This is a genomic window from Spirosoma oryzicola (genome assembly GCF_021233055.1).
GTDB classification, from domain to species: Bacteria; Bacteroidota; Bacteroidia; order Cytophagales; family Spirosomataceae; genus Spirosoma; species Spirosoma oryzicola.
In genome coordinates this window covers 115,343-173,013 of the sequence record NZ_CP089539.1, presented here as the reverse complement: position 1 = coordinate 173,013, position 57,671 = coordinate 115,343, and the positions used below count along the sequence as shown (strand labels likewise).

The 57,671-nt window shown below is 48.3% G+C and carries 53 protein-coding genes and 2 pseudogenes (2 of these 55 running past the window's edge); 32 read left to right on the top strand and 23 right to left on the bottom strand.

Annotated features, from left to right (window positions below):
* The 4 genes from LQ777_RS24820 to LQ777_RS24805 form a co-directional block, all read left to right on the top strand.
* Positions 1 to 124, top strand: the 3' portion of a protein-coding gene (locus tag LQ777_RS24820) for a sensor histidine kinase (protein ID WP_232562916.1). Its footprint begins 179 nt before the window's first position; the window shows 124 of its 303 coding nt (coding positions 180–303); its start codon lies off the left edge, out of view; its stop codon occupies positions 122 to 124.
* A 12-nt stretch (positions 125 to 136) separates the two neighbouring features.
* Positions 137 to 850: a helix-turn-helix domain-containing protein gene (locus LQ777_RS24815; RefSeq protein WP_232562915.1), complete on the top strand. Its 714-nt coding sequence runs from the start codon at positions 137 to 139 to the stop codon at positions 848 to 850.
* Positions 851 to 1,369: 519 nt separating this feature from the next.
* Positions 1,370 to 3,022, top strand: a complete 1,653-nt coding sequence (locus LQ777_RS24810; protein ID WP_232562914.1) for a right-handed parallel beta-helix repeat-containing protein — start codon at positions 1,370 to 1,372, stop codon at positions 3,020 to 3,022.
* Positions 3,019 to 3,777 carry a cellulose binding domain-containing protein gene (locus LQ777_RS24805; RefSeq protein ID WP_232562913.1) on the top strand — a complete coding sequence of 253 codons (759 nt, stop codon included), beginning with the start codon at positions 3,019 to 3,021 and terminating at the stop codon, positions 3,775 to 3,777. Before LQ777_RS24810 ends, LQ777_RS24805 begins: the two co-directional genes overlap by 4 nt.
* Positions 3,778 to 3,969: 192 nt before the next feature.
* On the opposite strand, the gene LQ777_RS24800 is transcribed toward LQ777_RS24805, so the two are convergent.
* The 3 genes from LQ777_RS24800 to LQ777_RS24790 all read right to left on the bottom strand — a co-directional run bounded on the left by LQ777_RS24800 (position 3,970) and on the right by LQ777_RS24790 (position 5,014).
* Complete coding sequence (locus LQ777_RS24800; protein ID WP_232562912.1) at positions 3,970 to 4,380, bottom strand: DUF2147 domain-containing protein; 411 nt, start codon at positions 4,378 to 4,380, stop codon at positions 3,970 to 3,972.
* Between the two features lie 124 nt (positions 4,381 to 4,504).
* Complete coding sequence (locus LQ777_RS24795) at positions 4,505 to 4,798, bottom strand: hypothetical protein (RefSeq protein ID WP_232562911.1); 294 nt, start codon at positions 4,796 to 4,798, stop codon at positions 4,505 to 4,507.
* Positions 4,799 to 4,804: 6 nt separating this feature from the next.
* Positions 4,805 to 5,014, bottom strand: coding sequence for a hypothetical protein (locus tag LQ777_RS24790; RefSeq protein WP_232562910.1), 210 nt, complete (start codon positions 5,012 to 5,014; stop codon positions 4,805 to 4,807).
* A gap of 211 nt (positions 5,015 to 5,225) precedes the next feature.
* Here LQ777_RS24790 and LQ777_RS24785 point away from each other — a divergent pair.
* Together LQ777_RS24785 and LQ777_RS24780 are read left to right on the top strand one after the other, a co-directional pair.
* Positions 5,226 to 5,330 (top strand): annotated as a pseudogene (locus LQ777_RS24785) (DUF2805 domain-containing protein); the annotation flags it as partial.
* An 828-nt stretch (positions 5,331 to 6,158) separates the two neighbouring features.
* Positions 6,159 to 6,587 carry a hypothetical protein gene (locus LQ777_RS24780; protein ID WP_232562909.1) on the top strand — a complete coding sequence of 143 codons (429 nt, stop codon included), beginning with the start codon at positions 6,159 to 6,161 and terminating at the stop codon, positions 6,585 to 6,587.
* A 308-nt stretch (positions 6,588 to 6,895) separates the two neighbouring features.
* On the opposite strand, the gene LQ777_RS24775 is transcribed toward LQ777_RS24780, so the two are convergent.
* The gene (locus LQ777_RS24775) at positions 6,896 to 8,248 is read right to left on the bottom strand and encodes a hypothetical protein (protein ID WP_232562908.1); all 1,353 of its coding nucleotides are present in this window, start codon (positions 8,246 to 8,248) and stop codon (positions 6,896 to 6,898) included.
* A gap of 172 nt (positions 8,249 to 8,420) precedes the next feature.
* Between LQ777_RS24775 and LQ777_RS24770 the strand changes: the two genes are divergently transcribed.
* Genes LQ777_RS24770 through LQ777_RS24760 form a run of 3 tightly spaced genes read left to right on the top strand, consistent with a single transcriptional unit; the run spans position 8,421 to position 15,678 of the window.
* Positions 8,421 to 11,612, top strand: a complete 3,192-nt coding sequence (locus tag LQ777_RS24770; protein WP_232563151.1) for a SusC/RagA family TonB-linked outer membrane protein — start codon at positions 8,421 to 8,423, stop codon at positions 11,610 to 11,612.
* Positions 11,613 to 11,668: 56 nt separating this feature from the next.
* Positions 11,669 to 13,153, top strand: a complete 1,485-nt coding sequence (locus LQ777_RS24765) for a RagB/SusD family nutrient uptake outer membrane protein (RefSeq protein WP_232563150.1) — start codon at positions 11,669 to 11,671, stop codon at positions 13,151 to 13,153.
* 44 nt (positions 13,154 to 13,197) lie between these two features.
* A complete protein-coding gene (locus LQ777_RS24760) occupies positions 13,198 to 15,678 on the top strand; it encodes a hypothetical protein (RefSeq protein ID WP_232563149.1) in 2,481 nt (826 codons plus the stop codon).
* Positions 15,679 to 15,758: 80 nt separating this feature from the next.
* On the opposite strand, the gene LQ777_RS24755 is transcribed toward LQ777_RS24760, so the two are convergent.
* Entirely contained in the window at positions 15,759 to 16,082 is a 324-nt protein-coding gene (locus LQ777_RS24755) for a nuclear transport factor 2 family protein (protein WP_232563148.1), read from the bottom strand.
* A 61-nt stretch (positions 16,083 to 16,143) separates the two neighbouring features.
* Positions 16,144 to 16,924, bottom strand: a pseudogene (locus LQ777_RS24750) (SDR family oxidoreductase).
* A 128-nt stretch (positions 16,925 to 17,052) separates the two neighbouring features.
* On the opposite strand from LQ777_RS24750, the gene LQ777_RS24745 reads away from it, so the two are divergent.
* The 3 genes from LQ777_RS24745 to LQ777_RS24735 all read left to right on the top strand — a co-directional run bounded on the left by LQ777_RS24745 (position 17,053) and on the right by LQ777_RS24735 (position 20,917).
* On the top strand, positions 17,053 to 17,412 hold the full coding sequence (locus tag LQ777_RS24745; RefSeq protein WP_232563147.1) for a winged helix-turn-helix transcriptional regulator: 360 nt from the start codon (positions 17,053 to 17,055) through the stop codon (positions 17,410 to 17,412).
* Between the two features lie 1,029 nt (positions 17,413 to 18,441).
* Positions 18,442 to 18,606 (top strand): hypothetical protein, encoded by a 165-nt coding sequence (locus LQ777_RS24740; RefSeq protein WP_232563146.1) that lies wholly within the window; start codon positions 18,442 to 18,444, stop codon positions 18,604 to 18,606.
* 1,894 nt (positions 18,607 to 20,500) lie between these two features.
* Complete coding sequence (locus tag LQ777_RS24735) at positions 20,501 to 20,917, top strand: peroxiredoxin family protein (RefSeq protein ID WP_232563145.1); 417 nt, start codon at positions 20,501 to 20,503, stop codon at positions 20,915 to 20,917.
* Between the two features lie 210 nt (positions 20,918 to 21,127).
* On the opposite strand, the gene LQ777_RS24730 is transcribed toward LQ777_RS24735, so the two are convergent.
* The 3 genes from LQ777_RS24730 to LQ777_RS24720 all read right to left on the bottom strand — a co-directional run bounded on the left by LQ777_RS24730 (position 21,128) and on the right by LQ777_RS24720 (position 23,339).
* Positions 21,128 to 21,610: an SRPBCC family protein gene (locus LQ777_RS24730; RefSeq protein WP_232563144.1), complete on the bottom strand. Its 483-nt coding sequence runs from the start codon at positions 21,608 to 21,610 to the stop codon at positions 21,128 to 21,130.
* On the bottom strand, positions 21,607 to 21,927 hold the full coding sequence (locus LQ777_RS24725) for an ArsR/SmtB family transcription factor (protein ID WP_232563156.1): 321 nt from the start codon (positions 21,925 to 21,927) through the stop codon (positions 21,607 to 21,609). Before LQ777_RS24725 ends, LQ777_RS24730 begins: the two co-directional genes overlap by 4 nt.
* A gap of 281 nt (positions 21,928 to 22,208) precedes the next feature.
* Complete coding sequence (locus tag LQ777_RS24720) at positions 22,209 to 23,339, bottom strand: glycoside hydrolase family 130 protein (protein ID WP_232563143.1); 1,131 nt, start codon at positions 23,337 to 23,339, stop codon at positions 22,209 to 22,211.
* 708 nt (positions 23,340 to 24,047) lie between these two features.
* On the opposite strand from LQ777_RS24720, the gene LQ777_RS24715 reads away from it, so the two are divergent.
* Complete coding sequence (locus LQ777_RS24715) at positions 24,048 to 24,587, top strand: DUF998 domain-containing protein (protein WP_232563142.1); 540 nt, start codon at positions 24,048 to 24,050, stop codon at positions 24,585 to 24,587.
* Positions 24,588 to 25,065: 478 nt separating this feature from the next.
* Complete coding sequence (locus tag LQ777_RS24710) at positions 25,066 to 25,428, top strand: DUF1304 domain-containing protein (RefSeq protein WP_232563141.1); 363 nt, start codon at positions 25,066 to 25,068, stop codon at positions 25,426 to 25,428.
* 923 nt (positions 25,429 to 26,351) lie between these two features.
* Here the strand turns inward: LQ777_RS24710 and LQ777_RS24705 are convergent.
* Entirely contained in the window at positions 26,352 to 26,678 is a 327-nt protein-coding gene (locus tag LQ777_RS24705) for a gamma carbonic anhydrase family protein (protein ID WP_232563140.1), read from the bottom strand.
* Positions 26,679 to 26,737: 59 nt separating this feature from the next.
* On the opposite strand from LQ777_RS24705, the gene LQ777_RS24700 reads away from it, so the two are divergent.
* Complete coding sequence (locus LQ777_RS24700) at positions 26,738 to 26,998, top strand: hypothetical protein (RefSeq protein ID WP_232563139.1); 261 nt, start codon at positions 26,738 to 26,740, stop codon at positions 26,996 to 26,998.
* A gap of 70 nt (positions 26,999 to 27,068) precedes the next feature.
* A complete protein-coding gene (locus LQ777_RS24695; RefSeq protein WP_232563138.1) occupies positions 27,069 to 27,218 on the top strand; it encodes an IS110 family transposase in 150 nt (49 codons plus the stop codon).
* Positions 27,219 to 27,411: 193 nt separating this feature from the next.
* Here the strand turns inward: LQ777_RS24695 and LQ777_RS24690 are convergent, their stop codons facing one another.
* A complete protein-coding gene (locus tag LQ777_RS24690) occupies positions 27,412 to 28,263 on the bottom strand; it encodes a helix-turn-helix domain-containing protein (protein WP_232563137.1) in 852 nt (283 codons plus the stop codon).
* Positions 28,264 to 28,350: 87 nt separating this feature from the next.
* Between LQ777_RS24690 and LQ777_RS24685 the strand changes: the two genes are divergently transcribed.
* Both LQ777_RS24685 and LQ777_RS24680 read left to right on the top strand, forming a co-directional pair.
* Complete coding sequence (locus tag LQ777_RS24685) at positions 28,351 to 29,295, top strand: NADP-dependent oxidoreductase (RefSeq protein ID WP_232563136.1); 945 nt, start codon at positions 28,351 to 28,353, stop codon at positions 29,293 to 29,295.
* A gap of 58 nt (positions 29,296 to 29,353) precedes the next feature.
* Complete coding sequence (locus tag LQ777_RS24680) at positions 29,354 to 30,349, top strand: YhdH/YhfP family quinone oxidoreductase (protein ID WP_232563135.1); 996 nt, start codon at positions 29,354 to 29,356, stop codon at positions 30,347 to 30,349.
* 83 nt (positions 30,350 to 30,432) lie between these two features.
* On the opposite strand, the gene LQ777_RS24675 is transcribed toward LQ777_RS24680, so the two are convergent.
* The 6 genes from LQ777_RS24675 to LQ777_RS24650 form a co-directional block, all read right to left on the bottom strand.
* Positions 30,433 to 31,254 (bottom strand): FRG domain-containing protein, encoded by an 822-nt coding sequence (locus tag LQ777_RS24675; RefSeq protein ID WP_232563134.1) that lies wholly within the window; start codon positions 31,252 to 31,254, stop codon positions 30,433 to 30,435.
* A gap of 58 nt (positions 31,255 to 31,312) precedes the next feature.
* Entirely contained in the window at positions 31,313 to 32,281 is a 969-nt protein-coding gene (locus LQ777_RS24670) for a TIGR03885 family FMN-dependent LLM class oxidoreductase (protein WP_232563133.1), read from the bottom strand.
* Positions 32,282 to 32,319: 38 nt separating this feature from the next.
* Positions 32,320 to 36,582 (bottom strand): malto-oligosyltrehalose synthase, encoded by a 4,263-nt coding sequence (treY, locus tag LQ777_RS24665; protein ID WP_232563132.1) that lies wholly within the window; start codon positions 36,580 to 36,582, stop codon positions 32,320 to 32,322.
* Between the two features lie 258 nt (positions 36,583 to 36,840).
* Complete coding sequence (locus tag LQ777_RS24660; protein WP_232563131.1) at positions 36,841 to 37,704, bottom strand: manganese catalase family protein; 864 nt, start codon at positions 37,702 to 37,704, stop codon at positions 36,841 to 36,843.
* Positions 37,705 to 38,195: 491 nt separating this feature from the next.
* Positions 38,196 to 38,477, bottom strand: coding sequence for a hypothetical protein (locus tag LQ777_RS24655; protein ID WP_232563130.1), 282 nt, complete (start codon positions 38,475 to 38,477; stop codon positions 38,196 to 38,198).
* Positions 38,478 to 38,701: 224 nt separating this feature from the next.
* Complete coding sequence (locus LQ777_RS24650) at positions 38,702 to 38,902, bottom strand: hypothetical protein (protein WP_232563129.1); 201 nt, start codon at positions 38,900 to 38,902, stop codon at positions 38,702 to 38,704.
* A 309-nt stretch (positions 38,903 to 39,211) separates the two neighbouring features.
* Between LQ777_RS24650 and LQ777_RS24645 the strand changes: the two genes are divergently transcribed.
* The gene (locus LQ777_RS24645) at positions 39,212 to 39,793 is read left to right on the top strand and encodes an outer membrane beta-barrel protein (RefSeq protein ID WP_232563128.1); all 582 of its coding nucleotides are present in this window, start codon (positions 39,212 to 39,214) and stop codon (positions 39,791 to 39,793) included.
* 213 nt (positions 39,794 to 40,006) lie between these two features.
* Here the strand turns inward: LQ777_RS24645 and LQ777_RS24640 are convergent, their stop codons facing one another.
* The gene (locus tag LQ777_RS24640; protein WP_232563127.1) at positions 40,007 to 40,747 is read right to left on the bottom strand and encodes a succinate dehydrogenase/fumarate reductase iron-sulfur subunit; all 741 of its coding nucleotides are present in this window, start codon (positions 40,745 to 40,747) and stop codon (positions 40,007 to 40,009) included.
* Positions 40,748 to 41,093: 346 nt separating this feature from the next.
* Between LQ777_RS24640 and LQ777_RS24635 the strand changes: the two genes are divergently transcribed.
* From LQ777_RS24635 to LQ777_RS24625, 3 genes are all read left to right on the top strand, one after another.
* The gene (locus tag LQ777_RS24635) at positions 41,094 to 41,519 is read left to right on the top strand and encodes a response regulator (protein ID WP_232563126.1); all 426 of its coding nucleotides are present in this window, start codon (positions 41,094 to 41,096) and stop codon (positions 41,517 to 41,519) included.
* 4 nt (positions 41,520 to 41,523) lie between these two features.
* Entirely contained in the window at positions 41,524 to 41,874 is a 351-nt protein-coding gene (locus LQ777_RS24630) for a DUF1493 family protein (protein ID WP_232563125.1), read from the top strand.
* A gap of 96 nt (positions 41,875 to 41,970) precedes the next feature.
* A complete protein-coding gene (locus LQ777_RS24625; protein WP_232563124.1) occupies positions 41,971 to 42,822 on the top strand; it encodes an SGNH/GDSL hydrolase family protein in 852 nt (283 codons plus the stop codon).
* A gap of 118 nt (positions 42,823 to 42,940) precedes the next feature.
* Here LQ777_RS24625 and LQ777_RS24620 read toward each other — a convergent pair whose 3' ends face one another.
* Positions 42,941 to 43,186: a hypothetical protein gene (locus LQ777_RS24620; protein ID WP_232563123.1), complete on the bottom strand. Its 246-nt coding sequence runs from the start codon at positions 43,184 to 43,186 to the stop codon at positions 42,941 to 42,943.
* A gap of 431 nt (positions 43,187 to 43,617) precedes the next feature.
* On the opposite strand from LQ777_RS24620, the gene LQ777_RS24615 reads away from it, so the two are divergent.
* The 10 genes from LQ777_RS24615 to aac(6') all read left to right on the top strand — a co-directional run bounded on the left by LQ777_RS24615 (position 43,618) and on the right by aac(6') (position 54,396).
* Positions 43,618 to 44,769, top strand: coding sequence for a zinc-dependent alcohol dehydrogenase (locus tag LQ777_RS24615; RefSeq protein WP_232563122.1), 1,152 nt, complete (start codon positions 43,618 to 43,620; stop codon positions 44,767 to 44,769).
* A 13-nt stretch (positions 44,770 to 44,782) separates the two neighbouring features.
* Positions 44,783 to 45,274, top strand: a complete 492-nt coding sequence (locus tag LQ777_RS24610) for a hypothetical protein (protein WP_232563121.1) — start codon at positions 44,783 to 44,785, stop codon at positions 45,272 to 45,274.
* A 268-nt stretch (positions 45,275 to 45,542) separates the two neighbouring features.
* Positions 45,543 to 47,393, top strand: a complete 1,851-nt coding sequence (locus LQ777_RS24605; RefSeq protein WP_232563120.1) for a glycoside hydrolase family 2 protein — start codon at positions 45,543 to 45,545, stop codon at positions 47,391 to 47,393.
* A 30-nt stretch (positions 47,394 to 47,423) separates the two neighbouring features.
* On the top strand, positions 47,424 to 47,834 hold the full coding sequence (locus LQ777_RS24600) for a hypothetical protein (protein WP_232563119.1): 411 nt from the start codon (positions 47,424 to 47,426) through the stop codon (positions 47,832 to 47,834).
* Between the two features lie 400 nt (positions 47,835 to 48,234).
* Positions 48,235 to 49,059, top strand: a complete 825-nt coding sequence (locus LQ777_RS24595; RefSeq protein WP_232563118.1) for a class I SAM-dependent methyltransferase — start codon at positions 48,235 to 48,237, stop codon at positions 49,057 to 49,059.
* Positions 49,060 to 49,396: 337 nt separating this feature from the next.
* Entirely contained in the window at positions 49,397 to 51,316 is a 1,920-nt protein-coding gene (locus LQ777_RS24590) for a tetratricopeptide repeat-containing sensor histidine kinase (RefSeq protein ID WP_232563117.1), read from the top strand.
* A 76-nt stretch (positions 51,317 to 51,392) separates the two neighbouring features.
* Positions 51,393 to 52,037 (top strand): response regulator transcription factor, encoded by a 645-nt coding sequence (locus LQ777_RS24585; protein ID WP_232563116.1) that lies wholly within the window; start codon positions 51,393 to 51,395, stop codon positions 52,035 to 52,037.
* A 40-nt stretch (positions 52,038 to 52,077) separates the two neighbouring features.
* The gene (locus tag LQ777_RS24580) at positions 52,078 to 52,812 is read left to right on the top strand and encodes a hypothetical protein (RefSeq protein ID WP_232563115.1); all 735 of its coding nucleotides are present in this window, start codon (positions 52,078 to 52,080) and stop codon (positions 52,810 to 52,812) included.
* Positions 52,813 to 52,858: 46 nt separating this feature from the next.
* Positions 52,859 to 53,899: a DUF3592 domain-containing protein gene (locus LQ777_RS24575; RefSeq protein WP_232563114.1), complete on the top strand. Its 1,041-nt coding sequence runs from the start codon at positions 52,859 to 52,861 to the stop codon at positions 53,897 to 53,899.
* Between the two features lie 53 nt (positions 53,900 to 53,952).
* Positions 53,953 to 54,396 (top strand): aminoglycoside 6'-N-acetyltransferase, encoded by a 444-nt coding sequence (aac(6'), locus tag LQ777_RS24570; RefSeq protein WP_232563113.1) that lies wholly within the window; start codon positions 53,953 to 53,955, stop codon positions 54,394 to 54,396.
* A gap of 22 nt (positions 54,397 to 54,418) precedes the next feature.
* Here aac(6') and LQ777_RS24565 read toward each other — a convergent pair whose 3' ends face one another.
* The 4 genes from LQ777_RS24565 to LQ777_RS24550 form a co-directional block, all read right to left on the bottom strand.
* Positions 54,419 to 55,207, bottom strand: a complete 789-nt coding sequence (locus LQ777_RS24565; protein WP_232563112.1) for a hypothetical protein — start codon at positions 55,205 to 55,207, stop codon at positions 54,419 to 54,421.
* Positions 55,208 to 55,344: 137 nt separating this feature from the next.
* Complete coding sequence (locus LQ777_RS24560) at positions 55,345 to 56,067, bottom strand: DUF3784 domain-containing protein (protein ID WP_232563111.1); 723 nt, start codon at positions 56,065 to 56,067, stop codon at positions 55,345 to 55,347.
* Between the two features lie 97 nt (positions 56,068 to 56,164).
* Positions 56,165 to 57,229: an AI-2E family transporter gene (locus LQ777_RS24555; protein ID WP_232563110.1), complete on the bottom strand. Its 1,065-nt coding sequence runs from the start codon at positions 57,227 to 57,229 to the stop codon at positions 56,165 to 56,167.
* A 67-nt stretch (positions 57,230 to 57,296) separates the two neighbouring features.
* Positions 57,297 to 57,671: the final stretch of a baeRF7 domain-containing protein gene (locus tag LQ777_RS24550; protein WP_232563109.1), read on the bottom strand. The gene runs 825 nt beyond the window's last position; 375 of the gene's 1,200 nt are visible here — the last part of the coding sequence; its start codon lies beyond the right edge, outside the window; it ends in the stop codon at positions 57,297 to 57,299.

Genomic DNA, 57,671 nt, shown 5'->3' with positions numbered 1-57,671 from the left:
GTCCGTCGACGCTGCTGAGATTGGGAAAACCCTTGAAAATAGCCTGGCGGCTGAGCCGCCGACATGCGATCCGGGAGCAAGCAAACCCGCTTCTCAAGTGCTGATTGTGGAAGACCATGCCTAGCTGGCCCAGTTCATGGCCCAGTGTTTACCGGCCCACTACCATATCCGCCGGGCGGCCAACGGGCAGGAGGGATTGCGCTTGGTCGAAGAGCAGTTACCGGACCTGGTGATCACCGACGTGATGATGCCGGTGCTGGATGGCCTAAGTATGTGCGAGCAACTAAAAGCAAACGTTGCTACCAGTCACATTCCCGTCCTGGTAATGACGGCCAAAGCAGGTCAGGACCACCAACTGGCTGGCCTGGAACGGGGGGGCGACGACTACCTGATCAAACCCTTTCACCCGCAAGAGTTGCGCCTGCGCGTGGGTAATTTACTACTTCATCAGCAACGGCTGCGTCAGTGGCTCTACCAGCACTTCACTCAGGCAACTCCTCCCACAGAATCCATACCCGCCCCGATTGATCCTTTTCTGGCCCAGCTGGAGCAGGTGCTGGCGGGCATTCTTGTACAGCCTGATTACAGCGTCGAGCAACTGGCCCAGGCTATGGGCGTCAGCTACCATACGCTGCACCGCAAACTGACGGCTTTGACGGGGCTGACGGCGGGTGAGCTAATGCGGGCCTACCGGCTAAAAAAAGCCGTCGAGTGGTTGAGCCAGGGCCAGCCAGTAGGAGAGGTGGCCACCCGGGTAGGCTTCGAGACGCTGTCCTATTTTGCCAAGTGCTTCAAGGAACAGTTTGGCCAGTCGCCCTCGGCCTTTGGCGCCCAAAGAACATCCGCTTAGCAAGTAGGTAGAGACTGAGCCAGAAAAAATCGGGCTTTACCACTACTTTTTTGTGTTTTGGACGGCCTTGGCAGATTTGTGGTACAGAATGGCAGATTTGTGGTAGCACCCTACTCGCTCCAAGCCCGATTTTTGTCTGTCTGATCGGTTACCCCAGCCGATTGAGTCAGCCGATTGGCTTTAGGTTTGGCAAGGCTTTACGAATCACGTTTGGTATTGACAGCGGTAGTGTATGGACCTGAGGAGTCAATTTTACGTTCTTCCCAACGGGCTAGCGGCATGGGTCACTGGGTACTGCTGGTGCTGGTATGGCTCACCCTGAGTCTGAGCACTCAGGCGCAGAGCCGTCGTTATGTTAAGCCCACGGCCAGTGGCGACGGTAGTGGACGGTAGTGGGGTCAGTTAAGCCGATGCCAGTGGCGACTTGCAGGCCATGATCAATGCGCCAGGCGTCGAGCAGGTCTGGGTGGCAGCTGGTAGCTATACGCGCACCGGTGGCGGCTCCTTTTTCATGAAAAAGTGGGTATCTACGGAGGCTTTGCGGGCAGCGAGACCAGCCTGGCCAGTTGCCCCCCGGTCAACCCCGTGGCGGGACAGATCTCCTCGACCACCCTCACCGTCAGCGGTTCTGGCCGTGTTATCGACAACCCGTCAGGGCTAACGAATACGTCCGTCCTGGATGGGGTGATCGTTGCTGGCGGCAACGCTACAAATGGCGGAGGTATGTACAATTTTAGTAGCAGTCCCAGTCTGGTTAACTGTAGTTTCCAGGACAACTCCGCGCAATATGGCGGAGGCATGTACAATCTTAGCGGCCTTCCTAATCTGATCAACTGTAGCTTCCAATCCAATACCGCAGGCGATGGCGGGGGTATGTACAATCTTAGCAGTAATGCCAGTCTGATTAACTGTAGCTTTCAGGACAAATCCGCTTCTACGAGGGGTGGAGGAATGGTCGTTAATGGCTATAATCCCAGTCTGACTAACTGTAGCTTTCAGGGCAACACCGCGGACTCAGGCGGGGCGATCTATAACATTAGCGATAATCCTCTTTTAACGGACTGTGTGTTGTTCAACAACGGCGGAGCTAATACGCTGGTAAATATTAGTGGGGGTAGTGTGCAGGCCAGTTACAGTCTGTTCGATGACACGGTGACGGGTTTCACCGACGGGGGTAAAAACCTGCGCACTCGTGTTTCGCCCTTCCAGAACGCCACCGGTCCTCAACTGTCCATCTGCGCTCCCACCATCGACGCGGGTGACAATGCCGCTAACACCACCACCACCGATGTACTGGGCAACGCCCGCAAAGTCCGCACCATCGACATCGGAGCGGCTGAGTTCCAGGGAGCCGCCTATGTGGCCCCCGCCCTAAGTACTATTTCTCAATCGGCTACCGCTGTATGTGCCGGAACCTTTGTCTCTTTTACCCTCTATGCCGCTGGTGGCTCGCAGGGCATCAAGGCGGGCTCGTTGTACCGAGGCAACACCAACTTGGGCGATGCGGATGTGTCGGTGGCACCTGGTTCGGCGTTTGGGTTCACCCGGGTCTTTCCCCTGCACAGGAGTGGGACCTATCAAATCGTCCTTACCAGTCAGTACACCAGCCTGACGACCACCTTCGCTCCTATCACCGTCAATCCACTACCCACTCAATACGCCGTAACGGGTGGGGGAACCTACTGTCAGGGCAGTAAGGTACCAGCGGTCGGCCTGTCGGGTTCGCAAATGGATGTCACCTACCAACTCCTGCGAGGGACGACCCCGGTGGGTGATTCTGTAGCGGGTACGGGTAGTGCCATCAGCTTCGGCAACCAAACCGGAGAGGGCACTTTTACGGTACTGGCTACCAACGTCAGCACTTCGTGTCAGCGGACCATAAGCGGTTCGCAAAGTGTGACGGAGAAGCCCACGCCGGCGCCCCACACCCTGGTCACTCAATCGGGCGGTCTCTACCCAGCCGGGGTGTCGAGCCTGACTATCGCTCAGAATACGGGCGATGTTATCCTAATGGCTTCAGGTTGTCAGGACGGTACTATCAACTGGAACGGGGGTAGCAACAGCACCCTGGCGGTATCAACGGCTAACTTGGTACGCAAAGCTTTACCGCTACCTTTACCAGCAATCAGAATGGTTGCACCAGTTCTATCACCACAGCTACCATCACGGTGATCGCGCCAACGCTCAAAGTGCTCTCGCGAGCCCCTGACAATAACCAGCTCAGCAACAACACGATCAAGCCGTATCTCTTGTTGCAAAACGCGGGTACCACGCCAATTCCGTATAACACGATCACGCTGCGTTACTGGCTGACCACCGAGAACACCATCCCCCTGCTGTTCCAGAAAAACTACGTAGCTATCGGTCAGGGCAACCTTTACCTGCGCTACGTACCGCTGAGCCCCGCTCGTCAGGGCGCTACGGGCTACATCGAGTACAGCTTCAATGCTGGTGCTGGCAGTCTGGCCCCCAACGGCGATTCGGGTCCACTGGAGGTACAAACCAGTAAACAGGACTACAGTAATTTTGTGCAGAGCGACGACTACTCCTACATCAACAACAACAGCTACACATTGAACGCCCGCATTACGGCCTATCAGAATGGGGTGATATTCTACGGTACCGAACCGATGGCTAGCGGCAGCACGCGGGCAGCGGCCCCGGAAGCGGGCAGCCAACTAACTGTGAAGGTGCTGGGCAATCCCGTGGTGGGATCATCGGCGGAGATCGAGATTAGTGGCGTAATGGGACAGGTCGTGCAGGTAAAGCTAATCGACATGCAGGGCAAGACGGTATACGCACATTCTATCAAGGACGCTCGTTCCGTCGAGCGGGTGAACCTGCCTTTGGGCAACGCGCAGGGGTTGCTACTACTGGATGTAAGTACGACTACCCAGCGTCAACTGGTCAAGTTGCTACGCCCCTGATTAGTCCCTGTTTCTATCTATACCCGTCAACCGGTTAGCCTAGATCGGTGACGATCTGGGCTTTTGCTTTTGCATAGGATAAACAGGACTAGCAAACGAAGTAGGCTTTGCAATCATCAAGACTGATCGTCTCACAAATCACTTCTTTGTGGTAATACCTTTTAATCCTGCCACTAGACAAGCCATTAACGTCTATTTCTTTTCCTGGCGGGTCATTTCAAATTTGCGGTGAAACAATTTGAGGCCTTTGTAGACGGTTACCGTGATGGTGTTTGGCTTAACCATGGCTATCTCAACGTTTAAGGCAATTCCCGTCTTTGGATGAATTAAGCGTCCTTTTGACCACAACTCGCCATCATACTGAAGATTACGGATTAGAAGACTGTCTTTTACCAAACCAAAGTTTTGTTCGCCTGCTTGGTCGACCTCGGCCACCCGAGCAAAGTAAAGACCCGCTTGCCGGTATACATCAACGCTGGAGCCTTTAGATGGAAATTGCCACCGGCCAATAAGTTGATCAGCAGGTTGGTCCACTACAGCGCTCAGGAGAAACAGAACTATCAATAAAGACCAAGACCGGTATCGGCCTTCGACTTGATGCATGGGTTGCGAAAGCGATTTCAATAGCAAATAAGTTTTAATTAGGTTGTACTTCCCAGGCGGGCTAGTGGAGTCAAGAATCGATGCACTTAGTCAGCATGCTATCATAAATACTCATTGACAGCCATTATAGTTTAATATCTATGGTAAGCGTGATAGCCGTCCACAGTTCAGAGAAGCACTCACCTACGCTAGGTAGCACAAGGCCCGTCTGGTCATTGCTAAACTGGACCGTCTCAGCTGTAACACCAGCTTTATCTTCGCGTTGAAGGATTCGGGAGTTGACTTTGTGTGTGCTGGTATCCTCGATACCAATACGTTGACCATCGGTATATTTGCGTCGCTGGCTCAGCACTAGTGAGAACTCATCGGTGAACGAACCCGCAAGGCACTGGCCGCCAAAAAACGATAAGGCTTTCAACTCGGATCACCCCTGAATCTGACTACGCTGGCTAAACAGAAAGGTGTTGCCTCCATCGAGCGAAAAGTAGTTATGAATGAAAACAGTCACCGGGCGATACTGACGATCAGAGGCTATTTGAACCACGATAAGACCCTTCAACAGATTGTCGATGAAGTAAACGCAGCAGGCTTTCGTACAGCGAAGGGGTATTTGTTCCGACGAGTGAGGGTACACTGCTTGATGACTAAAATACACAAGAACTGTCTAAGGCCATTTAGCCCTTTTCAAGTTGTCTACTGAATACTCGAAACCCTTTAAGGTAATGTTCTTCAAACCGAGTTGACAGTAAAAGTAGCCCTTTGATGGTTATTAGCGTTGTATGGGGATGAAAACTTAAACAGCTCAGTTCCTACCTAGCCTTGCCGATCCTGATCGGTTAATTGAAATGGCCTGGGAGGATCGTACCCCCTTCGAGGCCATCCAAGCTCAGTTTGGCTTGTCCGAGTCGGCAGTTATCAAGGTGTTACGAGCGCATCTAAAACCGGGATCCTAGCGTCGATGGCGATCTCGGATGCAGGGCCGCGCGAGCAAGCACGCTACTTAGGCGGCTGGGATTGGTGATCGCTTCACATCTCCTCAGCAGCGCATGATTAGTCACAATCGAATTAGTAAGCGTTAGACCTATAATCAGAAAAAGTCATTTATGATAACTGTTAGACTGATTGGTATTAAGCAGACTAGCCTACTCGTGGCTTTAACTATAAACACAATTCTTGATTCATTCTTGCTTTCCTAATTCGACAGTAACAGTACCACATCCCATCCTGATTTGCAAAAAGCGGAACTGGATAGGTTTTTAACACATGTAACAGGAACTAGCCACTAATCAGCGAACTTGGTTGTCTTTCTCACTGGCACGAAGTATGATGCCTGACTGAATAATCTGTTTACGTTAAAAGGGGAGCCTGTTTTGGAAGACGGCTTACTGAACGGGCTATATGATTCGATAGGACCTGAATATTTTTGTCATATTTCCAGCTTCCTTCTACAGAAGGAGAGGGCATAGCTCATGCTTCCTTATATTTACTGCAACTGCTCATCACAAGGAACACAGTAGTTACTAGCAGGTATAAGCTCTTATTCATAATTAGGTGGATAGACGTATCGAAGTTGATTGGTAAGCGAACACAGCACTCAAGGAAAATCGATCATCCTTGTTAGCTAAAGGCGTTTATCGTCCAACAAGGGATGTAATGGTGAGAAAGCAAAGAATCAACTACTCAATTGTATCATTTCCAGTAGCGTACGATCCTTTATAAAGTGAAAAATTAATCCAGTGATATATTCTTTTTGTATTTGCATTCTAACAGTATTATCAATGAAACTTATTAGCAAAAGTTGTCTGGTTTTAATAACTCTTTTAGGAGGATGTACTAATAGCTATTACGATTTAGGTTTATACGGTTCGAGGGTTGATGCACAGAATAATGCGGTTGCTTACATTTTAAAAAACTACGATTCTCTTCCTTCGGACAAGCACTACAAGCTTGAATATACCTTTCCAAACCCTGATTCTTTAGCCCCCTTTACAAAAACAAAACATGCTCTTTGGTTCAGCAAAAGTGCGAACCAACTCGGCTTGGAGATAGACATCAATAGTGGCTTAATCTGCCGTTGGACGAATGTGACTAGATCTCTTCTAGAGCAAGCTAATAAGTCAAATAATAGTATGGCTATCATCGACTCACTAGGAAAGCCCAGTCAACCGATTGCTTATTATAGTCTGATGACGGCCGCAAGAAAGTAAAATAGACATAAGCAGAAATTTAATACTCAAAGGCATAGATTAATAGCCAAGCAATACACTTTCTAAAGAGTCGTATACTATTTACTATCTGTTCGACTTAATTTGTAGCCTACGGAACGGGCTAGTCAGAAAGCTTAGTCAGGAAATTGATAGCTACGGATAGGTTGTAGTTGGCGTTACTTATAAAAAGGTTTTACTAAGTAACGACCATTTTCATTTTGGACGCGCCCCGGCGGTAAATTGCACGGTGGTCCCGTTAGTAGTTCGGACGTAAGCACGAAAATTTTAACCTACAACCATTGATCAAACTAAAAACCTTCATTAAACAAAGCACCTGTTTTCAAGTCTTTCAACGAAAAGGAGTCGACGGTTCCGACGCCAGCAAACCGAATTTTAATTCCATAAATCTGGTGCAAGGGCTTTTTATAATGAGTTCTGTAAACCGGTCGATTGTTGATAAAGATAGTGGCCTGCCTGTCGATGACCCGCAGCATCAACGTACCCCCCTGGCGCAAATCGGCACCCATAAAACTTAGATCATCCCGCTGCCCACTTTTCTGAACATCGGAATTCTGTAGCAGAATCCAGTGAGCACAACCCGGCCTCATCACCTCAAACATGTGTTGCGACGACTCGCCCCAGACTGTAATGCCGACCTGCGAGCAGCGAACACCCGCTCTATCAGGAGAGGTTTTTAGGTGGGTCGTTAGCTCGAAATTATCCCCATCGACCTGGGTTGGATGGCTGTTGATAAACTCCATAAAGAATGTACGGTTAGTATCGACACCCGCGTGGGCAGCTTCGAGGGCACTAACGCTACGGCGTCCTCCGGTAAACAACCGCGCTACGTCGATGGGATACACTCGACTAGTATCGTGCATCATGTTAGCGGTAACAGTCCAGCCTTTTGTCCGTAGATAAACCGTCGAGGTATCGATGTTCGCGCCATCATGTTGCAAAATGGCAAAGTAGCGGCCCGGTCGTTCGTAATAGTGCGTGGCAAGGCTATCGTGGGAGGTAAGACGTTCCCGTTTTCCGTCGCCAAACAGAATCGAGTATGTACCTGAGGGAGCCGCAGAACCTGGGTACTTGAGCTGAAATACAGCAGAATGCGGGTTTTCGCCCACCGGATTCCGGCAGACGAGTTGGCTCGATTCGCTGCTTGCACTTTGCGAGTAGACTAATAGTAGAATGATAGCGAGCAGTACAGAGCTACCTATCAACAGCAGTAATCGACGGGTTTGTTTCGTTTCCTGCTGAGAAGAATGGGCTGGTGAGTTCGTTGGTGTTGATAGCAGTAGCGGGCTCTCTTCCCGGACGAGCACATCGGGCAACTGCTCAACCTGCCGGGCTGTCCATTTCTGGGTGTTGACAAAATGCTCCCAGTCTGAGTAACCGATGTAAACCGCCAGCGCATCCCGGGTTGCTCTCTGTGGGTAATAGCGGGCATCGGTTTTGATCTTGCCGAAGATTCGTTTCAGCGTGTTCGGACTGATTCGTACGTGCGTCTGCCTGAAAAGTATGTGACTTAAGCTCACGAAGTCACCATTCGTCCACGTGTCCCAGTCGGGCTTGCCATAGGATTCGCTAACCCGTCGACAGCCGATGTCTAAAAAAGCGAAACTTTCGGCTTTTTCGGGTTGTCCATTCTCGGTAATCATTCAAGGTAAATATCTAGTAGTCAGCGTATTGTCTTGTCCATAATTCTGATAAGCAAAATGGTCAGGCCAATCACGCACTCATTGTATAATGCAAAATTACCTTTGCATACTCTTATTTCAACAGGTACTGTACGGAGATAATCCATTTGTAATCTATAAATATCTGCATAATATGCGACAAAAGCGTTTACTGTATTACGTCGTTTTGGTCGGGTCTCTGTCGCCCGTGTTGACGCAGGGTCGGCAGATGCTTGATGAGGGTCCGGGTAAAACGCCGGAAAGTCTTTTGCCCGCCACTACGATCGTTATTTATGAGGAACAGGGTTGGGCCAAAACACTGCCTTTAGTAGCGACGACCAATCGCCAACAGGCGGATGACCAGCTTATCTCGGGGACCATCACCGACGAAAAAGGAGCCACACTACCGGGGGTAAGTGTTCTTCTTAAAGAAAGCAGTCGCGGTTCGGCGGGACCCGGTTCGACGAATCGTCAGCGCGGAGCGGTTACGGATGCTAACGGCAGGTTTCAGTTAGCCGTGCCAGATGGAGCGACGCTGGTTGTCAGCTTAGTGGGGTATCTGACCCAGGAAATCGCGGTTGGCAATCGGCAAACAATCAACGTTCAGCTCGTTCCCGATACGAAAGCCCTGGAAGAAGTGGTGGTTGTGGGTTACGGAACACAGCGAAAAGTAGAAACGACGGGGGCCATCGCATCGGTCAAAGCCGCCGATTTGCTGCAAACGCCCGTGGCGAACGTAGCGCAGGGATTACAGGCGCGGGTAGCAGGCGTACAGATCACGCAGAATTCAGGGGCTCCGGGTGGTAATGTCAGCGTTCGTATTCGAGGCACCAACTCGATTAATGGGAGTTCTGAACCCCTGTACGTGATCGATGGTATTCAGATTGCCAACACAGGTAATATAACGGATGTAAGTCCGCTCTCGCAGATCAACCCAAACGACATCGAGTCGATTGACGTGCTGAAAGATGCCTCATCAACGGCTATTTATGGCGCGCGGGCAGCTAACGGCGTTGTGCTGATCACCACCAAACGCGGCAAAGACGGCGCGACGCGCGTTAGCTACGATGGCTACGGCGGGGTGCAGCAAGTCAATAAAACGCTGAACGTACTAGACGCCCGCCAGTTTGCTCAACTCGAAAATGAAGTCTATAAACGATCGATTTATACTGACCCGTCGAGCCTGGGCGAAGGGACGAACTGGCAAAATCTAATCTTCCGCAAAGCGCCTATCCAGAGTCATCAACTTTCGGTTACGGGTGGTAATCAGAAAACCCAACTGGCGCTCTCGCTGAACTACTTCAACCAAGACGGGATCATCAAAAACTCCAGCTTCGAGCGCTACTCATTTCGATCCAACATCGACCACCGGCTGAGCGACCGGGTAAAGATCGGAACCAGTTTGTACTACGGGTATTCGGTCAATCGGGGGGTGAGCGTGGGCGGCACGGGTTCTGACGTAACCAGCAGCCGGGCGGGTGTGCTTGGGGCGGCCGTGGCGGCTCCGCCAACGCTGGTACCGTATCGGGCCGATGGTAGTGTCTACCCGTTTCAGGACCAGATGAATGGGCAGTATCAGGAAGTGACAAACCCGCTGAATTTCATCACGCCCATCAACCGGCAAACGAGCCAGCGGATCTTGGCCAACGTATACGTCGACTTTGCCCTGTTCAAAGGCTTTACGTATCGCCCTAGTTTCAATGTCGATCTGGGCAATACACTATCTGAATTTTACTCACCGTTGTCGCTTCTAAGCCAGTCACAGTTAGCGTCGGGTGGTGGTAATGCATCGAATGTTACGTCGTTTGGTCGGACGCTTCTGCACGAAAGTATTTTCACGTATCGCACCCGTCTGGCCGAGCATCATACGTTGGCCGCTACGGCGGTTCTGGCTACGCAGGCTAATGTCAACCAGAGCTATACGCAAACCGCATCCAACTTTCCGAACGACATCACCGAAAATAATTCCGTTGGCCTGGCAGTGAACCAGCGGCTGAGCAGCGACAAAAACAAATCCCGGCTGGACTCGTACCTAGGACGGATCAACTACGGCTACAAAGACCGATATTTCCTGGATCTGACGGCCCGGGCCGATGGGTCGAGCAAATTTGGCGAGAACAATAAATACGGCTTTTTCCCCGCTGTGGCTGGTGCTTGGCGCATTGTGGAAGAGCCATTTATGAAATCCATTCCGGTGGTTTCTGATTTGAAATTACGTGGAAGCTGGGGCATCACAGGAAACGCGGGAGCCATTGATCCGTATCAATCGCTGGCCACAGTTGTCGCATCGGGTTTGAATTACAATTACAACCACAATCCGGTTACAGGTATTAATCCCAACGCCATCCCGAACCCGGATCTGAAGTGGGAACGCTCCACGCAGGTCGATGTGGGGCTCGATGTCAGTCTGTTCAACAACCGCCTGTCTGTTGTGGCCGATTACTATAACAAACGTACCGATAACCTGCTGTTTCAGAAAGTGTTACCTATGTCTTCTGGTTATACGTTTATCACGGGCAATTTCGGGTCGATCCAGAACCGGGGCGTCGAACTGGCTATCAATGGCCGGATTTTACAGGGATCTAAACGAGGACTTCAATGGGATGCGTCAGCGAATGTGACGTTTAACAAAAACGAGGTGCTGGCGCTTGACGGTATTCTGGACGAACTCCCCCGGTCGGCGTTCGCACTGCTCAAGATCGGCTATCCGATGGGCCTGTATCGAACGTATATTTTTGACGGAATCAGCCAGACAGGTGAGGCCGTTTTGCCCGGCTACGACGGACGTGTTGGTGGTCATAAGGTGAAAGATATCAACGGCGATGGTACGATTACGGCGGCTGATCAGGTCATCGTGGGCAACTCGCAGCCGAAATACATCTTTGGGTTCTCGTCGTCATTTCGCTACCGGGGCTTCGATCTAAATCTGTTTGTGCAGGGCGTACAGGGCAACAAGCTCATGAACCTGTTCCGGTATACGTTCGAAACGGCGCTGGGGCAACAGAATGTACTGGCGGGGATGGCAAATCGCTGGTCGGCAACGAACCCCAATAATGAGTATGCCAGCGGATTTCAGGGCGGACGATTGCCCATTTCAGACCGCTACGTTGAAGATGCCTCATTTGTACGGCTGAAAAATGTGTCACTGGGCTATACGTTCCCGAAAATAAAAGGCATCAACCAGATTCGGATTTACGTAAGCGCCAATAATGCGCTGACACTCACGAATTATACGGGCTTCGATCCGGAGGTCAACAACTTTGGTAATGCCACGACACAATTTGTCGATAACGGTACGTACCCAATCGCCCGGTCGTTCCTAGGGGGCCTCCAAATCACACTGTAGATCATGAGCGAAAGACTGACACAACATCACTCATTTGCTCGTTCACTTGTTCTCCCATGAAGAAACACATCCTACTGCTGATGGCTTTGTCGGGCCTGACGGTTTCGTGCAGCAAACTCGATGAAACGGTGTATTCATCCATTTTTACGACCAATTTTTATAGAACAGCCTCTGATGCCGAAGCGGGCATTGCGGCTGCGGCTGGCTCACTGATCAACCTGTATGGCTTTCCATTGGTTGCTGTGTCCGATTTTGCGGCTGACCAGGCATACCCTCGAGCTGTGGTAGGCCGGAATACCATTACGTTGTTTTCGTACGATCCGTATTACACGGCCCAGCGCAACTCGGGCCGTCACGAGACCGAGGGGCCCCAGGGTGTCTGGCGGTTTAGTTACAAAGGAATTGAGAATGCCAACTGGGTCATCGAGAAAGTCCCGGCTATTCCAATGGACGCCCAGCGCCGAACGGAAATCGTGGCGGAAGCCTATGCGTTGCGGGCACTGTACCACTGGACGCTGACGAAAACGTTCAACGAAATCCCCGTCAAGACCCGAGCCAGCTCTAATGAAGCGGAGGCACTTGTTACCAAGAGTTCGCGAACCGACATCTACAAGCAAATTTACAGCGATTTGGATCAGGCCGTTGCCGGATTGCCCTCGTACTCCACCAGTCTGGTGAAGGGTCGGCCTTCAAAGGAAGCGATTCAAGGACTTTACGCCAAAATAGCCTTGTACAACGAAGACTGGGCAAAGGCATCGCAACTGGCCCAGGCGACGATCAGTTCGGGCAAATATGCGTTGATGCCGAGCGTATTGGATGTGTTCGACGTAGATAAGGAAGATGCGGCCCGTGTCGAGAATATGTGGGCCGTTGAAGCCGACCGCGTAACGCCTAGCCGCTGGTTGACCGTCATGGGGATTGCCGGCCCCCGTAACAGTTCCGGCCCTGACTACGCCAAAGTGTCCTACGGGTCTTGGTTTGCCTACCAGAATTTCTTTAACTCATTCTCACCCAGTGACAAACGACGCCAGCTGCTCGACACGACGTACCGGGATGTATCGGGAAAGATCGTGCCGCAGAAAGACATCACACCCGTTACGCCGAAAGGCGTGTTGATCCGCAAATACCGCGATCCGAACTCCATTGCCGAAGCCAACAACTGCAACTTCCCGATCATCCGGCTGGCTGATGTGTACCTGGTTGCCGCCGAAGCCGAAGCGCGTCAGAATGGAGCGACCGCTACCGCCTATGGGTACGTCAACACGGTTCGGAAACGGGCGGGACTGGGCGACCTGACGCCTGGCTTAGGGAAAGACGCATTTATTGCCGCCGTCCTGCAAGAGCGGTCTTGGGAACTGTTTGCCGAAGCCGACCGCTGGTTCGACCTGACGCGAACGAATACCTTCCTCACCGTTATCCCGAAAGCGGTAAACGACGTGTATCCAACCCGAACACCGCAGGCCAAACACCGGTATTACCCCATTCCGCTGGAAGAAATTCAGGCGAATCCGAAACTAACGCAGAATCCCGGCTGGGAGTAGATCGCCACCGGTAACTGTCTAACGATCAATTTATTTTAAACGCAATGAAGAAGTTTTTTCTTTCGGTTAGCCTGTTGGGCTGGCTGCTTATTCAGGAGACTATAACCATCGCTCAGTCCAGGAAGGTACCGTCTTACAGCGGGATTTATCCGCAGCTGGCTATGTACAACAAAGAAGGGGAATGTGGTACGGGGGCCGTGGTACCCTGGGCGGGCCGACTTTGGGTTGTTACGTACGGGCCACATTTGCCGCTTGGCTCGTCCGACAAGCTGTACGAAATAACGCCCGATTTAAAGCAGATCGTTCGGTCCGAAAGTATCGGTGGTACCCCTGCCAACCGGATGATTCATCCCGAAAGTAATCAGCTATTTATTGGTCCCTACGCTATCGACAGCAAAGCGCATGTCCGGGTCATACCCTATAAAACCATGCCTGGGCGTCATACCGGGAACGCCCGCCATCTGACTGATCCGAAAGGAAAAATCTATTACGGAACGATGGAGGAAGGGTTTTACGAAGTAGATGTTAATACTCTGGTGCCAACGATGCTATACGAGGATGGCAACATCAGTAGAAAAAAGGAATCGGACGAATCGAATAATCTGGAAAACACGTTGCTGCCCGGTGCGCATGGCAAAGGTGTATACTCGGGTCAGGGCGTTATGGTCTATTCGAACAACGGCGAACCTGGAGCTAAAGCGCTGGCGCAGTTCGATGTAGATGCGGGTTCCCTGTCGGAGTGGAATGGCAAAGACTGGAAAGTTGTTCGGCGAAATCAGTTTGTCGAAGTAACGGGACCGGGCGGTATCTACGGCAATAAACATCCGGAAACGGACCCCATCTGGGCCACCGGCTGGGATCATAAATCCGTCTTGCTGGGCGTGCGTGATAAGACGACCGGCTGGCACTTTTTTCGGCTTCCCAAAGCGAGTCATTCGTACGACGGTGCGCATGGCTGGAATACCGAATGGCCCCGCATTCGGGATGTGGGTACGACGCAGAAACCAGATTATCTAATGACGATGCACGGTATGTTCTGGCAGTTTCCGCAGGGGTTCACGGCATCGAATACCGCAGGAATCAGACCCCGCTCGGCATATCTGAAAGTGATTGGTGATTACGCCCGCTGGAATGATCGGCTGGTTTTCGGCTGTGACGATTCGGCTCAAAAAGAATTTCTGAACAAACGAAAAGTAAAGGGTAACCTCGAAGGACCCGGCCAATCCAATTCGAATCTGTGGTTTACCTCGCTGAACTTACCCGATCAATTGGGCCCGAATACCGCCGAAGGAGCCGTCTGGCTAAATGAAGCGGTTTCGGCAAATCAACCCTCCGAGCCGTTTTTGTTTGCCGGTTGGGCCAATCGCTCGGCCTGGGTTCAGAACAACAGCGACTCGGATGTCCAACTGACGTTCGAGGTGGATAAAAGCGGGACGGGTAGCTGGTCCAGACAGCAAACGGTAACTGTCGGCGCACACAAAGCCGCACACGTACCCTTTGCCGCCGTCGTAACTGGCGAGTGGATTCGGATCAAGTCGGACAAAGCCGCCAATTTATCGGCCCACTTCTCCTATTCGGCGAACGATACGCGTACTACAACCGCTAACCCACTGTTTGCTGGCCTTAGCACCGTCTCAACTACTGCTACGTCGGGTGGTTTGATGTACGGTCTGGGGGCTGATCGACGAGCGTTGGGACTGGCCGCTTCGACATACAACGGGGGACAATCTACCGATGTTGGGTATTACGAACTGAATGCTGATATGCAGCTCGTTCGGAAGGAGGATGCCGGTGTGTTAAACGTCATCAAAACGAAGTTTGCGATTCCTCAGAACGTAGTAACGATTGATGAATCGAGCGTTTTGATCGTAGATGATAAAGGACGACGCTGGCGGCTCCCCCTCGGCAACGATGCCTACACGACGTTGACCAATCAGGCCGCTCTTCGAATATGCCGGGAAGTAGCTACTGAACGCGACCTGCTCAATTGCCACGGGACATTCTACGAACTGCCCGCCGAAAACGCGGATGGATACGCCAAAATAAGACCCGTTTCGTCGCATAATCTGCGGATCAACGACTATGCCTCCTACCGGGGACTCTTGGTTATGACAGGCATCGATTTGAACGCGGCCAAAACGAATGAGCACATCATTGTCTCGGATGATAAGAAAGCCGCCGTTTGGGCGGGTGCTATCGATGATCTGTGGAAGCTGGGCAAACCAACCGGGCATGGTGGCCCCTGGAAAAACGCAGCGGTGAAAGCCGATGAAGCGTCAGATCCTTATCTGATCGGTTTTTACGACCAACGCAGTCTGCAACTGTCGCATAAAGCGACCCAGCCGGTCACCTTTACCATTGAAGCCGATCCGGTCGGTTCGGGCGTTTGGATGACCTATAAGTCATTCACTGTTGCGCCTGGAAAAACGATCGACTATACATTCCCGAAGGATTTTCAGGCTCGATGGATTCGGTTTAAAACAGACAAAACGTGTGAAGCCACGACTTACCTAAGCTACAAGTAAGGACGAACTTGAACCTAAGGATTTGCAGGAACACCCATGCTTTTCTGAGTTTGTTCCTGCAAATGCCATGCGTTAGCCATTTACCCTGTGAAGCGTAATGAACGGATCAAGGAATCGTCCAGTTCAAGGTGGTACTTCATTACTGCCGGGCTCCCTGGAAATGTTTCCCTTACTTCTACAGTTAGTATGGCCGATGCTCCCGCTTGCTGATAATCAATTGGTTTTGTCTGCATTTGATACGTTTCAGTCGCATGCTGTATCCATTTCCTGATTTCGGCTCTGCCTGAATAGGAATGTCCTTCATCGTAAACGGTGGCGTTGTCCGTAAAATAGTGCGTAAATGTGGTGCTGTCCTTCTCGTTTTGTGCTTTTATAAAGCCTTCGATATGGGTAGGTAGTTTCATCGATATATCTTTTGGGTTTGATGAATTAAAGTCGTTTGGTTGACTGTGTGATTATCCATTTCTAAATCGTTGGAATTGTCCCTCCGTCAATAACGAATTCTGTACCGCTCAGATAGTTCGCTCGTGGCGAGGCAAGGAACCCGACAAGTTCAGCGACCTCTTCGGGCTCTGCCGGTCGACCGGCCGGTATTCCACCCAAAGCATCCATAACGCTTTGGCGTGCCTGCTCAAGAGAACTAGTTGAATACTGAGCGATTCGTTCCAAAAATTTTATGGTATTCTCCGTATTGATCCATTCTGGAGAAACGGTCAGTACCCGTACACCTTTGGCAGTAACCTCTTTCGATAACCCCTTGCTGTAGTTGATCAGGCCAGCCTTGGCAGGGAAGCGTTGCCTCATATAAAGGTAGCCGCCCCTGGATGGACGCAATGTGGATAATCACGCCTTCACCGCGTTGAACCATGCCAGGTAAAAAACCACGATCCAGCCGCACGGGAGCCAACAGATTCGTTTGAATCGTTGATTCCCAATCGTTGTCAGACAGCACGGCAAACCCACCGCTTGGCGTTTCTGAACTTCCCATATTATTGATCAGGATATCCAAATGGCCAAACTGGTGGAGAATTCGGTCGACTATCTGTTGAGTTCCTTCCGGTTTGCTCAGATCGGCCGCCATAAAATGCATACGATCGATTGGCTCTTGCGGCTTGTTCCTAGCGGTAATGATCACGGTTGCTCCTGCTTTCAGCAGGCGATCGGCGATTGCTTTGCCTGCGCCTTTGGTGCCGCCCGTTACCAGCGCGATCTTACCGGTCAGTTCGTTTTCAAGAGTGAAGTCCATACTGTAGCTCGTTTGTTTAGGGCAAAATTGGGAAGTATGGTAGGCGCTGACAAGTACGGACTTACGATTCAGATAGGGATAAAATTGTCCCTGTTGAACCGGGCGATGCCTGTGGTTATATTTGCCGTATGTACGAACGAAAGACGATGCCCGACTTGCAGTGTGGTCTGGACCTAATTGGTGAGGTGCTATATGGAAAATGGAAGATTCGTCTTTTATGGTTTATCCACCAAGGCTTTCAACGCCCAAGCGAGCTACAGCGAAAAATTCCGGGTGCCTCCCGCCGGGTACTGAATGTGCAGTTGAAGGAGTTGGAAAACCACGAGTTGGTATCTAAGGTGATTTACCCGGTACTTCCGCCGAAAGTTGAATACTATCTTACCGATTTTGGCCAATCACTCATTCCCATTATTGGTGCGATTGGCCAGTGGGGCGATGAGCATGAGGAGCGACTCCGGACGCTTATTATAAAGACCATGCAGCCTTAGCGTTTACCCATAAATGCAAGGCTGAGAGGATGTGATCTTTCCCCAAAATCCATCTCACTAACCGCCGAATTATAGATACTCAAACTTCTCTCCGTCTCAGGCAGAAGCCATTTATGAGACGGCGTTAGTATCGATCACCTATAATAACTGACTCTTAATAGATAGTGAATGTGATACTCACTTCTATCTTATTTGCTATCATAGGCAAAAGGTGCTGATGTTTTACAAGGTTTCCAATCCGAAATAAATTCTGTGACATCTACGGAATATTAATACAGCAGTATAACATGAATAACCAATTGATTACCGAAAAGAGCATTGCCATCATTGATGAGGACCGGTGGGCCTGCTGATCGCTCGGCTATTACAAATGAGAGGGGTAAGCGTACAAGTCTACAAACGTGGTGCCGACTCAGAAACTCGCATTAGTGAGGAACGCTGGATATTCAACGATAGTGGCCAGATCGCTCTTAAAAAGCGGGGCTTCTAGGGGCTTATTTTGACACCGCATGCACTGTCATTGAGTGTCAGTTTGACCGGCGGGGTCACTTACTGGCTGAATAGATTCCTACCGAAAGAACCAAACGATTGCGCCCCAAATTGATCGAGAAGACTTACGCAAGATTATTCTAGACAAGCTATTACCGAGTACGGTGAACTGGAATAAGTAGCTAATCCGCGTTGAAAAAACAAAGGGTAGCTATCAACTTGCCTTTCAGGGTAGTTCTACAGCAAAGGTGGATTTATTAATCGGAGCATAGGGGCTCCGTTCCATAATTCGGCCACTTGTGACATACACCCCCCGAATCTATACGGGTAGTACGATCATTTAGGGCGACATTCCCCATCCAGATAAAGATTATCCCGGCATAATGACTATGACTCGGGGGACAATATGATGGCTACTGAAGGGGGTAAGGTCGTCTCTCTTCAATACCGGGCGATGGCTCACTGAACTACTATCTCTCCCTCAGACGGCCCGAAGACTGGTTCAGCAAGAGCGGATTAACGCTTAGTGACCAGGCTGGCATGATCGGTTTTTTGAGCCGAGAATTTACGGACTGGGCACTGGTTCACTATCAGCTATTTAGAGCCACTATTGAGTTTCAATTGCTGCTTATGTACGAACTGCCCGTCGAATCGCCCTGGACAACGTTTGATCACATTGCTTTGGATGGGATGCCACCTATGTGATGCCTCTCTTTGCCGGAGTATAAGTTAATATCGGGCTACTGGATGAACTGAACCTAGCCGACATTCTGACCGGAGGCATCTCTGCTAGCGTACCAGTCGCCATCGAAGCGTACACTTGAAATATGTTCGTCTATGCCGATAAGGCCCAAGCCCATACCCAGCAGGCAGAGTTCTATTTCCATAAACAACAGGATCATAGGAATGAATTAACGGCTTATCAATAAAGCATGCACATCCCGCCCGATTAGTCACTTTACGGCTACACATCATTCATTTTCACCCAATACAAGCTGATCATCTAAAAAAAAACAAGACGCTCAGCAGCTTCTGGATGCGGTTCTACGCATCGCCAGGGAGCAAAGCTAAGCCGTCACCATTTGCCAGATCGCGGAAGTGACGGTGGTCTACAGCCACTTTGCCAGTAAAGTGGCTGTATTGCAAGCGCTTTCAGACCGGGGATTCACCTAGTTGTACGAGCTGTTTTAGGGCGTCGGCCAGCGAGGAATCCGATCCATCCAGCTAGTTACTGAACTTGTCGATTGTAAACTGGGATTTTGCGCAGTTTACAATCGAGGCTCTACCAACTGATATTCAGCCTCAAGCTACCCTTCTCAACGACGGTTCGTCAGCCGATAATAACGCTCAAAGCCATCATTAAAAACTTGACCGGTCAGCCCGACCACGAACTAAATGATCTGGTGCTGAACTGGATATGTTTACGGCATGGCTGCATCAGCCCATTACTAGGTTTGGGCTTAAGTGAGAATCAAGGCCTATCTGTAGACGAGGCTAAAACCTTGTAGATTCAATTTGTTCGCCGGTTTATCGAGAGTATCAGGCCTCTCAACACCGATTAGGCGTATCTGAAGTTCATTGATTCTGGTTGGCGAGCGACGTAAGATTTGGTGCACGGGCATTAAACACACATGATAATGACAGCTAAACTAGCTGAATCCATTAGCTTACTCCTGGAGGCATTCTTGGGCGGAATGCAGGGGTGCCCAGACTAGACGTTGACTTGGCGTTTGAGCCCAACTTCGTGTGCCAAAACAACAGAACAGACAAATGAAGAAGAGAAGTGATCTCATAATAATTGGGATTAAATAAAGTGACAATTCAAAAGTTATACTTCGATATACTGCCCGTGTATACCGCTTTGAATTCGACACATATTAATCCTAAAAAAAGATTGATGAGTACCAGTGTTGTCACTCTAGATGTACTTCACAACCACTCAAAAACTACTCATGTAGTAAATTGGTATAATATTGTTCAATAATTAATTGAAAAAATTATACAATTATAGAATTGCTTTAGTAATTTAAAATTACATAATCTGCCTGGTCTTTATTGAATAAAGACCAGGCAGATTATGTAATTCAGGTTGTTGCCTATTCATTAATACATTCATACAACTAGTGACGTATGAAAGTGAAGGATACTTGACTTAGAAAACAGGACCTTGCCTATTACTTCTCCGTTTACCCCTTATATCGTTTGCTTTAACCTGGCTTCGGGCAAACCAACTAGTCGCCCCATAAAGAGTCATCCTGTTGAACATCCCGAGAATAAATGGTGGCCTCGATAACGGTTCGTTTTCGACCCTGTACACATTAATGTTATCAACTCTGGCAGATACGCTAGGCCGAACCAAAACCCTCATCACAAGCCCTCCTCGATTATGCCAAATGGAGTTGGGACAAAGCGCAGGTTCTTTTCTCGAAATCTGGGAATTGAGCGGCTCAGTAAACAATCCAAACTGGATTGAGACCAAGTTTAATAACAATTTCCTACTCAGTTTCACTACTTAGTCGGTTACATTAAACAACGCGCCAGTGCTAATAAGAAGCTACTACAGGCTGGCGATAAAGCGCCCAATTTCGCCTTAGTCGATGTGAGTGATTCGCTCATCACGCTTAGTCAGTACAAAGGTCAGGTGATTTACTTAAGTTTTTGGTTCGCGACCTGTGGTGCATGCATTCAGGAAATGCTCTATGAGAACAAACTCGTTGAGCAGTTTAAGGATAAACCCGTCAAAATTGTTAGTATCTGCATTGGCACACCAGGAACGGCCAATAATCAACAATTGCTGAAGTGGAAAGCGGCCTCGAAGCGGTTTGGTCTAAAGACCATTGATCTCTACGCTAATAGTGCCTGGACCAAAACGTTGAGTGAAAAATACATAGTGAGCACATATCCTCACTATGTGCTGATTGGTGCCGACGGAAACATTATCGAAAACTTTGCCGAGCGTCCCAGCCAAGGCATTGCCGCGAAGATTGAATGGGCCTTAGCCGCAGGACGTAACTAACCATTGGTGTCTGATGCTGAATAACGTTTATCGGTGGTAGGCCAGAGGGCCACTGAGTGGTAGTACGAAGTCAAGCGGCTGATGAATGCTCTAAGTTAAGAGCGGTCTGCTCAATAAACGACGACTACCAAGTAAATATCCAAGCTTAACTCTAGAACTCTCCGACCTACTTCGCCAAGCCGATGGTAGCGACAACCTATTGCTTTACTTTTACTTCGATAAAGTGGCCAGCAACTCCTCCAGGTTTTTCAGATTCATGGCCGTTCCTTCCTTAAAGCCCATGGCAAGCATCTTCTCCATGCGTACAAGCGATTCATTATAAATACGGATCCGTACCGTCGTCTTCCCCGTATGCTCGCTGAAACTTAAATCCCATTCTGAACCAGGCAACTCCGGGTTTTCATCTTTATCGGCAAACGCATTCCATAATGTAAAATTGGTTTTGGGACTAATGGAGGTGTAGCGTTGAATTGACCAATGCTCGTCTCCTTCGGGGCTGACCATGGCATAAAACCGGCGGCCACCCACGATAAAGTCCATAACTTTTGTTTTTGAGATCCAGGGTTTAGGTGCCCACCATTGATCTAAAAGTTCTGGCTTGGTGTAGGCATCCCATACCAAGGACAGCTCGGCATCAAACTCGCGGGAAAAGGTTACTGTTTTTGCGGTTTTGTCAACGGTGAAATCGTTCATTGTCCTTGTTTTTTAAGGGTTGCTAATACGTTGTCAAGTTGATGATAACGGGTTTCCCATAGTTCCCTAAATTGGTTCACCCACTGATCCACCTCTTTTAGTTTTTCCACTTCCAGGGAGTAATAGATCTCCCGGCCTTGGTGTTGAGGTTTGACCAATTGGCATTCGGTGAGGATGCGCAGGTGTTTGGAAACGGCTTGCCGGGTAGAGTTGAAGTGATCGGCAATGGCGTTGGGCGTCATGGCCTGCAGGGCGATCAGGGTGATGATTGCCCGTCGGGTGGGGTCAGCAATGGCCTGAAAAATATCTCGTCTCATCATGTTATATTTTGCTTTGCGAAACCATATGGTTGCAAATTTACGCGCAACCATATGGTTTCGCAAAAATTTTTGAAATAAAATAGCTACGCAAGTCTATGGTTACATTAGCAGACTTATATTAAGCATTCCTTGATGGACGCCAACACGACACGAAATACCTGACCGTCCCCGTGAGGGGGCTTTTTGCCCAACTACACCTAAGGTTTAGTCAAGCGCACGGTAAAGAGAACACCATAAGAGGTGCAGAAACTCGTTAGTAAAGCGCGACCAATAGCACACTACTTACTTTGCGGGTCATACACCGCTACGGCCACCCGACTGTCAGCACAGCCATAATACAGAAACCACTGACCCCGATGATAGACCAAGCCTTCTACAAATACGGTTCCAGCCGGGTATTGGCCACTTTTTTCGAACGGCTCAGTCGGCACAAAAAAGGGTTTGTCCAGGCGGGCTATAACCCGGGATGGATCATGCTGATCAAACAACACCTGGCCTGCGGCATAGGTGTTTGCTGTGTAAGCCGTATCTCGGCCCGGTCCCGGCTTGTTTTTACCGTTATAGAGAACCAGTATGCCTTTATCGGTCAAGATCGCAGGCGGGCCACATTCGGTCAGGTCGCTGTCGAAATAATGGAGTCGGGTGGTGAGCACGGCTTTCAATGCGCCCCCTTCATCCAGCATGGGTTCCCAATTCACCAAATCATCTGAGGTGGCGATGTTCATGAACTTTTCACCCCAGTACATCAGGTATTTGCCATTCACGCGGGTGATCACTTGCCGACCCTTTACCAGTCTGGTTACAATAGAGGCTGACTTGCTGGCTAGGTCTTTGAACCTGCCCCCATAGGCTTGGTAGAAGGCGGGACCATGTTTAGTCCAGGTGGTCAGGTTTTTAGATGTAGCCACAGCCAGCCTCGGCACCTGCCTGTTCCACTGGGTGTACAGCATAACATAGATGCCTTCCGGGGTTACTGCAATGCGAGGATCTTCGCAGCCACCCGGCCACTCGAACTCTTTCTGACTGTCATCGGCGGGATAGAATACAGGCAACGAACGGCGCTTCATGCGCAGGCCATTTTTACTAGTCGCCAGGCCCAACCGGGATGTGCGTTTGCCAATGCCCTGTCCCGACTTGTCTTCGGACCGATAGAGGACGTAGATCTTTTTTTTGCGAATGACCGCTGCTGGGTTGAACACATCACTAGCCTCCCAAGCAACGCGTTGGCCACTCATCGGATCTGGAAAGGTGCTTTTGGGGTTAGGGGAAATAACGGGATTTGCACCAGCCGGCCGAACGAAAGGGCCCAGGGTCCAGTCCTGCGCGGTTGCGGTTGAGCAAATCGTCAGCCATGCCAGGGCTAGGAGGATCCCCGTTGTAAATGCTTTACTGATTCTTTCGCGAATCATAGAGGTAAATTGGTCATAGTAGCCCGCTCTAAGTAGAGGGATAACACCATAAGACTAAACTGAGCCCTAGTTACCGGATCATACATTGCTTTTGCCGAGATTTATTTCGATTGACTAGCGGATTACTGTTCGCTCCGGATGAACTTGAGCGTGTCCTGATGGACACCGTAGGTCTGCCTCCTCTCCCTGTTCGATTAGTAGTGGCGAGCAGTAGTGGAAAATGGGAAAAGGTCAATTGGAAGATTGAGCCTAGCTGTAGCTTTATTACTTAGCTACTAAGCCGGCACGTAACTTGGATAAGGCCTTTAAGTCGACGGATTTTACCAGATACCCGTCAAAGCCGACAACTTGGGTACGCTGTTTGTCTTCGAATTGCCCATAGCCTGATTAGGCCGCAAGTATCCTCTGCCGACCCCAAAGAATTTCGTTTACAAATCAAAAGAAGGTTTAAAAGGAGATTCCAACGGAGAAATAATTTTCCACTTGCGGCTGTGGACACAGGGAATTGACCCTGCAGCTAGCACCCACTGCCAGTGATCCGCTTTTTAATCCTTTCCTCCCTTTGCCCAACGCCAGACCCGTTAGATGGCTAGTTTTAAGCCTCCTTTAAGCAACGATAAGGCGATGCCTTTACCAAAAGCTAAACCAGCCCAAGTGATTTTTCCACGTCTTTGCGGGCCAGGAGTGTAGTGTAAACAACCTGACTGAATGACGTTCTACTTAGCTCTTCTTACTACCTTATTATTACTGATAGGCATGACTTTCTTTGGCTGGCGTAAGCCCGCTTACTCGCATTGGCAACATACCATCAGCGAGCTTGGCGAAGTGGGTAGTCTGCTGTCCCCCCGGGTCAGTTATGGCTTGTTTTTACCCATAGGCTTACTGTTGGGACTATTGGCATGGTTAGCTGAGTCAACGCCAATCGCTGGTTTAGCGGGGTGTGTGGCAACGGGCTACATCGTAGCGGCTTTGTTTCCCTGTGATGCGGGCTCCCCCTTGTGGGGTAGTAGTCGCCAACAGATTCATAATCTAGGGGGAGCCGTTGAGTACATAGGCAGTGCTTATTATCTAACTCAACTTAGTGCTCAATCGCTGGGCATTGAGGGCAATCTCTATTCAATAGCAGCGGGTAGCTCATTGTTCGGTAGCCTTCTATTATCCAATCCGGGCTTGCCCCTTCGGGGTTTTGTTCAACGGATGATGGAAGGGATGCTCTTCGGCTCGTTAATGCTTGCTCTAGCTACGTAACAAAATAAGAAGTTGGGCAACGCTAAAAGATTAACACGACACGGCCACACTAGACCGCTAATTTACCGAGCATTTACTGAGAACAAGTAAAGTCGTAATTATAAATTACTATTTATGAACTGCTTAAAATCGCAACAGGCTAGCTGTCTCTACTAATGGAACAGGCCGAGAAAGTCGAATGGAGTCGGCTAACCATACAGCAAAAGTATAAATGAAGTCGAGCTAGGGCTTGGGTATGTAATGCGACCTGTTTTATGACCACTTCAATCCGATGTTGACTAGGATGATAATGGATTACTTCGGCAATTTACTGCATCCTGGCTTTGAAAAAGTCATCAACATCCACACTCGGTATGTTTTTACTAGTTACCATCCAAATAATTTTCCGTCTCTTATGCTCTTTAACTAGCTTTTACCAAAATATTAATTCCAGGCTTGGTATTGCTTTGATAATTTCCATTAACTACTGTAAGAATTTATGAAACTTATTGCTGATTTACTCATTGCACTCGTAGCCATTGAGCACCTCTATATTCTTTGGCTGGAAATGTTCGCCTGGACGACTAAAGGGCGGCAGACGTTTAAATCATTGCCGCCGAATTTGTTTGAGCCGACAAAATCGCTGGCCGCTAATCAAGGCTTATATAATGGATTTTTGGCTGCCGGTCTTATCTGGTCATTATTGATTAAAAATGATGTATGGGGCAAAAACGTTGCCCATTTCTTTCTGGGCTGCGTGATTGTAGCGGGAGTGTTTGGTGCGCTGACGGCTCAGAAATCAATCTTTTATGTGCAGGCTCTTCCGGCCATGGTAGCGCTGCTTTTCGTATTACTCTCGTAAGTAGAGAGGTGAAAAATAGGTAACCGCCCCCAAGCAGAAGCTGCTCCATGAGTACAACGGTAATGGCCTGACTGCATTGAATCAGGTATCTTTATGAATGGTAAGTTGCTGAATCGTACATACATTTTACGACTCGGCAACGACTGTTTTTGATTTTATAGTGCTTTTGACTAGGGAGATGAAATCAGATTTCACAAAGGACAAGGTGAAGCAGTTGAATACATTACGTATGACGGTAGTGCCCTGATATTATTCCAAAGTTGAATTTTCTGTTCTAGCTACCTTCGGTGACTCACAAATGTGAGCACCCCACTGCTTCGGCAAGCCCCACACAGCTGCCTTAAAGCGGATGTCAGGTAAGACCGCCTGGCGGGCCGGCTGGTAGATATAAGCCTCTGTTGGTTCGTTAAGCGCCAGATTTAACAGGGTGGCCTGGGCCATGCAAATGAGCGTATTTTGAGAAACGTGTATAATAATGGATTAAGATAGTTATTTTATTTGGGAAATCAGGTACCGCATTAATTAACATGGCCTTTTGATACTGAACTAAGGCCGTTAACGAACGAACACAAATGTCTAAAATCGTGCAAAGTACGTCAAGTTAATTGTGCCTATAAGCCTATTAGAGCAATCTTGACGATATAGTATATAACGTGCAGGTTAAAACGTGAAATAGTGCATAAAGTGGCTTTATTCTAACAACGTTTCAAGGTAACTACAATGATGAGATAGTTGATTATAACTTTATACATTTACTCACGCATCAATAAACCAGCCTCTATTTCTTTTCAAAATTCCGGGTTGCTTCAAACGGTGTATTTTGGTTTACATATCCTTTGGCATTTTTCACATAAGCTAAGGTGTTTTGAACGTTAACTTCGCCGTAATTAAAGTTGCTTATTTTTTTGCTGGACTGCCAATAATCAAGGATTTGGGTTAAACACCATGTTTTCCCGGACTAAAGTCCCAGGAACTACAATACTATTGTCGCCAATCTCGCAACCATCCGTTAAAATGGCTCCAATTACAATAAGGCAGTTTTTGCCGATTTTTGCTTCGTGAATGGCATCCCGGTGTGTTATCGACGTATTATCACCGATAATAACGGGGTGTTTTTCGCCAATATGAATCATGACAAAATCTTGGATATTGACACGCCAGCCTATTATAACTTCGTTTATCTCGGCCCGAATGACTGAATACGGCCACAAAGAGCTTTCCTCCGCAATGGATACCTGATCGTAAAACAAAGCCGTGGACGGCTATTCACAGCAGGCTGGTCAAAGTCCGTAAGATTCGGACCACCGATGTGGCTAAATTGCCTTTAACTGATTCAGATGGGGTCATTTCTAAGAAAGAATACAACGACGCCAAAAAATCTTGTCAAAAGACGCTGGATGCTCTCACTGTAGACATTAAACAAATCCAAATAGATATTGCTGCGGTTATTGCTAATGACTCTTACTTAAAAGAGATGCATGGCTATTTGCAATTGATTAAGGCGATTGGCCCGGTAATCGCTACAGAGTCAGAGTTTCTGATCATTACCGCATGGGCGGCCTCGCAATGAATTTAAGGCTAAGGCCATTACTGACCCAAAAAAACTAGCCTGTAATGCTGGCGTAGTTCTCTTTGAGTATTTGTCAGGTCAAAATAGGAGCAAAACCAAAACCAGTAACAAAGATGATAAGCCTTTGAAAGCCTTATTGCACAATGGAATTATGTCCGGCATACAGCACTCCCAACAACTGAAAACGTATTACATTCGTAAAACGGCCGAAGGAAAATGAAATGTTAGTCATTGATAACGTTGGTAATAAGCTGATCCATTGCGTTTTTGCCTGCGTACGGCAATAAGAAAAATATAAAGATTTTTATTCTCTCTCCGTAGACACTCTTAAATTCAGCACTAATTACTTCCGATAAGCTTTACTTATTGGACATAAAGTTTTTTAGTTATAGAATGGGTAATTATCCTAGAAATCAAACCGACGTTGTACGTAACCCATTCTTACGAAATACAGTCGGACTTAATCCTTTCTGTTTTCTGAAAAACTTGTTGAGATGACTTTCATCAGTGAAGCCTAGTTCTGCGGCAATTTCATTGATGCGCATAGTACTATGTAATAGCCGAGCTTCAATTAGCTTCGTTCGGTAGTTGGTAATGTATTGCTGAAGAGTTACACCCGTGTGTTTCTTGAAATATCGTCCAAGATAGGTTTCGGAGATGCCGAAATGTTGGCTAACTGCTTCCGCCCTGATTTTTTCGGGTTCGTAGATATGGTTCTGAATGTAATTTAGGATAGCTAAAGCCCGCTCATCCGTTTGGGCGTTCGTCTTTTCGGGCATGTAGCGCGCAATGTTACGGGCTACAATCACAATCAATGTATTCACTAACTGACCGATTAACTCCTGGTTGTACAGGTCACGATTGACATACTCACGAATAATAGCTTCTACTATCGGTCGTACCAACTGTTTATCTGGTAAGTTTTTCAAAACGCAGCCCGGTTGGTGGTTGGCGTTTTGGAGAATAAACTCAAGCCGTTGAATGTCTTCGGTGTGAAATGCTTTTGATTTTATATAGATATCCGTGAAGCGTAGGAAAAAGAACTCCGTTGTCGTTTCGATATCGAACGAATGACAATCGTCAGGCGTCAGTAAAAACATATGACCGGTTCGGTACGAAAACCGATTCTGGTTGATGCATTGAATCCCCGTACCCGAAATAACGTAGACCAGTTCAAAGAACAAATGCCGATGTTCCTCCTTTGAACACTCATCAAGCGTTTTATAAACGATCTCAAACGGCTGATGAAGACTTTCTCGTTTCATGGTTTAAAAGTACTGATTTAAAGAAAACTTATACTGTATATGCTATGATGATACGGTATAAGTTTGCACCTTTAATCAACTAATGACATGAGAGCAATCGTACTAAATGAATTTGGGGGTGTCGATCAACTTGTAATCACAGACGTGCCAAAGCCAACAATAAAGGAAGATGAAGTCCTTATCAAGGTAAAAGCAATTAGTATTAATCCTGTTGACGTAAAAACCAGAGCGGGCAAAGGCATTGCCGGACGGCTGCGGGATAACCGTCCGCTTATTATCGGTTGGGATATTTCCGGTACCATCACCGAGGTGGGCGAGCAGGTCACCGATTTTAAAATTGGCGATGACGTATTTGGCATGGTTAATTTTCCGGGGCATGGGAAAGCTTACGCTGAATACGTTGCTGCGCCAGCTTCCCAGTTAGCGGTGAAGCCCGCAACCGTTTCGCACCAGGAAGCAGCAGCAGCTACCCTGGCTGCTCTTACGGCTTACCAGGCGTTCATGCATAAAGCGCCGGTGCATCCCGGACAAAGGCTATTGATCCATGCCGCAGCGGGTGGGGTGGGGCATTTTGCGGTACAGCTTGCCAAACATCTGGGCGCTTACGTAATTGGTACTTCCTCAGCAGCTAACAAAGAGTTTGTGTTGAGTCTGGGTGCTGACGAGCATATCGATTATACAACGGAACGTTTTGAAGAAGCCGTCTCGGACATTGATCTGGTGCTGGATCTGGTAGGAGGGCAAAATATAGTCCGTTCGCTAGAAGTGATAAAATCGGGTGGTACGCTGATCAGCATTCCGACCGGCATCTCTGACGAGTTAGCTGCGCAGGCAAAAGCGAACGATGTGACGGCTTTCTTTTTCTTAGTGCAATCTAACGGAGCTGATATGCAGCAGATTGCGACTTTACTGGACCAGGGAGCGCTCAAATCCCACGTTTCGCAGACCTATTCATTCGATAACATGGAAAAGGCCCATTTACAGCAGGAGACGGGTAAAACAAAAGGCAAACTGGTCATTACGTTAGATTAAAACATGCGTTAAGCCATTAACGTTTAGATTTACTGCCGTATAATCGTTGCTCTTGACTATGGATAAAACCTTTCAGTGCCTGCTCGTTTCTTCGAATGAAACAGGTGGCTACGACACCACAATCTCTACGAAACAGGTAATCGATTTGCCTGCTGGAGATGTATTGATTCGGGTTCACTATTCTTCGTTGAATTACAAAGATGCCCTATCCGCTTCGGGCAACAAAGGTGTAACGAGAAGCTATCCACATACACCGGGAATAGACGCTGCGGGGGTTGTCGAGGCTTCCCATAGCACCGGCTGGCAACCAGGTGACGAAGTTATTGTTACCGGTTTCGATCTGGGAATGAATACAAGCGGAGGGTTCGCTCAGTACATTCGTGCACCAGCCAACTGGATTGTTAGACGGCCTGAATCGCTGACACTGCGGGAGAGTATGATCTACGGAACTGCTGGATTCACAGCCGGATTGAGTGTAGCCGCTCTGCTCAAAAACGGTTTAACTCCTGATCATGGAACCGTTTTGGTGACAGGCGCTACGGGTGGCGTAGGCTCGGTTGCGGTCGGTATTTTGCACCGACTGGGGTTTGCCGTAACAGCCATGAGCGGTAAGGCAACTGCCCACGACTTTTTGACTTCACTCGGAGCAACTGACATTATTCCGCGTTCGGATATGGACGATACGTCTGGTAAAGCCCTGTTAAAATCTCGTTTTGCCGGAGCTATTGATACCGTCGGTGGCAATGTATTGGCTACGGTCATTAAGAGCACCGAATACGGTGGGACCGTAACCTGCTGCGGTAACGTCAACGGTGGGGATCTACCTCTTTCTGTCTTTCCTTTTATTTTACGGGGTGTTCAATTAGTAGGGATCGATTCCGTGCAATTTCCCATTGATCAGCGAGCGGCTGTTTGGGAACGCTTAGCTAACGACTGGAAACCCGCTGCCCTTGAATTGATGACGCATGAGATTGGCTTAGCTGCGCTTCCTGAAGCTATTCAGACGATTTTGAAAGGCCAGATGCAGGGACGCACTTTGGTCAGAATCGATTAAAACTTTATTTCAAACCCAAACTGGTGACCGGTAGTATTGATTCTTGTACGATGCAATCGGTCACCAGTTTGGGTTTTTTCCATTTACCGCAATAGCTCGTCTGAGTTATTCAGCACCTGGCGATCTACAGACTGCATGTATTGCCTTCGTAACCAGCGACTAAGACCATCTAACCCGGGGAAAAGAACCCGCTCGTTGATGTTAGCCTGATCAAGTTTATCCCGGATTTCCCATTTCAGTTCTTGTGCAACCCGAATTTTTCGGTACGTGTCGGGTCGTTCGTTTAACCAGCTTTCTAAACCGATCGTTGGGTTAGACATAACAGAAAACAGGGCGTATTGATTAACGATGCGATCATCAATTGATGGCGGTTCGAAAAACAACGCAAAAGTGTTATCGGCCTGAGCGTCAAAGTCCCGCAACGAAAGAATATCACTCAGCATGTCTATTGTAAACACGTCTGCTCCTTCTTCCGCCAGCAAATGACTCAGGGCTTTTGGCAGTTCTTGATGCACTTTTTTATAATCCAGGCACCAAATAACGCCGTCTCGGTCGTAGAGTTCTACGTCCGCCGTAACAAAATGGAGAGCCACATAAGGCGAAAATGTCCAATCCATCAGGCGCGTTGGTAATCCATGATGTTGTGCGACCGAAAGCCAGTACCAGAAGGAGTCTCGTTCAGTTACATTATGAAGCGCATATTTCTTAAAGTTGCGTAACAAATGGCCTTCAATTTGATCGCAGTTTTCGCTCATCCGCATCAACGATGTGTTCAGCGTATACGACTCGTCAGGTAATCCCCGAAAGGCAAAAGGCGGCCGAAAACGTTGGATGGTTGGCATCCAGGCGTCTTCGTATAGATACTCCATGAGCTGATTCCAGGATGTGGCGCGTACTTGATTCATAACAGAGGAAAGTAGAATAGGTAAACGGCCCGGAGCTAGGACAAGTAACGACCACGTCTTAACTTTTAGGTTGCAGCGATGGTAATACGTGTTGACCGAAATCAGCAATAAATTGCTCGTGTTCCAGATTGACGTTGTGCAGAATCAGCTGTTCGAAACCCATGTTCAAGTCATCCTGTAGCCAAGCCATGTGTTGCTGAACATCGGCAGAGATACGTACCATCTTATCAACCTCTTGCAGATTTACCATCTCCCCCGCCATATCAAACTGATCAGGCGTCCGCAATTCCGTTAGCATCGCGTTGGGGAAAATGTTGGACCGCCACTGGTCGTAAGCTCCCTGCTGAGCGGCTTCTTTTGTTGCTGCGTAAGATAGCTGAACTTTCAGATGCATCGGTTTGCCCTCACCACCACCGCGCCGGAAAGCGTCAACAACCTCTTGCAACTTTTCTTTCGGTTGCGAGATTGTCAGCAGCCCATCGGCCCAGCTACCAACCCATTCGGCTGTTTTACTAGTTACCGCTGCGCCAAACAGTAGCGGTTTTATGTCCGGACGGGTGTAGAGTTTAGCTTCTTCAACCGTAACAAGGCCCTTATGGGAGACCGTTTCACCCGCCCACAGCGCTCGCATAATGTCGACGCATTCTTTTAAGCGGGCGTTACGATCGGCTTTAGACGGCCATTTGTCGCCAGTTATGTGTTCATTGAGCGACTGGCCTGTTCCTACCGCAATCCAAAAACGCTCGGGAAACATTTCTGCCAGCGTAGCGGCCGCCTGAGCGATAATAGCGGGATGGTATCGTTGTCCGGGCGCATTCACCACGCCAAAGCTTAGCGAGGTAGCCTGCAAAGCGGCTCCCAGCCATGACCAGGCAAAGCCACTCTCGCCCTGGCGATTGCTCCAGGGGTTGAAATGATCGGACGAGGACGATGCCGTAAATCCTGCCTGTTCGGCCCGTTTTACGTAGTCTAATAAAACACTAGGTTTAAATTGCTCGTGCGAAGCGTGATAGCCAATCTTAATCATGTACTGTCGATGAAATAAGTTGCGTACTGTATTTTATTCTAAAAGCGGTTATAGATCTCCGTCCACTCTCGTAGCTGTTCTTCAGTTTGAGCGGTAATCTGGCCGGGTACTAATCGCCAGGTCCAGTTGTTGTCTGCCGAAGCTGGGTTGTTGATACGGGCGGACTCATCTAATCCTAGTACATCCTGAATGGGCAGAATGGCCGTTTGAGCGACCGATGCGTAGGCCATCCGAGACAAAATCTGATGGACGTTGTCGGCTGTTACGGAAAGGCCAACGTAACGCTCCAACTGCTTCTGTTGCGTCTTCTTATTATCCTGCCGGAACCATCCCCGACTTGTATTATTGTCGTGCGTTCCGGTGTACGCAATTACATTTGGAATGTGATTGTGCAGGTTATTGACCGACTTAGGCATGTCCTCACCGTAGGCAAACTGGAGTACTGCCATTCCTGGTAATCCAAACGCGTCGCGCAAGTCATAAACCGCCTGATCGATCTTGCCTAAGTCTTCGGCTACAAACGGTAGTTCGCCCAGTTCGTCGCGGAGGACCGTGAATAGTTCAGCTCCCGGACCGGGCTGCCAGGTCCCATTGATGGCTGTCTTTTCGTCGGCGGGTACTTCCCAGTAGTCAGCGAAGGCGCGGAAGTGGTCTAGCCGCAACAGGTCGTACCGTTCCATGTTTTTACAGAGCCGATCAATCCACCACCTGTAGCCTTGCTTTTTCAGAACATCCCACCGGAAAGTAGGCATGCCCCAAAGCTGACCATTGGCATTAAAATAGTCAGGCGGAACCCCCGCCACACGGGTCATGTTCCCCTCGCCGTCAATACTGAACAGGTCTGGATGCGCCCATACGTCTACCGAATCGTAGCTAACGTAGAAAGGCAGGTCACCAAACAGCTCAATGCCCAAACTGTTGCAATAGGATTTCAACTGATTCCACTGGCTGGCAAAAACAAATTGAAGCCATTTAACCTTCATTAATGAATCTTCATTCTGCTTCGTAAAAGCGTCGAGCGCCTTTTTCCGTCGGAGTTTGTATTCCTCTTGCCACGTATACCATGGCTGGTTATTATGCTGCTGCTTTAAGACAAAATACAAGGCGAAGTCATCCAGCCAGGCCGATTCGTTCTGACAGAACTGACTGAATTGCTTTGTTTGAGCGGAGGTCTGTCGATGTTTAAAGGTCTGATAGGCTTTGTCAAACAGCTGTTCTTTTACCCGCTGAACGTCGGCAAAGTCAGCCCGACTAGTTGATGGCAAAACTGCTGTTTTTAGGTCTTCCTGAGTCAACAATCCTTCTTTAACCAGCAAATCAGGGCTGATCAGTAACGGGTTTCCGGCCATACTTGAGTTGGTACTGTAGGGCGAAAAACCTTGTCCGGGATCGATGGGGTTGAGGGGTAATACCTGCCAGTAACGTTGGCGACTGCGGCTGAGAAAATCGGCAAACGACGAGGCTTCGGGACCAAAATCACCGACGCCATAAGGCGATGGTAATGATGTGATCGGTAATAATATGCCAGCGCTACGCGTACAACTTGGCTGGTTGAGCTTAATAACGGCCAGTGGTATAAAGTCAAACACGTTTGAAACCGCGATGCCTTTTTCGATTTTACCCGTTCGCTTTACTAACTGATGCTGCCATTCAGTAGGTGCTTCATCCGGTAAGACTATTCGAGTGTTTGCCCAATCAAGAGAAACCGCATCGGTCTGCTGTTCACGGCACAATTGCGCTAATCCCAGCGGAACGGCTACTACACACCAGCTTTGTCCATAACGCCGGGCAAAGGCCAGTACGTGTTGCTTGTAGCGCCCTTCCACTTGTAGCGGAATGTAATGTCCATTGGCAAAGAGATCGGCCTGTTTCTTTCGCTCGGAAAGAAGAAGATGGACCAGCAACAGTTTGATGCGGGCATCGTAACGGCTCTCCCATAACTCCGGCCAACGGTTATCAGAGTCGCTAGTCGTTAATTCGTCCAGCCAACGCTGACGCTGATCAAAATCGACGGGGCGCCGATTGTCAGGATCAACCAGACTAAGGTCCCACCCTTCGCAACCCTGATACACGTCGGGCAGACCAGGACACGTACATTTGAGTACCAACTGCGCCAAAGAATTGATAATGCCCAGATCCGCTATTTGTCGATGAAACGATTCAAACCGCTTCCAGAACGGCTTTTTCTTGTCTAACAGATTTAGCGCAAACGTTTTTGTGGCTTCTTCGTACGCTTCGTTAGGCTCGGTGTAGGTTGATCTCCGTTTGGCTTCGCGCAGGGCTTTTTGTAAATATTCGCTCAGTCGCTCCGGAAAACTTTCTTCATCCTGACTAGGAGCCGACGCACTTTTACCAGCTTTAGCGGGAGCATCGATGCTAGGCATTGGGTAAGACCCAATCAGCGTCTGGTAAATGAAATATTCGTCGTTTACATCCGGAGAATCGTCTTGCTTTAAATCATTGTTGAGTTGCTGCCAGGCCCGCACTTCGTCGAACCACTCATCGGCCAAATCCGTCAGTACATTGAGCCGACTCCGAACATCTTCGCCCCGCTTGGTGTCGTGGGTCGATGTAGCGTTGAGTGATAACGGCCAACGCGCTTGCCGGTCGAGCATCTTCTGATGGAAATCGTCGGTTTTCAACCCAAAAAATTCCGGTGAATCACCTACTTCGTCGTGGCCTATAAAGCGATTGTAAGTGTACATAAGCGTATCTTCTACGCCTTTGGCCATCAACGGACCTGTGAACTGCATACTGCGCTGGTAGAAACGCAAGGCCCGCTGATTGTATTCGTCATCGCCTTCCTTCGGTTTGATCAGTAAGGCTTCTTCCAGAAGATCGGCGGCTGGCGAAAGGGTTGCTTTTTTACGAACCTGATCCAGAATACCTTGAATAGCCGCTGACTCGGTCTCGTCCAGCGGTAGTTGATTACCATAATACCGGTAAACCGGACACTGAATTAGAAACTCACCAATGGCTTCTTTTAGCCGATTTTCCGGAAGATTGGCCAACCGGTCTTCGTCGATAAGCTTCAGATCCAGGAATAGTCGGCAAAGGTTTTCGCGCTCACCCTGCATGTGCTCGTTGAGGATATACGCTTTCTTGTCGTGCAATTCCTGATGAACGACCTGCTTCTCGCCGAGCAACTTGGTGTAAAATTGGGTAAACTTCCGCTGGCTACCCGTTTTTGTAAATAGGTTATTGACCAGTGACAGAAACTCGTAGCCCGTTGCCCCCTGAATAGGCCAGTTGGCAGGCAGGTCTTCACCGGTTTCCAGAATTTTCTCGACCACAATATAAGCATCGTCTCCTGCCAGTTCTCGCAGTCGTTCCAGATATTGAGTCGGGTCGTACAAGCCGTCGATATGATCAATTCGCAGGCCCTGAAATACACCCCTTTCGAGTAGGTGCTTGGTATGATTATGGACATGTTCAAAGACGGTTTGGTCTTGAATATTCAGACAGATGAGGCTATTGACGGTAAAAAAGCGCCGGAAATTGATCTGGTAATCCGTTTCGCCGTAAAAGCAAAGTTGATACACCTGCTCATCCACAACCTGTTTGAGCAACGCCGGATTAGTATTCACCGCTTTCAAACAAGCTTTCAGGTAATTTCTTGCTTTAATGTCGCTTTGCCATTTGTCCAGATCAATCTGAAAAGCTGTGCAACGCAGCGCGTAACGCTTGACATCGGTTATTTTTTGCAGCTCGTCTAGTTGGGTCAGTAATTCATCTGGTACCTGGTCCGACTTATTTCCGGCGGTTCTCAGAATAGCAGCATACGAACGCAGGTGTATTGGATAAGCCGTATCGTAGTAAGCCAGGACCAAACGATTATCCTGATAATCAACAGTTAGTTCGTTGTTTTGAAGCGCGTCTTCAAGTGAAACGCCCAAAAATGGCACCATCAATTTGCCATCGTGAACGGGATTCGCCCAGTCAATGTCAAAGAAGTTGCCGTATAAGGATAGCTGTCCTTTCTCGAGCACGTCCATCAGCCAGCGGTTGGCTGGATCGAAAGCCATGTGGTTAGGCACAATGTCCTGTAGCCAGTTGATACCACGCTCGGCTAGCTGCTGATGAATTGATTGGAGCTGTTCTTCCGTGCCGATCTCAGGGTTGATTCGCTGGGGATTGACGGAATCATAACCGTGCTGGCTGCCGGGTACCGCTTCAAATATTGGTGAAGCATAAACCGTTTTGATGCCTAGCTTGTCCAGGTATGGAATAATACGCTCGAAATCGCGAAAGGTAAAGTCTTTATGAAATTGAAGTCGGTACGTTGAAATTAGGTTATTCATAACGTTAGTTGATCTGGCATCCTGTAGCCAGAACGATCGAAATTGTAGGCCAGAAAGACCATATTCACTGGCTGACCAAGGATATAACGCATTTTAGAGCAAGTCAGCCGACCATAATTTGAGCAAAGTTGCTTAAGTAAGCGAATGGCCCTGTTTATGAAGGGAGTAGATAGGCTACCCAAAAAGGGCTTAAATGAATTGAGCCATCACTCTGTCCGTAGACCGACCAATGGCTCAGCGTATGGGCAATCTAGCGATCTAGCTTTTGTCGTTGGCCTTCTCGATCTGCTCAATTTGGGCGTGACCCTGCGGAATAGGGGGTGCCAGCATAGGCTCGTCGCCAAGCGGTTGTGCCTTGATTTCGCGGAATTCGCTACGACCGTCGAGTGATGTTCCTTGTGTCCACCGGGTGTTGTGACCAACAGTCGGGCTATCTGGATCGATGTTCGTGTTCACGAATGCATAGCTGAATTCCTGGTGTTCCTGGCTTTGGGGGAAGCTATTCGGAATGGGTAACACGCCATATTGATTGCCGTGGCCCAACTCTTCCAGAACGGCCAGCCATTGCTGCTGGTGCATGGTATCCCGCGCGATTAGAAAAGACAGCATGTCTTTCATACCGGCATCGTCGGTTAGTTCGTAAAGCCGGGTTGCCAGGGTCCGGCCAGTTGCTTCGGCCATTACGTTAGCGTACATATCAGCGGCTGTATTTCCCGAGCTTACTACCCAGGACCCGTTGAACGGTACGCCATTAGCATCCGCAGCCAACGCGCCTAATCCACCGGATAGAAACTGCCGGGGATCACCACCACCAACAATTTTTTCTAAAATAGGGTCGTTGCCAACGATGGTATCAATAACACTGCTCGACGCTCCTTCAAGGTTTAAGCAAACTGCCGTAGCCAGCATCTCGATGTGGGATATTTCTTCCGTACCTGTATTCAACAGCATATCGCGGTAGCGTACTGGACCACGCGAGTTCCAAGCCTGGAATAGGTATTGTAAGCAAACTCGTATCTCCCCTTCTACGCCACCAATGGCCTGTTGCAAGGCGCGGGCAAATTGCGGATTAGGCTTATCAACTCGTACTTTATACTGGAGCTTTTTGTCGTGATAAAACATCGTTTTTTAGCGGTTTATTGGTTTGTTTACGTTGTGATCCCACTCGTTCGAGATCCGTCTATTTAATGTATGGATCTGAATTTTGTCCTTAAAATTTTTAAAGGAATAAGGAAACGGTACCTGCTACCTCGCTGCGAGAACAATAAAATAATCATGTGAAGCAGGTGGCAATAAAATGATTTGATGAGCTTTTCAATGAGATAGCATTCTTATAATTAGACCTTTAGAATCGGATTTAAAGTTGACTGAACTTTTCCGGTATCGTAAACCGACGGGGTCAGATTTGAAAACCTAACGTCATAACGCTGCCCGCTTCGTTTGCGGAAATGGCCATTACCTCATCGTTGTAGGCGAACGGGATTCCTTTTTGCCCTGGCCAACTCGGTTTTACAGGTAAGTATTTTCTGGAAGCACTTGTTGATTTTGTCAACAAAAAATGCCCGTCTATAAAAGACGGGCACAGCGTAGGAAGTGAATGGGGTTAACTAATACTATAGCTTTTTTTTAACCACTTTAACGTCTTTCTTAGCTTGATCCTTGATCAATTTCTCTTCAGCTTTCATATGAGCCTTACGATCTGCTTTTAAAGCCGCTTCGTCACCCACCATCTTGTCGGCTTTCCGGGCAGCTTTATTCATCTTCAAGTCAGCCTTATCAGCCGCAACCTGCGCTTTTGCTTCAGCGGTAGCAGCCTTTTTTTTGACATCCTGAGCATGGACAGAATTGATAGCTAATAAAGCCAACATGGCAAACGGAATGAGCATTTTTTTCATGGCAATAGAAAGAAAAATAATGTAGCGAATGAGTATTTTTATTACACTCTCATTAACAATACATACAGGTGGGTGTTTGGAGATAGCAATTAAAAATTAATTAACATTCTTTGACGACTTTAGCTAATCTTTTCTATAGATTTAACATAAATAATACGTTTTAAAAAATAAAAACCCCCGACAAACTTTGTCGGGGGTTGGCATATAAAGCAGTGCTATTAGACTTATTTTTTTATAGAATCAGGCATAACAATTTTAGCCGAATCCGTGATAACTTCCATGCTATCACCACTTACGATAGTTTCGCTTTCAACAACGGTAGCTGTGTCTTGAGCCGTTTGTTCGGATTCCGTTTTCTTCGATTGGCAGGAAAAAGCCAAGGTAAACATGGCAGCAACAAACAAGGCTGATTTAATGATTTTCATCAGGTATGTGTATTAATAATGGTGAATAAATCACCTTTAATGCACGCGTCTATAAAAAGTAACCCATCCTTAAGCAAGATTTAATTTCGTTACTCAACCGTGCGTTAACAGGTAAGTAAAATTCCGTGTCCATTTACACCAACGGCTTTCTCATTTGCACAACAAACTTTTGAGATGAGGGAGTCTGTTTTGCTGATAAGGCAACCGTTTTATTGACTTGATAGATGTTAAAAAGGCTTAAACGCTGTGTGTACCTTACAACTACATCAGCACTGGACGTATCTCTGTGGTAAACAAACCGTGTTTATTATGAGATGGCATCTAGTACTTCTTTACGTGGCTCTACCTTTAGTCGGTACAACCCAATCCTTGCCCAATGACAAGCAAAATGACTTATTGGGAAAAGGCCATTGGAACGTCGGCTTTTCTGCTGGACAAGGATATAAAGGGAGTCGCCAAACAACGACTTCTTTCAGTCCCCGGCTCCACTATTTCCTGGCTGATGGATGGTCTGTTGCACTCGAAGGTCGTTACGTAAAAGCAACTTCATCCGACTTCCCTCGATCGTACCCCTTTCGCTATGCAGGAGCAGGTTTATCGACTCGATACTATTTTCTACGGGGAAACCGGTTTGCCCTTTTTGCGCAACTGGGTGCATTGTATGGGCAAAGCAAATATGATAGGTATGATCCAATTGATCCCTACGCAACGATGCATGGTGTGCGTAACAGCAATTGGCAGACCAACGCTGGTTTGGGAGCGCACTACCGATTAGGAAAACGCTGGTCGTTAGAAGCAACGGCTGAGCGGAGTTGGATAACCTCGTCTTATCTGACACCTGATTTTAGCCGTTGGCAGGCAAGCGTAGGTATCAATTACCGATTACGATAAAGTATAGAATGAATCATTGGAACGGCGCTCTTAAAAAGGTCCAAGAGCGCCGTTCCGACTAACTATGATCCTCTGTTTTAACTACACTGTTTAAGTGACTGACTGCTTCGTGTACCCAAAAAGCAGATGAATAAACTACGGATCATCTGATATCGCTGACTTTTCTCTTTAAGCACAAACAATACGTTTCTATTCACAGCTTGTTTGGATTTACTAATGAAGCTTAGCGCCCAAATATTCCCGGTTCAACCGTGTGATGACTTCTAGGGGTATTGATGCGGGACATTCAACGGCGCAGGCACCGATAAATGAACACGCGCCAAAACCTTCGGAATCCATTTGAGCCACCATCCGTTCGGCACGCTCGCGACGCTCGGCTTGGCCCTGGGGAATCAAGGCAAAGCGGGAGATCTGCGCACCGACGAACAACATAGCCGACGCGTTCTTACAGGCAGCGGCACACGCTCCACAAGCAATGCAAGCGGCAGCATCCATCGTCATTTCCTGAGTCTGACGCGAAATCAAAATTTCATTTGCCTCCGGTGCCGAACCTGTGTTAACAGAAACATAGCCTCCCGCCTGTACGATGCGATCAAAGGCTGAACGGTCAGTTGATAAATCTTTAATGACGGGAAACGCCCTTGACCGCCAAGGTTCCACGATGATGGTATCGCCGTCGTTGAAGCTACGCATGTATAATTGACAAACGGCGGCACCAGTCTGAGGACCATGAGCCCGACCATTGACATACATTGCGCAGGAACCGCAAATACCTTCGCGACAATCGTGGTCAAAAGCTACCGGCTCCTCACCCTTCATCGTTAACTGGCCGTTCAGGATATCGAACATCTCCAGAAATGACATGTCTGGATCGATATTAGCCAGTTTGTACTCGACTAATTTTCCAGGTTTACTTGTACTCTTCTGTCGCCAGACTTTTAGCGTTATATTCATGGAATCGATTGTTAATAAGAGGAGCTACGTCGAACTACGTTAAGTTTCAGCCAGTCTGTTGGGTGGACTTTGTTGATACCGAAACCAGCTTTTATACCTCTCTTACGCCCAATCGATTGTCCTGACTTTATTTTAATGAGGTAATGGTAATCTCACAAATCGCCTGGTATTTAGACAAAAAAGTCAGAGGAACCATGCAGGAAACCTGCGCTCATTTGTCTTCATTCGGATAGGAAGCGTTGCTTTGTTTATCGATTAAGTTGTTAAAAATCACCTATTGTATTATTTTTATACGATCAAGGCGGGTGTGTACACCCGATAAGCTAGCTACCGATTAACTTGTATAATGACTTTACAATCCACACCGTGCGTGTTTCTGGTCGATGATGATGAAGACGACCGATTTTTAGTACAACAGGTCTTTAAGCAGTACAATCCTGAATTTACACTGAAGTCGTTTTTCAATGGACAGGAACTGCTCAACGCTTTAGCTGTTACCACCCGCTTACCCAAGTTAGTTCTACTCGATCTGAACATGCCATTCATGGGTGGACTTGAAGCGCTCGCGTTCCTCCGTAAGGACGCCAAGTACGACACCATGCCCATTGTCATCTTGACAACCTCGGATAATTATGCGGACAAGCAGCGGGCAACTGAGCTGAAAGCCAATGATTTTTTCACGAAGCCGGGTGCTATTGATGAATTAAACCAACTTCTGCTGAAGCTTCGCCATAAATGGCTGATCGATCAGAATACAACTAATCCGGTCTAGTGCTGTGGAATCTTGCGCTGTCTTACCGGAGGTGATCAGTTTCGTGGAGAAAATTCGAGGGAGCCATTCCTTTCCATTAAGCGGCAAAACGACGCTGGAGAAAGATCTGCGGATGACGGGTGATGATACGTATGAATTCATGGCCGCTTTCTTCGACGAGTTTTCAATTGATCCAACGGGTTTCGATAGTACCATGTACTTCTATCCGGAAGGATTGGACCTTATCGGTTTAAGTTTCCTTGTCAGAAAGATCGCGGGTTTACCACCACTGACGAGACCCGTTTACGACATAACGCTTGCCGATCTCAGTAAAGCCGTTCTAACGCGCACATGGCCCAAGCTGATTCAGTTTTAGTAAATTAAACATGATGCCCACAAGTCGTATTTTACGAATGGCGTTGTTGGTGACTTTACGATTTCTGTATAGCTTGGGCGGTCTTAACTGACCCGTATGAAAAAGCTGTTCCTGCTCCTGACCCTGGCTTGTCTGATCAGTTCGTCCAAACCCAATGAAATTAGCTGGGTGGCAATTGGCGACTCGATTACTTATCTGAACGATCATCTGGATGAAACCGAAAATCGAGTAACGAAGGGATACATGACGCGCGTGGTAGAAAAACTACCATTTATTCGTTACACAAATCAAGGGCATAACGGATGGACTTCGGGCGGCATTGCCCGTTCTATTGATACCCTGGGATTAGTCAAAGCGGACATTTACTCGGTCTTTCTCGGCACAAATGACTGGTGGGCTGGCCGACCCCTGGGCCGGCTGGATGACTACCAACGCAACACCGGAAATAATACGGTCTATGGATCTTTCCGCATTATTATCAATAAGCTCCGTGCGCTGAATCCTCAGGCACCCATTATACTGATCACCCCGATGCAGCGGGTGGACTTTGTGTACCTGTTCAATTTCAAAAACAATGCCTACGGCTCTTATCGGGAAAAGAATGGGCAGCATCTTGAATCGTTTGCAAAGGCCATTGACTCGATTGGACACTACGAACATTTACCCGTAGTTGATCTTTTTCACCTGCGCGGTTTGCAACTAAAGAAGCTGGTGAACTACAAGCGATTGAAAGACCCGCAACGAGGTGTATACACCAATTATCCTTATCCGGCATTCACCGATGTACCGTTCAATCCTGCGACGGATGAATACCCTTACCCGGTCGGAGCTATCAATAAAACGTACGACGGTTTGCACCCTTCGGACAAAGGATACGCCTTGATTAGCCGCGAGCTAGTCAAGGTTTTAAAGAAGTATAAAAATGATAAGGATCTAGCACCCCGGTAAGAAATAATTAAAGTACATCCTTACTCATCACCAGCTAAAGACTTGATCCTGAATAATAATGAGTAAGGGGCTTGCTCACAGCATACAAGCCTACCTGAACAAATTCCATAAACCAGGGCTAGTCTTCATCCAAGGACAAGATTACTTCTACGTAATAATTCATGTCTTGCGTAAAAATAGTTTGGCTCCCTTCGACTAAGAACCAAACACCGTTGTATTCATCCTTAGAAAACACCAGTTCACCACTCGCGTCTTTGAGCGTTTCGACGCTGAAATGGACCCCAGTTCCTTTCTGAGGGATGTGGTCCATTTGCTTGGGTATAGACTGTACCCGGTTGGGGTTAAATGTAAATAAAACATTCATAGGAGGTTAAATTAAGTGTGTGTGTAATCAGTAAACAAATCTCTCAATTATAGTAACTTTTTATTTAACTATTTCGATTAGAGTGTATATTTTTTTATAAAGTTTCACTACCTGCCTATTTCATCAAAGAATCACGCATTATTGTCTGTAAAAAACGTAAATCGTTTCGTCAATTCATCAAGGAGTTAAGCATTATAGATCTTTTTCTTTGGGATAATGGCGGACCCGCATCAGGAAACGGGCAGTACCGTTCCCTTATTTCTGCTCGTTGAATACGAACGTCTCAACCGACTACCGGTTTATTGGTCAATTCGTACGTTAACTATTGTCACGAAAGCAGGTCTTGTGCCCTGCTTATGCAGGTTGGTTAGCACAGAGTAATGTGTCTATCTAATCAGTGATGATAGTAAAACATAAACCGATTGAGACTTATGCTGGCCATGAATTACCGAGGCCCACAACGGGTTCGTATCGACCAAAAACCTTATCCTGAAATAAAGCATCCTCAGGATGCTATCGTGCGCGTAACTCGCTCCTGTATTTGTGGGTCGGATCTTCATCTCTATAACGGCAACGTGCCGGATACCCGCGTTGGTATGACCTTCGGACATGAGTTTACGGGCATTGTCGAAGAAATAGGTCCCGAAGTACAGAAGCTCAAAGTCGGTGATCATGTACTTGTCCCGTTCAACATTGCCTGCGGAAAGTGTGCCTTTTGTCAGCAGGGTCTGTACGGCAATTGTCATGAATCAAATACGCAAGCTTCAGCAGTCGGCGGAATTTTTGGTTATTCGCACACCGCTGGCGGATACGATGGCGGACAAGCTGAATACGTACGCGTTCCTTATGCAGACGTTAGCCCTACCGTTATTCCCCCAGGCATGGACCCGGACGATGCGGTTATGTTGACCGATGTGGTGCCGACTGGCTACCAGGCCGCTGAAATGGCAGGTATTCAGCCCGGTGATACTGTAGTTGTTTTTGGAGCAGGTCCGGTAGGTATAATGGCTGCCCGATGTGCTTGGTTGTTTGGGGCCGGTCGGGTTATCGTACTCGATCATGTAGAGTACAGACTGGAGTTCGTTCGGGATTATGCGCCCTGTGAAGCGTATAACTTTAAAGAAATGGACGATCCCGTGGTGTTTATCAAAAAAACGACCGACTGGATGGGGGCCGATGTGTGCATCGATGCCGTCGGTGCCGAAGCCGCAGGAAGTCCATTACAGACCATTACCGGACGTAAGCTGCTGATACAGGCGGGTTCGGCCACTGCGCTCCACTGGGCCATCAATTCGGTTAAAAAAGGAGGTATAGTTTCGGTTGTGGGCGTGTACGGCCCTACTGACAACTTGGTTCCGATTGGCAATGTGGTCAACAAAGGCATTACGATCCGGGCGAACCAGGCTTCGGTAAAGCGCCTTCTGCCGCGTTTGATTGAACACGTGCAGAACGGAGTTATTAACCCGAAAGCACTGATCACGCACCGCGTTCCGCTGGAAGAGGTTGCCGATGCTTATCGCATTTTTTCCGATAAGCTGGACAATTGCATCAAACCCGTTCTCATTCCACCTTCAGCCAGATAATCAGGAAAGCATTATGGAAAACAAAGATTATTCGCATATTCCAGGTTGGGGAATAGACATCGATCCCAAGAACAATCCAACGTATCCGATTAAGCACCGCACCGATGCCGAACATAAAGGATACAGCTGGGAGCGTCCGCCCCAGCAACCGGTTGATATAGAAGTGTTACGCTCCATTGAGCGCCCGAACGTTAGCGCGGTTTTTGGAACATCGGTTCCGCCCTCAGGCTTAAGCGGACAGATCCGGCGGTACGCATTTCGCAGCAGTGAATCCGAATACGGTCATTGGCTACCTTTGATACTAGCTGATCGCATCGGTGCCGTAGAAGGGGTCATTGACGATTTGAAAAAGGGGCACATCCCTAACATCTTCGCCGAAAGGGGCTGGAAAGCACAATGGCAGCACAACCGGAAAGGATTAGTCCAAAAAATCCTGATCGGAGCAGTGATAACTACCGCTGTTGTTGCCCTGCTGTCGAGAAAAAATGATTCCCAAGAGGACTAACCGCATTTGTAGACACACGCTTCAAACCTGAAAGCAGACATTGTTACAATCTGACGCTATAACCATCTGGCTTCAGATTGTAACATTTTTTTTAGCCAGCTGCATTTTCAAGTCGGTTTTGCAGAGGCCACAAAACTGCCTGAATAGCTGATACCCTGACTTTTATGTAGGTAGTCTCTCAATACACCAGGAAACAAACGTATTGCGTAACTGGCTGCGTGAAACAGTACAGGCTAAAGGGCGGTTTTCATTATTTCGCCCTAGACATATGGAAGTTAAACCACCTAACACCAGTTTTTCGGCTAGTCGTTCCGATACCACCGTTGCCGAACCAATCAATGAACTACCCCGGTCGGTCCTCCGGCCAAATACCTATCTGCTGCTTGATGGGGAATGGAAATTTGCTCTGGACCCTGAAGATAAAGGCTTACACGAACGGTGGTATGTTCGCTACTCGTTCGACGGAACCGCGCATTGGCCTGGTTCCATCGAGGCTCACATGGCGCAGGCAAAAGGACAAAATACACCAAGCACCTGGCAGGATAAGGTGGTAGCCTGGTACGAACGGGAGTTTTCGTTGCCTAACCGCAGCGAACCGCTTTCCCGCTCGATGATCCAACTCACCTTTGGGGCTTGTGGCTACGAAACCCGCGTTTGGCTCAATGGACACCCGCTTAAAACCATCGAGGACGAAGAGATCCATTTGGGCGAATACACCTCGTTTTCATACGAGCTTCCCGAAGAGTGTTTACGGCAGCACAACCGGCTGACGGTTCGCATTGCGGACACGATGGACGCTGAGATCCCACGGGGAAAGCAGGAGTCGCACGTCTACAAACGCGGTGGTATCTGGTACCAGACGTACACGGGGGCTGTTCGGAGTGTTTGGCTCGAAACCGTCGAACGGAACCGGCTCCGTTCGCGGGTGGGTGTGGTTAGTGTCGTCGAAGATCGGCTGGTTCGGTTCAGCGTCCTGACGCGCATCCATGACCCTGGCGATTACACACTCCGGCTACAAGCGTTCGATCTGCAAGAAACCGAACTACTGGCTACCTCTGATTATCCATTGCGGTTAGAGGCCGGTCAAAAACAGCAGCGGGTAGTGCTTGACATGGAAGGTGCCGAGTTATGGTCGCCCGAATCGCCAACGCGGTACAAACTGGTGGCTCAGTTGATTAACTCAGAAGGGTACGTCGCCCAGATTGAAACCGAATTTGGCTTACGGAAAATCGAAGCCCGTGGCCGTTATATTTACCTGAACAACAAGCCTATCTACCTGGACGGTATTCTCTACCAGCCGGGTACGGCTACGTACGAGGAAATGCAGCGGCACATGCTGGCTATGAAAGAGCTGGGCTGCAATCTGGTACGGGTTCACATTGCCGGTGTTGATCCCCGGATTTACAACCTGGCGGATAAGCTAGGGTTGCTACTTTGGGTCGAGGTGCCAAGTCCTCATAGTTCAACCACGCGAAGTCGTCAAAACCACCGGGCTGAGCTTTTGCGCATGGTCTCTTTGATCAGTACGCATCCGTCGGTTGTCATCTGGAGTCTTTACAATGAAGACTGGGGAGCGCAGGACATTGCCGTCAACCCTGAAACGCGGCAGTACATCATGGACATGTACCATTTCATGCAAATCGCTTATCCACAATACCTGGTAGTCGACAACGATGGATGGCATCATATCTCGTATGAGGGGCGCTTGAAATCCGATTTGCTGACCGCTCACCTTTACACCCCTGATTTGACGCGTTGGCGCGAGTTGCTTGGTCGTTTGACGGCGGGTGAACTTATTGGTGTGGCCGCTTTTCCGCTGGTAGTTGGCGATCCTTTTTTCTACCGTCGGCAGGTACCTTTATTGGTGAGCGAATGGGGTGGCTTTGGCTTTGCCGACTACGGTGGCCCCAACGAATCGGAAGATCGGGCAGAGCGTATTCGACAATTCAAAGAAGAACTACGCAAGCATCCCGTTGCGGGTGATATTTACACGCAGGCAACGAATATTGAAGATGAACGAAACGGATTGATTGATCCGCAGACGGGCGAGTTGACGGTTCCCGCTGGTCTGCTCAATTCGCGGAATACACATCAAATAACAACGCAGCCGACACCCTAGTTGAGCAACGAGATAACAACTATCAAAGCGATGAAAAACTTGCTCTTATTTTTGCCGTTGATGGCTATTGGGTTGGCTGTCAACGGCCAAACTAAACCGGCGGCTACTCCGCAAGCGGTTATTTCCGTCATTGAAGGAATTACCGCTAAGCAATTTCAGCCCGACACTGCTTTTGCGGCTTTGACAGAAGAGGACGAAACGTTGCTTACCAAGGAGCCTATAGCTAACTGGGGGCTGGCTCAGGAATCGGGCAATATGGTTTATTACAACCTGATCATCGGTACCCGATCTTATCAACTGCTTATTGTTCGTCTACCCAAAGCTTCTTTACCAACGGCTACGTTGCTCCGGTTCACCAATCCAAAATCGAAACCTGAGCCGATTGCTCGTGGCACGCTAAAGCCAAAAGAGGAAAAACCCAAGCAGGAACCTAAATCTTGAGAAGGTTCTAACAATTTTTTTACGCATAAAAGTCAAAAGCCTCTGCTTTGCTGCTCTGTTTTAAGTCAGCAAGACAGAGGTTTTTTAGTTTCTACAGAGGCTAGCAGTAGTATATTTACGTATTGATTGTTAAAAGAAAACAATAATATAAATTTATATTATATTCGTACTGTAAACTATTTATATACAATTCAAGAAATAATAGTAGTTAATAGTGACTATTGAATTAAGTCATCGTCTTGGTATATGTATGGGAAATAGCGTAAGTACTTAGCGGAAGGCATTCACACAGCGTGCGTCCAACCTATTCATAGTCTTACTGGACTGTAGGCTATGTGCATAACGGTATTAGCCAGACGTTTCTTTAATCTATCCATTTTTAATGTTTTCCAGCTTCAATATGTTACGGCAATTTATCCCCGGTGCTTTAAAAAAGCCCATAAAAAGAACTTATACGAGTGTTGTCGATTACAGCGAGCTACTTTTTGGCTTACGAGACAGACTAACTCCTCCCCGCTCCAAGATATTTATCGGAGCGGGCGACTTCCGGGTCGTTGGTCAGGAATTCAAACAGCATTTTATTCAACTGGGTGGTTTGAAACCTAACGAATCTGTTCTCGACGTAGGGTGTGGCATTGGTAGAATGGCTGTTCCCTTAACCGACTACCTAACGTCGCCAGGAAGTTATGAGGGTTTTGATATTGTCAGTCAGGGTATCGACTGGTGCCAGCGAATGATTACTCCCCGTTTTCCCAATTTTCATTTTCAATTGGCTGATGTGTACAACAGTCATTACCATCCGAGTGGACAGTATCAAGCGCATGAATATCGGTTTCCGTTCGAAGACAACCACTTTGATTTCGTTTTTTTGACGTCTGTGTTCACACACATGCCTGTCCGGGAGACTGCTCATTACATTGCAGAAATCAGTCGCGTGCTTAAACCCAGTGGTCGCTGCTTCGCTACGTTCTTTCTGCTCAACGAGGAGTCGCGCAGACTCATGGCAGAAAAAACAAGTCAATACAATTTCCAGTACGAATTAGAGGGCCGTTATATTTTTAACCCGTTGGATCCGGATCTGGGTACGGCCTTTGATGAGTCCTGGGTAACAGACACCTTAAATCAGCATGGGTTATCTGCTCGTACCTCGATCTATCCCGGTCGTTGGTGTGGTCGAAAAGATGCCACTACCTTCCAAGACATTGTCGTAGCCTATAAACGCTAAGGCTGTCTAAACAACTTGCTACCTACCAAACGGTTGCCACATCGAATCCAAGACGCTGATCGATGTAGCAACCGTTTGCTTTTCTAAAAATACTGCGAGTAGATCAGTAGGTTTGGCTTCGGAATTACCGTACCCTAAAACAATCAACTAGTAGATGATAATTTGTTGCTTTTTGTACTGCAATAAACGACATACGGATTAGTGCCACCGTTCTGAATCGTTATGGGTCCTGCGCTCTTGACTATAGCAAGAACAAAGGAACAGTTCAGCGATTTAAAAATAGGCATGAGCGTATCTGCAATCCGTTTGGTGAACAATCTCCATACCATAATTTACCATGATGACGGGTCGGAATTTGTCTTTTACATTAGCCGGATTACTGGTTAGCTTTTCATGCTTGGCGCAGGTCCTTTCTTCAACAACATCCGATTCGTTACTTACCTACCTGCGTACGCACGCATCAACTGATACGACTTACGTCCGGGTAATGGACAAGGTGATTTATACCCGAATTTACCAGAAAGCGGATTATGCCCGCGCCGATTCGATGAGCAGGCAAATGGCCGACGTAGCCAACCGACTCAACGACTGGTTTGGGGTTGTGCGTGCGTATCGAAACCGAGGAATGGTGAGTTACCTGACTGCAAACTATGAACAGGCACTCGGCCATTTTAAGAAAACCCTGGACGTTGCTGAGCAGCACAACCTACCTCCTTCTGTTATTTACGGTGCGCTGAGTAACGTTGCTGTGGGTTACGAGAAGGTTGGCAACGACCCAATGGTTCTGCAAACGGCGTTAAAGGCTATTCAGCTACAGGAACAGTACAATTTGCGGCCACGCGTACCGACAACCCACCGACTCGTAGGGGGTACACTCGTCAAGCTGGGGAAAATACAGCAGGCACTTCCTTACTATCGCGAAGCCGGCGTGATATTTCGTGAAAATGGTGATCTGCGCGGTATCGCCATTTTCGAAAATCAGTTGGGTGATCTGTACAACGATATCAAACAACCGCAGCGGGCGTTACCTCATTTCCAGGAATGCTTAAAGCTAGGCAAACAGCTTCATTTTGAGCTGCTTCAGTTTGATGCGCTCGATGGGTTAGCTACCTCGCTACGGATGCTCAATAAACCCGGTGAAGGATTACCCTACGCGCAGCGAGCTTTACAAATTGCCCAAAAAGAGCATAATAAGCTGGCCATTAGCACGATTTACGCGACAATAGCCACGCTGTATCAGGCAAAAAAAGAATACATTCAGGCCGAGGACTACCTGAAAAAAGCGTTGGCACTAGCCGAAGAAAACGATTACAAAGACGAACGAAAGAAGTTCGTCCAGCAGATGGCGGATTTGTACGGTGAACAAAACAAATACCATCTCGCCTACGCGTTCCAGCTCAGGAAAAATAAACAGGTCGATTCCGCCACTACGGTGCGGACCAACGCCGAAGTACAGCGATTGGTTGCCAAGTACGAAACCGAAAAAAAAGAAGCGCAGATTAAACTACTCCAACAGGAGACGCTGCTAAGACGTCAGGAAGCCGAGCGGACCCGATTCATGCTTATTGGCAGTGTTTTACTATTGCTGCTGGGTGTTGCCGCCAGTGCCTGGTTACTGAACCGATCTAAACTTCGTCGGCTCGAAGAAGCACAGACGCTTCGTAAGCAGATTGCTCATGATCTCCACGATGAAGTCGGAAGTACATTGAGTAGTATTTCGCTGCTCAGCGGCATGGTTAATGGGCTTATTGCCCAAAATCGACCGGAACAGGTCGAACGGGCTATCCAGAAAATTAATACGGACGCCCGGCAGATTCTGGAATCAATCGATGAAATTATCTGGACCATCAACCCAGGTAACGACTCGCTGCACCGTATCGCGCTGCGGCTTCAGGAGTACGCCCAGCCACTGATGGAGTCCAAAGGCATCGAGTTCCGCTTTACGGTCGATGCCTCACTTGACCAGTTCCCCGTTCCCATGGAAGTGCGTCGCAATCTGTACCTGATTGGCAAAGAAGCCATTAATAATCTGATTAAATATTCGCAGGCGACGCAGGCTGTTTTACGCTTTGAGTACCAGAACGAGCAGCTAAAAATCCTGATCGAAGACAATGGGAAAGGGTTTGAGCCAGACCCTTCGAGTCAGCGAACGGGCCAGACCAGTATGCACCAACGGGCGCAGGCTATCGGCGGTCACTTGGCCGTCCAATCGGCACCCGGTCAGGGAACGCGGCTACAACTGGTGGTTAACCCGTGACAGTCATACATTTATCCGATTCACCCAAGTGGATTGACTCGTTACATTTGTTCACCTTTACCGGACTCCCTGCACCATGATTCGCATCTCGATTTTCGATGACAACAATTCGCTGCGCGAAACGCTCGCTCTGATTTTCGATACGACCGACGATTTAATCACGGTGGGTCAATACGCTGATGCACTTGATGTGGTTGCGAATGTCCGGTACAATCAGCCCGATGTCATTTTGATGGATATCGATATGCCCGGACGAACGGGTATTGAAGCGGTACAACTGATTCGTAAAAGCCTACCGGAAGGACGCGTCCCGAAGATTTTAATGTTAACGGTTTTTGACGATGTCGAACGAATCTTCGCGGCAATCTCGGCAGGTGCTGTAGGGTATCTTCTCAAAAAAACACCGGCAGACAAAATTATCGATGCTATTCGCGAAGTAATGTCAGGGGGAGCCGCCATGACGCCCTCCATTGCCTTGAAAGTACTGGGCGCTTTTCAGCAGTCGGGTACTGCCTCACCGGACTCCTTTTTACTGACGGATAAAGAAAAGGAAGTGCTGCACCGATTGGTGGAAGGTGATAGCTATAAACTGATTGCCCACCACTGTCACATCAGCATGGGTACGGTCCGGACGCACATTGTCAACATTTATGAAAAGCTGCACGTCAATTCTAAGTCCGAAGCCGTTGCCAAAGCGTTAAAAACCGGACTCTTCAAATAAGTGTCCGCGAGTTAATTGGCTCATTGAATAACCCCAGCTCATGAATCCTGTTCACCTGTCGACCCTAGTGCTATATTGCGCGATGTTGTTAGCCTGTCAGCCGAAACCAGATTCATCATCCCGTACGGATTCGACAGATGTAACAGAAAATAAGGGTACCGTTAACGGCTCCAACGACTTCCTGATCGTTCCGGGTGAACGGGTTGGCCCTGTTACCGCCACGACGTCGGAAGCGGATTTGCTCAAGCGTCTGGGTTCGTCGGTTGCTACGGCAGGTGACACCTTGTACGGTCCAGAGGGAGACACATTTCTGGGGACCGTGCTGTATAAGGGTACTCCCGACGAAGTACAGATTACGTATAACGACGAAAAACGCACGCAACCGGAAGCAATCACGATTCGTCCTCAACTGCTTGACGATGAAGGAAACCCTATTAAGAATCTGGCTCCTTCCCGCTGGACAACAGCTGATGGATTGCGCATTGGTACAACACTCAAAGCACTAGAAAAGCGTAACGGTAAGCCATTCAAGCTATGGGGATTCGGTTGGGACTACGGCGGAGCACTATCTGACTGGCAGGGCGGCAAAATGGCTCGTTTAACCAATAATCGATCCACGCTATCCCTATCCCTGGGTCCTCCGCTTACCCGCACGCCCGCTCAGGAAAAAGCGTATAATAAGCTAATGGGTGATGGAGAATTTTTGTCGTCATCGGCTGATTTGCAACTGCTCAATCCCATTGTCGAGGTAATTCGTATTGAGTTTAGTCGATAACAATCGTTTGTGCCCAGGGATGACTACTTCTGACCTTCGACCGATCTTGAACCGAGTTGCTGAGCATACTCTTGATATCACCGAAGCTCGTCGCCAGCTACTCCTTCAGAACTCGTCTTTTCTATACCGACTCAAAAGCCTAATAACCTGGGTTGTTTTATCCTGTTTTCTGTTGACAGGCTTGTTTCTGATCCGTCATGCTTATCGGGTAACTACAAGCCAGCGGGCAATCGCCAGTCAGAGTCGCGAAACAAGTGGAACCGTCGTTCGGCTAGTTCCAAGAACACGGAAACGAACGGGAAATCGACTAATGGCCCCTGTCGTAACCTATCAGATCAACGGAAATCAGTATTCGTTCGAGAGCGACATTGCCTCAAGCCCACCCGCCTATCGTATCGGAGATACGGTAACGGTTCAGTACGACCCGGAGCAGCCCGAAAAAGCCACAATTAAATCGTTCTGGTCCAGTTGGTTACCCATGCTTCTGTTTGGCGGGTTTGGTAGCCTTGTAACCCTAATTAGCGTAATCGGTGTAGTAACACTAGTACGTAGCAAAACCCGGCAAATCAAGTTTGCTCCGGAAATGCTGCATCAACGACTGGATCAGGTAGCGACGGGTGCGATCTCCGTTGACGACGCGATTCGATACCTGTTACCCGATCAAGCAGTAACGACTGCTGATACGTCGTCTTCGAGAGGTTGGCGGCTGTTTTTGGGAGCCTTTTTACTGGTTATTATTTATTTCAGTCTGAAACAGGCCAGTACGTCATGGCGACTGCTTGTTCACGGTCAACGAACAACAGGAAAAGTTGTTGCTTTGATTCGCAGTACAAGAGGAAGTGCCAAAGCACCCGTGTTTCGCTATTCTGTTGACGGAGTTGAGTACGAACGCGTGGGAGCAACCTATTCAAGCCCACCGGCTTACGAAATTGGTGAAATTGTCACTGTTGTCTATGAATCTTCATCACCAGCCGAAGGCGCTATTCAATCGTTTTCGGATCAATGGGGCGGGCCACTGTTTGCAATAGTACTGGCTGGTTTCTTTCTGTTCGTTTTGTTACGTACCAAAACCAAATCAATTCGGTAAAAGAGCTTAATTTGCCACTAGTCGTTCATCGAAGGCGTAAACGGATTGTTCTGATGCGGATTGAAGAAGTAAGCGAAGACACGGTTGAGGAGTGGTTACCACTGGCGCTAGCGCTGTGGCCAGACGATTCAACCGACGAAATGCGGGAGACATTAGACAGCATTATTCAATCGCCCGGTCAAACGGGTTTTCTAGCCCGCAACGAGGGTGGACTAGCCGTTGGGTTTATCAATCTTTCGCTCCGTTCAGATTATGTACCGGGCGCAGACCAAACACCCGTTGCTTACGTAGAAGGCATTTACGTTGCGCCAGATCAGCAACAGCAGGGAATCGGTCGGGCGCTTATTGAGCGGGCCGAACATTGGGCAACGACGCAGGGGTGCAGTGAGTTGGCTTCAGACGTGATGTTGGGCAATGCACTGGGAGAAAACTTTCACAACAAAGTTGGCTTTGAGGAAATAGAACGGGTTATTTTCTTTATTAAAAAGATTCAGTAATAAGCTAATTATCAACGAATTACTAGTTCAGATTGATACCAACGGTTATGCCTAACCAAGGCTTGTGCTGGTAGATCCATAAGGCGCGGTTGCGATCTGTAATCTGTTCAAAACCCAGCGCAAGCCCCGCCGAAAAACTGCGGATACTGATTATCGTTGATACCCCGTAATTGACCCCCAGCGCATAATACTCGTCCTGAACCTGCCCGAGGGTGCTGAACGGATCAACTCGGGCCGAACTGATGCAGAAAAATCCACCCAGACCAACGCTGAACGTCGAGATTTCGGAACGGTGATTCTTTCGAAAATAAATCGTTCGGTAGCGCCCCAGATCGTACCGCCCGCCCATATAAACGCCTACGTTTAGTTTGTCCTCCAACTGGCCCGGTTGATTCGCCGTACTAAATCGGTATTTGAAAGGCATGGTAAATAAGTCTATATCCAGGGCCGTAGTCTGATAGCGAAACCAGGGGCTTTTTTCTTCAATTTTGTTTAGGGTTGGATTGTAATGTAAAAAGAAAATCGCGGACGAATCGGATTGATCGATGGTCTTTGGATCGCTGTCGGATTCGAGCAGTGTTTCGGCCAGAAATTCAACGAACAAGGTGTCGTGTTTTTGATAAAGACCCGCTTTGGCAGGCCGGTGCAGCCGCTTCGTTTGTACGCTTCCTTTTTGCGTATGTGCGTACAAATCCTGATAACGCGGTATCTGAAAAACCTGATTAAGCTGCGTTGTATCGTCGCGCTGCCGGATGCTTGCGCACGAAGAAGCTAGTAGGAAAAGCAACAGAAGGTAGAGCGTTTGTTTCATATACAGCAGAGTGAACCAACCACCGTCTTGCCTGACGGCGAAAGCGTCTTTTCAAGGTGGTTCATTCACTATACCAATTCTCGCTGGAGTTGTTCAGATGGGGTAAATTTAGACACAGACAGTATTACAAAACAGCCTTATTGGGCTTCGAGCCACCGCGCCAACTGTTGACTCAACACGCGCACGCTTGTTTTGTCGTGGTTATAGTAAATATCGCCTTTCGCACTCGTGATCAGCAAAAAGGGGCTTGCCTGTTTATTGACAAACAACCAGACTGCTCGTCCGTCTTTCGTCTTGAAACGCCCTTTTGCATAATCACCTGCCGCGAAGCCATTTGCTTTATAAGCAATCGGAGGGAGTTGATTGACCAGTTTCTGTTTGTAAACGTCGTGCCGGTTCAACACGAATCCGTAAGAACCCGCTATTTCCAACGTTTGCCTGTTTAGAATTAGCTCACTGCTTTTAAGATCCTTGAGGCTACTAATAATCAGCACGACGATCACAAGGACCAGTAGGCCCACCGTCAGATAAGACCCTACTTTCTGCTGGGTAGGCCCTTGGTAGAACGATGTTCCCCGGATTAAAAAATACAGATAAGCGACCAGCGGATAAACGGTCATAAATAAGCTGGCCCAATTGTTATTTTTCAAACTAAGCAGCCAGACACCGCCCAGCAACGATAGCGCCAGCGTAAGGTGAAATCGTTTGAAAAATTTCAGGTAAGCATCAATGGATACGGCTTGCCGATCCTGCTCCGACATCGTGTTATAACCCGCCAGAATGTATTGCGCGTTGCTTTTGGTAACGATAAAACCAAGCGACCCGAAGATGATGGACAAAACACAAGCGACAATGAGCATGACCAATTGGTACTAGTAAAGATTACCCCTTTGTTAAAAGCAGTGTCATGCATGCGAACTACTATGGTTGTGGCTCAATGGCTGCTGCAAGGGCTAATCAGGGCGCTACCTGTACCGAATCGTCGTCAAGAATATCCTGCACGTAGACCATCTTAACAATTACCATGATCATTGCCATAATAGGCGTTGCCAGGGTTAGTCCCAGCAAACCACCGAATGCGCCAATTACCAGCTGAGAGCCAAATACCAAAGCGGGCGGCATGTTGATCATCTTTTTCTGAACCAGTGGCGTGGCTACACTACTCTCAATTGTCTGAACAGAAAGGTATAAAATCAACACGTAAAGTACTTGATCCATACCGTCGAGAGAAGCCAGCAGCAGCGCCGGAAATAGAGCAATAATTGGTCCCAGATTCGGAATAAACGAAATCAGTCCGGCAAATAGAGCCAGTACTCCCGCCAGTCGAACGCCCAGTGCCCACAGACCGATTGCCGTCAGGATGCCGACAACAGCCATTGAAAAAAGCTGACCCAGAAGCCAGCTAACGAGTGTATGGTTCAGCGTATCCAGGATTTCGGCCGTTCGTTTTCTCCCGGCTTTCGGTACCAACAGAATAATTCCATCTCGGTATAGCTTAGGATCAACGACAATAAACGCAGCCATGAATAACACCACGTAGATATTGCTTAGCGCACCGAATGTACCGGACAAAATGCCCGACGCCTGTGCCATCAACTTTGCGCTATTTTGTTGAATCTCTTCAACCGACGGAATATTGCTCAGTAGCTGCTGACCCAGGCTGGAGGATTCCAGTTGATTGCGAACGGCTTCCAAAGCCTGCGGAGCCTGTTGCTTAAACTGAACAATCTGCTCGCTGATTCGGGCGGCTAATAACCAGACCATTCCGCTCAGCAAAGCCAGCACACCCAGGATAACCAGAATCAGGCTAAGCCCTTCTTTCAGACCAATTGTCTCGTGCAGCTTGCGAGCCGCTGCCCGCAGAGGAAGGGCTACCAGTAGAGCCGCGATAAGGAGCAAAAAAACGTCGAAGCTAACGATAAACAAGCTAACGAGCGCTGCAAACAAAATTGTGATACCGACGGCAATAGAGACGCGTTGGCCGAACAGACCATTATCCGAGGGCGATGAGTACTTATCCATAAAAAGCAAAGAAGTGATCGATTGTCAACTATACCTTTGTTAACAATCGATCACCTGGAAAGGATATTTAGTTAGCCGCTGATTCGTTTTCTTGAGACACTTCCGTCAATGGATAACGGAAAATGCCCGCAACAACAGAACCAGCGGCTGGCATTGATTCCGAGTCGACCAGATAAACCCGGCCACCATATTCTTTTGTCTTTTTGGCTGCCTCGTTGATCAGCGAGTAATTCTGAGAAGTTGGCGATTCGTCAATTTGCAGCGTAAAGGCGTCGGAATCGTACGTTCCCCACACGTCTTGGCCCGTCTGAACAAACAACGTATCAACACCACCGCTGAGAGCCGTCAGAATAACGGTTTCGGTATCGCTATCGCCCTGGCCTCTAGAAGTAAAGAGCCCATACTCTTCCTTGCGCGCAAGCCTATCCTGCGAGAAATGAGG

Bases quoted from the DNA above. Each gene is read 5' to 3' on its own strand.
- LQ777_RS24605 (WP_232563120.1), top strand. From the start codon at position 45,543: ATGGAAGTTAAACCACCTAACACCAGTTTTTCGGCTAGTCGTTCCGAT.
- LQ777_RS24625 (WP_232563124.1), top strand. From the start codon at position 41,971: ATGAAAAAGCTGTTCCTGCTCCTGACCCTGGCTTGTCTGATCAGTTCG.
- LQ777_RS24590 (WP_232563117.1), top strand. From the start codon at position 49,397: ATGATGACGGGTCGGAATTTGTCTTTTACATTAGCCGGATTACTGGTT.
- LQ777_RS24775 (WP_232562908.1), bottom strand. From the start codon at position 8,248: ATGATTACCGAGAATGGACAACCCGAAAAAGCCGAAAGTTTCGCTTTT.
- LQ777_RS24715 (WP_232563142.1), top strand. From the start codon at position 24,048: ATGACGTTCTACTTAGCTCTTCTTACTACCTTATTATTACTGATAGGC.
- LQ777_RS24720 (WP_232563143.1), bottom strand. From the start codon at position 23,339: ATGATTCGCGAAAGAATCAGTAAAGCATTTACAACGGGGATCCTCCTA.
- LQ777_RS24580 (WP_232563115.1), top strand. From the start codon at position 52,078: ATGAATCCTGTTCACCTGTCGACCCTAGTGCTATATTGCGCGATGTTG.
- LQ777_RS24780 (WP_232562909.1), top strand. From the start codon at position 6,159: ATGAAACTTATTAGCAAAAGTTGTCTGGTTTTAATAACTCTTTTAGGA.
- LQ777_RS24730 (WP_232563144.1), bottom strand. From the start codon at position 21,610: ATGAACGATTTCACCGTTGACAAAACCGCAAAAACAGTAACCTTTTCC.
- LQ777_RS24710 (WP_232563141.1), top strand. From the start codon at position 25,066: ATGAAACTTATTGCTGATTTACTCATTGCACTCGTAGCCATTGAGCAC.
- LQ777_RS24620 (WP_232563123.1), bottom strand. From the start codon at position 43,186: ATGAATGTTTTATTTACATTTAACCCCAACCGGGTACAGTCTATACCC.
- LQ777_RS24615 (WP_232563122.1), top strand. From the start codon at position 43,618: ATGCTGGCCATGAATTACCGAGGCCCACAACGGGTTCGTATCGACCAA.
- LQ777_RS24800 (WP_232562912.1), bottom strand. From the start codon at position 4,380: ATGCATCAAGTCGAAGGCCGATACCGGTCTTGGTCTTTATTGATAGTT.
- LQ777_RS24745 (WP_232563147.1), top strand. From the start codon at position 17,053: ATGTACGAACGAAAGACGATGCCCGACTTGCAGTGTGGTCTGGACCTA.
- LQ777_RS24765 (WP_232563150.1), top strand. From the start codon at position 11,669: ATGAAGAAACACATCCTACTGCTGATGGCTTTGTCGGGCCTGACGGTT.
- LQ777_RS24675 (WP_232563134.1), bottom strand. From the start codon at position 31,254: ATGAATCAAGTACGCGCCACATCCTGGAATCAGCTCATGGAGTATCTA.
- LQ777_RS24555 (WP_232563110.1), bottom strand. From the start codon at position 57,229: ATGGATAAGTACTCATCGCCCTCGGATAATGGTCTGTTCGGCCAACGC.
- LQ777_RS24680 (WP_232563135.1), top strand. From the start codon at position 29,354: ATGGATAAAACCTTTCAGTGCCTGCTCGTTTCTTCGAATGAAACAGGT.
- LQ777_RS24635 (WP_232563126.1), top strand. From the start codon at position 41,094: ATGACTTTACAATCCACACCGTGCGTGTTTCTGGTCGATGATGATGAA.
- treY (WP_232563132.1), bottom strand. From the start codon at position 36,582: ATGAATAACCTAATTTCAACGTACCGACTTCAATTTCATAAAGACTTT.
- LQ777_RS24595 (WP_232563118.1), top strand. From the start codon at position 48,235: ATGTTACGGCAATTTATCCCCGGTGCTTTAAAAAAGCCCATAAAAAGA.
- LQ777_RS24655 (WP_232563130.1), bottom strand. From the start codon at position 38,477: ATGAAAAAAATGCTCATTCCGTTTGCCATGTTGGCTTTATTAGCTATC.
- LQ777_RS24650 (WP_232563129.1), bottom strand. From the start codon at position 38,902: ATGAAAATCATTAAATCAGCCTTGTTTGTTGCTGCCATGTTTACCTTG.
- LQ777_RS24770 (WP_232563151.1), top strand. From the start codon at position 8,421: ATGCGACAAAAGCGTTTACTGTATTACGTCGTTTTGGTCGGGTCTCTG.
- LQ777_RS24640 (WP_232563127.1), bottom strand. From the start codon at position 40,747: ATGAATATAACGCTAAAAGTCTGGCGACAGAAGAGTACAAGTAAACCT.
- LQ777_RS24740 (WP_232563146.1), top strand. From the start codon at position 18,442: ATGATCGGTTTTTTGAGCCGAGAATTTACGGACTGGGCACTGGTTCAC.
- LQ777_RS24670 (WP_232563133.1), bottom strand. From the start codon at position 32,281: ATGATTAAGATTGGCTATCACGCTTCGCACGAGCAATTTAAACCTAGT.
- LQ777_RS24685 (WP_232563136.1), top strand. From the start codon at position 28,351: ATGAGAGCAATCGTACTAAATGAATTTGGGGGTGTCGATCAACTTGTA.
- LQ777_RS24760 (WP_232563149.1), top strand. From the start codon at position 13,198: ATGAAGAAGTTTTTTCTTTCGGTTAGCCTGTTGGGCTGGCTGCTTATT.
- LQ777_RS24560 (WP_232563111.1), bottom strand. From the start codon at position 56,067: ATGCTCATTGTCGCTTGTGTTTTGTCCATCATCTTCGGGTCGCTTGGT.
- LQ777_RS24645 (WP_232563128.1), top strand. From the start codon at position 39,212: ATGAGATGGCATCTAGTACTTCTTTACGTGGCTCTACCTTTAGTCGGT.
- LQ777_RS24600 (WP_232563119.1), top strand. From the start codon at position 47,424: ATGAAAAACTTGCTCTTATTTTTGCCGTTGATGGCTATTGGGTTGGCT.
- LQ777_RS24660 (WP_232563131.1), bottom strand. From the start codon at position 37,704: ATGTTTTATCACGACAAAAAGCTCCAGTATAAAGTACGAGTTGATAAG.
- LQ777_RS24690 (WP_232563137.1), bottom strand. From the start codon at position 28,263: ATGAAACGAGAAAGTCTTCATCAGCCGTTTGAGATCGTTTATAAAACG.
- LQ777_RS24755 (WP_232563148.1), bottom strand. From the start codon at position 16,082: ATGAAACTACCTACCCATATCGAAGGCTTTATAAAAGCACAAAACGAG.
- LQ777_RS24815 (WP_232562915.1), top strand. From the start codon at position 137: ATGGCCCAGTGTTTACCGGCCCACTACCATATCCGCCGGGCGGCCAAC.
- LQ777_RS24725 (WP_232563156.1), bottom strand. From the start codon at position 21,927: ATGAGACGAGATATTTTTCAGGCCATTGCTGACCCCACCCGACGGGCA.
- LQ777_RS24565 (WP_232563112.1), bottom strand. From the start codon at position 55,207: ATGAAACAAACGCTCTACCTTCTGTTGCTTTTCCTACTAGCTTCTTCG.
- LQ777_RS24585 (WP_232563116.1), top strand. From the start codon at position 51,393: ATGATTCGCATCTCGATTTTCGATGACAACAATTCGCTGCGCGAAACG.
- LQ777_RS24610 (WP_232563121.1), top strand. From the start codon at position 44,783: ATGGAAAACAAAGATTATTCGCATATTCCAGGTTGGGGAATAGACATC.